The sequence below is a fragment of the Maricaulis sp. genome, assembly GCF_017642925.1.
Classification (GTDB): domain Bacteria; phylum Pseudomonadota; class Alphaproteobacteria; order Caulobacterales; family Maricaulaceae; genus Maricaulis.
On sequence record NZ_JAEPOL010000020.1, the window covers coordinates 1 to 56,654 of the forward strand.

The following is a 56,654-nucleotide window of genomic DNA, read 5'->3' on the forward strand; positions in this document are numbered from 1 at the left end:
ACTTCAAATCGGACACACGATGTCCGCCGTGCATCCCGCACCCCTCTCATCGCTCCAGGGCGCAAGCCCGTGGAGGATTTCGTGCTTCCTCATCTCCAAACATGCACGATTTTTCCCGGAAGCGCGCAGCGCGGTCCGGGACCGACTGGACGCGGCTCACGCTTCACACCGGTCGGTAGATCCCGGATCTGCAGCCTGCCTGCGCAGGCTTGCATCCGGGAAAAATGGGAGAGGTTGAAATGAACACTTCCGCTTTCCCCGGATTTATTCCGGGGTCTGGCGGCGTTTCAGGAGGAGGCTCCTCCTGGCCCCGGCACGGGGGCCGGGGAAAATGGAGAGAGCGGAGAGAGTGGAGAGCGGTGGAGCGAAGTCACCATCCCAACTGCGCCCGATCCCCCGTGCAGCTTGACATTTCACCCTGCAAACCGGCACATCGCGGCACCTGTCTAACACCGATTTCCGGACGCTTTACCCATGCACGCATACCGTACCCATACCTGCGCCCAGCTGCGCAAGGACCATGTCGGCCAGACGGCCCGGATTTCCGGCTGGATCCATCGCAAGCGCGACCATGGCGGTCTGCTCTTCATCGACCTGCGCGATCATTACGGGCTGACCCAGGTCGTGCTGGAGCCGGAGAGCGCACACTTCGCCACGCTGGAGCGTCTGCGGGTGGAAAGCGTGATCACGGTGACCGGCGAAGTGATCGCCCGTTCTGCCGAGACGGTGAATGCCAATCTGCCGACCGGCGAGATCGAGGTGCGCCTGGCCGATCTGTCGATCCAGTCGGCGGCCGAGGAATTGCCGCTGCCGGTGTTCGGCGAGCCGGACTGGTCGGAAGAAGTGCGTCTGAAGCACCGCTATATCGATCTGCGCCGCGAGAGCCTGCACAAGCGTATCGTGCTGCGCTCGAAGATCATCGACTCGATCCGCCGCCGCATGGTCGAGGAGGGTTTCACCGAATACCAGACGCCGATCCTGACGGCTTCCTCGCCGGAAGGCGCGCGCGACTTCCTGGTGCCCTCGCGTCTGCACCCGGGCAAATTCTATGCGCTGCCGCAGGCGCCGCAGCAGTTCAAGCAGCTGATCATGGTCTCCGGCTTCGACCGCTATTTCCAGATCGCACCCTGTTTCCGTGACGAGGACGCTCGCGCCGACCGTGCGCCGGGCGAATTCTACCAGCTCGACATGGAAATGAGCTTCGCCACCCAGCAGGACGTGTTCGACGTGATCGAGCCGGTGATGAAGGGCCTGTTCGACGAGTTCGCCGATGGCCGTCATGTTCCGGACGAACCCTTCGTGCAGATCCCGTATTTCGATGCGATCCGCTGGTATGGCTCGGACAAGCCGGACTTGCGCAACCCGATCAAAATGTCGGACGTGTCGGAAACCTTCCGCGGTTCCGGCTTCAAGGTGTTTGCCGGCATGCTGGAGAAGAACCCCAAGGTCGAGGTCTGGGCGATCCCGGCCAAGACCGGCGGCAGCCGCGCCTTCTGTGACCGGATGAATGCCTGGGCCCAGAAAGAAGGCCAGCCGGGGCTGGGCTATATCTTCTGGCGCGAGGAAGAGGGTGCCGTGGTGGGTGCCGGCCCGATCGCCAAGAATATCGGCGAGGAGCGCACCGAGGCGCTGCGCGCGGAGCTGGGTCTGGAAGCCGGCGATGCCGTCTTCTTCGCGGCCGGCGATCCGAAGGACTTCTACTCGTTTGCCGGCAAGGCGCGCGATGTGGTCGGCACCGAGCTGGACCTGTGCGAGACAAATACGTTCCGCTTCTGCTGGATCGTCGACTTCCCGATGTATGAGTGGGATGAGGAGAACAAGAAGATCGACTTCTCCCACAACCCGTTCTCGATGCCGCAGATCGATCCGGACGAATTCCTGAAATTCGACGGCTCCGACCAAGAGGCGCTGCTGAGCCTGAAGGCCTTCCAGTACGACATCGTCTGCAACGGTGTGGAACTGTCGTCCGGCGCAGTACGGAACCACCGTCCCGACGTGATGCTGAAAGCCTTCGGCTTTGCCGGCTACGACGCCGAGACCGTGGAAGAAGAGTTCGGCGGCATGCTGAACGCCTTCCGCTATGGCGCCCCGCCGCACGCCGGTATCGCACCGGGTGTGGACCGCATCGTCATGCTGCTGGCCGGCGTGGAGAACCTGCGCGAAGTCGTGATGTTCCCGAAGGACCAGCAGGCCCGCGACCTGATGATGAACGCTCCGGCCGAGGTGGAGATGAAGCAGCTTCGCGAGCTTCACCTGCGCACCGTGGTGCCGGACAGCAAGAAGGATTGAGGCCAGCCCTCACGACCGAAAAAAGGCCCCGGAGACACCTCCGGGGCCTTTTGCTTTTTTGGACCTGAGCCCCGGGAATCAGGGCGCGGCAGTCTCGTCATTGTCTTCGGCCTCGGAGATGCCCGGCTGCAGGAAGTGCGGCGCGTCGAACCGGTAGGCCGGCGCGGCCATGCGGCCGGTCGATGCCTCGATCTCGATGGAATAGCCGACGCCGCTGCACGTCCCGGGCTCGGCGGGCAGGGTGCGGTTGAACACCATCAGGGCCGCATCGGAAAATCCGCTCGTATCGAACACGCCATCCTGTCCCAGGGGAATGGCGACAACCTCATCTCCGCGGCGGCCCAGGCCGATCAGTTCCAGCCCGTCCTCGCCTTCGAGCGTGATCTGGAAACGGCCGTCCAGATCGAACACCAGATAGTCCGCACCCAGTTCTTCCAGTCCGCCCTTGGACATCCAGCGTCCGGTCTCGTCCAGCGTATAGCGCACGGCCACGGAGCCGGAGAAGAGCGGCGCCAGATCATAGGCCCGGGCATAATTCTGCGCCCGCCAGCGCTGGATCGTGGCGGGAATGTCGGTGCCATATTCGGCCAGTGTCGCGGACGCGGTTTCAAACCCGTCCAGCGTCACGCTGTTCTCCCACAGGCGCCGCACCACCGCCTCGCCATGGCTGTCGGCCATGGATTGCAGCAGCGTCCACTGGGCATAGTCATGGCCGCCGGTCTGGGTGGTCCAGCACAGGTGCGGCGTGTCGAAATCGGTGCCGACATAGTCGGTCGCATCCTGGTCGCTGCCCATCGTGACGGTCTCGATCCAGGAGGCTGTCGCTTCATAGAGCCAGTCCAGGCCTTCCTCGGCGTCATAGCCGAACTGGACGACATGGTTGAACTCATGGGTGGCGGTGGCGCGCAGCAGGCTTTCCGCCGGCGCCTCCTTGCCCAGGCCCAGGAAATCATTGTCGATCACGAAGGCGGTCCGGGCCGCCAGGGTTTCGCGGACATCCGGCGTGTTGGGATTGTCGAACACGGTCTCGACAGGCTTGGTGAAACCCATCGCCCCGTCGACATGGGCGACATAGGCACGGTAGCGGCCATTCTCGTCGCGCAGCGGTTCGGCCCAGCCCATCCGTTCGATCTGGGCTTCGTAGGAATCCTGCAGGGCGATACCCACCAGCTCGGCATAGTGCCCCGAGGAGGCGTCTCTACCGTCCAGCGTGTAGTGGACGATGAAGTCCTCGGTCTCCAGCGTCAGCTCCGGACCGCTCAGCGTGACGACGTTCTCGTTCAGCGCCTGGAGTGTGTCGACGACGCTGGCGTCCACAGCGCTCAGGACGATGCGGAATTCGCCGCTCGTGTCCGAACCGTGATAGCGCGAGATCTCCAGCGTATAGGTCCCGCTGTGCGCTGCGGTGTAGGCAATGGCCGAGTTCAGCGTGCCGTCGCCGCGATCGTCATTCATTGCGACGGGAAACCCGTCCGGCCCGTTCAGCGTCAGCACCGTGTCCAGATCGTCGGTGATTGCATCGGCGACGATCATCACCGTCTGGCCGGCGGTCAGCTCGACCGGATAGCTCTGCTCGCGATTGTCGGCGCCGAGCACGCCCGAGTGTTCGGCGATGATCTCGCCCTCGACGCTGGCGAAGTCGAACGGCACCTGGGCATTGGGGTCCAGCGCGAGGGAGAGGACAAGATCGCCCTGGCCCTGGCCGTCATAGCTGCCAACCAGAACGGTGAAGCGGCCCGCTTCGTCAGGCTGGTAGACGATCTGGGAGTTCAGCGAGCCATCGCCGCGATCGTCATTCTGGGCGAGGACATTTCCGTCGGCATCCAGCAGGGTGAGCGTGGTGTCCAGCGTCTCGGTGAGGGCAAAGGTCGAGGCGACGAAGATGGTATCGGCGTCCAGATCGATCTCGGTGCGGACCTCGCTCGCGCCGCTGCCCAGCGTCACGACCTCCTCGCGCAGTGTTTCTGCGGCGTAGGACAGGCCGACATTCGCGCCTTCGGCAATGGTGAGTTCGAAGGCGCCGGTCGCTTCGCCATAGCCCGTCACGCGCGCTGTATAGCGGCCGCTCTCGGGCGGCATGAAGGTGATGCAGGACTGCAGCGAGCCGTCGCAATCATCATTCTGCGCGACCGGCTTGCCGTCGGGGCCGATCAGCGCGAGCACGGTGTCGAAATTTTCGATCGAAGCCGTGCTCAGCGTGACGACCTGTCCGGCCTCCAGCGTCAGCGGAAATTCGGCCTGCGGCGCGGCCTCTGTTACGGCGCCGGCAAACGGGCCCTCAGGTACCTGGGCCATGGCGGCACCGCTGGCCGACAGGCCAGCCAGAATGATGGTCGATATACGCATGAACGCCCCCTGGAAACGAGTCCGGCCGCCCAGCCGGGCGCCTTGCCCACCGGAGTAGCGGCGTGCGGCGCGCGGCACAAGAAGGGGGCTGTCACGAATGATGGTGGGGGCTGGACGGCAGGGCCGTCGATGCCTCAGCGTTCGGGCGGCGGCGGAGGTGTTTCCGGCGGCGGGGGGGCAATCCGGAACTCGAACCGCGTGGTCACGCTGCTCCTGTCCGTCTCGCGCTGCAGCTCGCGAAGTGCGCGTTCCTGTTCGCGGGCCTCGCGCCGCAGCTCGTCCTGCAGCGCACGATGTTCGCGCAGCGCTTCCTCGCGCTCACGCTCGATCTCGGCGCGCTCGACATGGCGCTCACGCTGGATTTCGCGCAGCTCCCGTTCGGCGCGGGCAATCTCGCGCAGCGCTTCATTGGTGGCTTCGCGGATCGCTTCCCGGTCAAGATCCTCGGCGTGGATTTCCAGCGCCTGGCCGATCTGGGTGAGCACCTCGATGCGCGCGTTTTCCAGCGCCCGCAACTCCATGACGGTCTCGGCGTCGGATTCGCCCCGCAGGCGCAGCACATAGCTGTATTCCTGGGCCGGCCCGAAGCGCATTTCGTCGCTGCCGCTGCAGACCGGCAGCTGCAGGCCGTCATTCAGCTCGGTCGCATCATTGCCGCAGGCGCCGGTCAGGCTGTCCTTGGTCAGGCCGATGGCCTCGCGGATGCGGGCCGAGGAGAAATTCGTACCGGCGAGATTGGCGCCGGTGAAATCGACTTCGCCCAGTTCGGCATTCTCGAAGCTGGAGCCGGTCAGGTCGGCATTGCGGAAACTCACTTCGGTACCGGTGACTTCGGCAAAGTTGGCGCGGCGCAGTTCGGCCGCCCGGAAATTCGTCTCGTTCAGCTCGGCGCGCAGGAAATTCACCTGCCGCAGCCGGGCGCTGTTGAAGAGCGTGCCGTCGAGCCGGGAGCCGATGAAGGTGACGAACACCATTTCGGTGGCGGAAAAGTCGGTGTCTTCGAGATCGGCGGCCGAGAAGTTCACCCGCTCGATCCGCGAGCCGGATAAGCGGGTGCCGGACAGGTTGGCGCGCGAGAAGGTGACACCGGTGAGCTGGGAGGCCGGCATGTCGGCATCGGAGAAATCGGTGTCGTTGAACCGGCTCTCCACGATGGTGACGCCTGGCAGCTCGCTGTCGGCAAAGGATGCGCCCTGGAAGTTCGCGCCGACAAAGACGGCACCGGCCAGGTTCTTGTCGGAGAAATCCCAGTTCTCGAACTCGCCGCCGATCGTCAGGCCACGCCGCGGATGATCGTCGTCTCCGCCCGCGAAAGCCGGAGCCGTCGCAAGGCAGGTTGCCGCAAGCAAAGCCGAAATGACGCGTGTCTGTATCCGCATATCCACTCAGATACGGCAGTCGCCGGGGGAGTTCGACTTAAATCACAGTAACCCCGGTGCATATCGTATGAAGCCCGCCTGTCCTTGGCCAGCCTTGGCGCCGGCTTTCCTTGTGCAGGACGTGTCTAATTGCAGCGCGGGATGTGCAGGCCGGCCGGCAGTTCCGTGGACTCGTCGCCGCACGCCCGGTTCAGCTGGGACTGGGTCAGGCCACGCGTCGTGCCCAGTTCGGCTCCGGACAGGTTGGCGCCCTCGAGATTGGCACCGGTCAGATCGGCGCTGTGCAGATAGGCGCCGACCAGATTGGCACGGCTGAGATCGGCACCGCGGAAGCTGGCACTGGTGAAACGGCCGCCGAACAGGTTCGCCACCGACAGGTTCGCATTGTCGAAGCGGGCGCCGTTCATGGTCACGAGGGCCAGGCTGGCCTGGCGCAGGCGACTGCCCGACACGTCGATGCCGGGGAGGTCGAGATAGGACAGGTCGGCCTGGAACAGGTTGCAGCCGGGGCAGGACTGGCCGGACTGGACCCGGGCAATCTGTGAGGCATCCTGGGCATGGGCGGCGGTCCCGAGGGTCAGGACGGCCAGGGCGGCAAGCCAAATCCGTTTCATTCTGGAGCGCTCCGAACGACTGGCCTCTCGCGAAGCAAGAGCCGTACCGGTGGACGGGATCAGTCGATGGCCGGACCCGTCCAGCCGCAAGCATCGCAATTGCGCGGTTCACCGTCACCGCCGGCGACGGTGAAATGGCCGCACTCGGGGCAGGGATCGCCGGAATAGGCCGTGATGTCACGGCTGCCGGCCCGCGTGATCGTGTGATCCTCGAGCTCGTAATGCCCGGCTTCGCCGGACCCGTCGCCGCGGCCGCTCGCCGCTTTGCGCGGGGCATTGGCGAACATCAGGATATTGTCCGGCACCTGGCCGCGCGAGAAACCGCGCGAGATGAATTTCGCGGCGTCTTCCTGGGCGAGCTTTTCCTGCTGGACACCCTTGCCCAGACCGCCGGGGTCGGCCCGGTCCGGTGAGACTTCCGCCAGATCCTCGCGGCCCAGATAGGACACGCCCAGTTCGCGGAAGAGATAGTCCAGGATGGAGGTCGCCTGCTGGATCGAGTCATTGCCCTCGACCGGGCCGGCCGGCTCGAACCGCGTATAGACGAAGGCGTCGACATATTCTTCCAGCGGCACGCCGTATTGCAGGCCGATGGAGATCGCGATGGCGAAATTATTCATCAGCGAGCGGAAGGCCGCGCCTTCCTTGTGCATGTCGATGAAGATCTCGCCCAGCTCGCCATCGTCGAACTCGCCGGTGTGAAGATAGACCTTGTGACCGCCCACCGTGGCCTTCTGGATATAACCTTTCCGGCGATCCGGCAGCTTGCGGCGCGCTGCGGGCTTCTCGACCACGCGCTCGACGGTCCGCTCGACAATGCGTTCATGGATCTGCGGCGCGGCGTCGGCGGCATAGTCGCCCTTGTCGAAATCGATCGCCGGCAGCAGATCGAACAGGCCCGATGCCGTGCGGCGGATATCCAGCCGGCGCAGGCCCAGCTCGGCGCCGGCATCGATCAGCGCCGACACATCGTCGATCGTCGCATCGCCGTCCAGCTCGAGGGCGATGGCGCAGGCTCCGCCGATCTGCTGTTCGACGGAATGTGCCATGCGCATGATGCCGTGCGGTGCGACCGGTGCGAAGACCGACCGGATCTCGGCGGGCAGGGTGGGGGAATCGTGCAGTTCGCCCGTGCCCTGGGCATGGCGGTCGGCGGCAGCGATGTCGGCTTCGGAAAAGCCCAGAGCGCGGCACAGGGAGGCGCCTTCGGCCTCGACCACATCGCTGGACAGACCCAGCTCGCGGCAGACCCGGTCGCCCAGCGTCCAGCGATTGAGGGCATGGCGGATCGAGGCGCCTTCCGCGATCGAATCCTCCAGCCTTTCAAGCACGTCTTCGGGCAGGCCGCGTTCGGCCAGCGCTTCCAGCGACAGGGCCGGAGCGCCCGCCAGCGTACCACGGCCGGCGGCGTGATCCTCGGCCTGCTCGATGCGGGCGGCTGACTGGTCCAGCGCCTCGAGGCCCTGGCGGACGCAACGCCGCAGGGTGCGGCCACCGCCGAACACATCGCCGGTGGTCGTTGTGGCGCCCAGAACGGGGGCCGCACCGTCGCTGTCTGCATCCATCAGGCCCGCGACAGCGCTGTCGACAGGACCGCAGGCCAGCACCACGCCCGGACGGGCGAGGGCGGCCTTGGGCAGGAAGGGTGTTGCTGCGTCTTCCAGACGCGCGGCCACCGTCTCGAATCCGGCCGGCAATGTATCGAGCGGAATGTCCGGACCCAGGCCCGGTGCGCTGGCGCCGGTACCGGCTGCCGCATCGCGCAGGGCGAGGGTCGCCAGCCGGGCGATCGCCGCGGCAGCGGTGCGTCCCTCATCGCTGTCATAGGCCAGCCCGCAGGCGGTCAGCGCTGCGCCAAGCCCCGTCAGGCTGATCGTGCCGGCCCAGGCGGCGCCCTTCGGCGCGCTCAGGGCCAGGGCTGCCGCCCAGTAGCGTATGGCATCGAACAGGAGATCGGCGTCGAAACTGCCCTCCACACCGATATAGGCAGGCAGGTTGACGAACAGGGTCGGTCCGGCCGCGTCCGGGCTTTCATGGAAGGCCAGGGACGGGGTGCCGAAACTCCAGACGGTCCGGGCGATCCCGGTGCGGAAATCACGGGCGCGGACGCTGCCGCCATCCTGTTCGAAACTCCAGGCCTCGTCCTTGGCAATCGCCTCGCACAGGGCCGGCGGCACATACAGCCGGGCCTTGCGCTGCGGCAGCGGGTCGGGGATCAGCGCGCCGAGGGCATCGTCGCCGGTTCCCTGGCGGGCCAGCGACAGGGCGCGTTCGACGGCTTCCTCGGGAACTCCGTCCTTCAAGGCGCGGCGCATCGCCCGGGCAAGGGCGGCATTGCTGCGCGGATCGAAACAGTCGTCGGGCTCGCCGGAACAGCGCCGGCAGGCTTCGCCGATGGCTTCCAGCCGCTCGCGGGTGACCCGGGCACCGACCTCGAGGATCGAGCCGCGCAGGGCGGTTTCCGCCACACGGCGCAACTGGCCGGGGGCGGTGCGGGCGGCCGCGCGGATCTGCAGCGGCAGTTCAGGAGCATCGGGGCTCTCCGGCGTATCGCCATAAGCCCAGTCGACCCCGCCCTCGGCGATCAGGTTCGCGTCGGGCATGACATGCCGGCTGGTCAGGCTGGCCGCGAGCTCACGGGCAAAGGTCTCCGCCATTTCCGGCGTCTCGAACGCACCCTGGCGGGCCGCCGACCAGGCCAGCGATCCGGCGAGGCGCGTCGTTAAGCTTTCCAGCCCGCTCTCGGTGATGCGGGTCTCGTCATCGGCAATGTGCGGCGTCAGGCTGCCGATCACCTTCACACCCGGCCGCGGCCTGGTGCGCAGCGGGCGGGGCGTATCCAGAAGGTCGGCGAGGCTCTGGGCGGCGTTCGCGCTCCAGTCGGCAGGAACAATGATCGTCCGGCTGCTGGATGCCAGCTCGGCATCGTCGCCGGATGCGGTCACTGTACGCTCTTCCGGCGCAAGGCGTTCGCCTTGCCGGGCCAGCTGCTGCGCGAAACGATCGAAGACTTCCATGCGTCCACCCTCAGACACCGGCCGGGCCCCGGTCATGCGCCGCGAATCGCCCGGACAAGCTGCCAGTCTACCGTGTGGCGGGGCCGGTCAGAAGCCTGCGGGCGGGCAGGCTGCGACACCGTGCAGCCGCGTTCGGTACTGGACCCGCCCGCGCCATGCGGGCATATAGGCCGCAACCTGTGTCGACCGACTCGGAGCCGCTGACAATGTTCGGAACGATCGCCAAGATTTTCGTGTGGTGGAAAGACGCCACGCCGGGAACTTTCCTGACGCTGGCCATGCGCGGCGCCAGGAAGGTCGGCGAGGATGAATACGGCAATCGCTATTTCGAGGAGCGCGGCGTGACCGGCCCCGACGGCAACAAGCGCCGCTGGGTGGTCTACAAGGGCTATGCCGACGCGTCGCGCGTGCCGTCCGACTGGCATGGCTGGCTGCATCACACCTTCGAGACGCCGCCCAGCGAAGAACCGCTGCGCCGTCAGCCCTGGGAAAAGGACCACCATCCCAATCTCACGGGCACGGTCTATGCCTATCGCCCGTCGGGCAGCCTGCTGACGCCGCAGGGCCGTCAGTCTGCCACCGCCGATTACGAAGCCTGGTCGCCCGACGAAGCCTGAGTTTTCCGCGGAGAGACGGCGCGGTCCTGCCTCAGCTCCGTCTCGACACGGTCATAATTGTCAGGGCAGAGTACGCGTCATGAAAACCGTCTTCACCGCCTGTCTCCTTTCCCTGGGTCTTGCCGCCGGCGCGCTGGCGCAGGACAACGATCCTATCGGCGACATGCTGCGGGGCGATGACCCCGATGCACGCGACGGCGAGGAATTGTCGAGCGAACCGGGCAGCATCGTCGTGCTGCGCGGTCTGGACAAGGTCACTGCCCGGACCCGCGATTTCGAGATCGCGATCGGCGAGACCGTGAATTTCGGCGCCCTGGCCATCACGCCGCGCTATTGCCGCCGCCGTCCGCCCGAAGAGACCCCGGAAACCTATGCCTTCCTGGAAATCCGAGACCGCCGCACCGACGGTTTCGGGGTTGATACGGATGGCGAGGAGATTTTCTCGGGCTGGATGTTTGCCTCGCGTCCGGCGCAGAACCCGCTGGAACACGCCGTCTACGACGTCTGGGTGATCGACTGCAGGGCCTGAGCCCCGCTCATCCCCTCGGGCACGGGTGGAAATCCCGTCTTTATCTTCAGGGCATCGGCCAGGCGCAGATGATACATCGCGCGCGGTATGGTGATCGCGCCGAAGCGTTCCAGATGTTCTGTGGTGAATTGGGTATCCAGCAGGATGAAGCCGCCGGCCTTCAGCTGGGCGATGAGATGGACCAGCGCCACCTTGGACGCGTCAGTGCGCCGCGAGAACATGCTCTCGCCGAAAAAGGCCCCGCCCAGCGAAACCCCGTACAGACCGCCGACCAGTTCACCGTCCTGCCAGCTCTCGACGCTGTGGGCGAAACCCAGCTGGAAAAGTTCGCGATAGAGGCTGAGAATACCGTCATTGATCCAGGTTTCCTCACGGCCCGGCGCCGGTTCGGCGCACCCGGCCACCACGGCCTCGAAGGCAGTGTCAAAACGGATGTCGAACGCGTCCTGGCGGACCGCCTTGCGCAGGGTGCGCGGAATGTGGAACCCCTCCAGCGGCAGCACGCCCCGCTCGTCCGGGTCGAGCAGGTAGATCCGCGGATCGTCGCGTCCCTCGGCCATGGGAAACACGCCGCGGGCATAGCATTCGATCAGGTCTTCTGCGCCGAAACCGCGCATCGGGCTACCGCTCCCAACGCGTGACCGCAAACACAGGAACGGTCACGCAATCGCTCAAGATGCGGGACCGCGGGGTCCCGGCGGCTAGCCGTTACGCTTGGCCAGCCATTCCTCAAGCCAGCGGATGTGGTAGTCCCCGTTCACGAAATCCGGTTCCTCGAGCAGGTCGAGGAAGATCGGGATCGTCGTCTCCACTCCGCCGACCACCATTTCTTCCAGCGCACGGCGCAGGCGCAACAGGGTCTCCGTGCGCGTACGGCCGTGAACGATCAGCTTGCCGATCAGGCTGTCATAATAAGGCGGAATGGAATAGCCCGCATACAGGGCGGAATCGAGGCGGACGCCGAGGCCGCCCGGCGCGTGGAAATCGGTCACCGTGCCCGGCGAGGGCGCGAAGGTCCGGGGGTTCTCCGCATTGATGCGGCATTCGATCGCCCAGCCTTCGAAGGTGATATCGTCCTGGGTGATGCCCAGCGGGGCACCGTCGGCGACGCGGATCTGCTCGCGCACCAGGTCGATGCCGGTGATCATCTCGGTGACCGGGTGTTCGACTTGCAGGCGGGTATTCATTTCGATGAAGTAGAACTCGCCGTTTTCCCACAGGAATTCGATCGTGCCGACGCCGCGATAGCCGATGGCCTCGATGGCCTTGCGAACCGTCTCGCCGATCTTGGCGCGCTCTTCGGGGCTCAGAGCAGGCGAGGGGGCCTCCTCGAGGATTTTCTGGTGGCGGCGCTGCAGCGAACAGTCACGCTCGCCCAGATGGACGACATTGCCGTGCATGTCGGCAAGCACCTGGATTTCGATATGGCGCGGCTGGCCGAGATATTTTTCCAGATAGACCGTGCCGTCGCCAAAGGCGGCCGAAGCTTCCGCCGAGGCAGTCTCCATGGCTTCCTTCAGCTTGTCGGCGCTCTCGGCGACCTTCATGCCGCGGCCACCGCCGCCGGATGCGGCCTTGATCAGCACCGGATAGCCGATCTCCGCGGCAATCGGCTGGGCTTCTTCATAGGTCGCCACGCCGCCTTCCGAACCGGGGACCACCGGAATACCGGCTTCCATCACGGCCTTCTTGGCGGTGATCTTGTCGCCCATCATGCGGATGTGTTCGGCCGTCGGGCCAATGAAGGCCAGGCCATGCGCCTCGACGATCTCGGCGAAGCGGGCGTTCTCCGACAGGAAGCCGTAGCCCGGGTGGATCGCCTGGGCGCCCGTCACTTCGGCTGCCGTGATGATGGCGGGAATGTTGAGATAGGACTTGCCGGCCGGCGGCGGGCCGATGCACACGCTCTCGTCCGCCAGGCGGACATGCATGGCATTGGCGTCGGCCTCGGAGTGGACGGCCACCGTGCGGATGCCCATTTCGCGGCAGGCGCGATGGACACGAAGGGCAATCTCGCCGCGATTGGCGATCAGGATCTTTTCGAACATGTCGGCTCTCGCGTCGGCTTGGGCGTCAGGAGAGGACGAAGAGAGCTTCGCCGTATTCCACCGGCTGCCCGTCCTCGACCAGGATATCCGTGATCGTACCGGCCTTCTCGGCGGTGATCGGGTTGAAGGTCTTCATCGCTTCGACCAGCAGGATGGTGTCACCCTGTTTCACCTGGTCGCCGACGCGCACGAACAGGGCGGCGTCCGGATTGGGCTTCAGATAGACCGTGCCGACCATCGGCGATTTCACCGTGCCGGGCTTTTCAGCAGCTTCGGCTGCAGCTGGAGCCGCGCCGGGGGCAGCAGCCACCGGTGTCGGAGCTGGCGCAGCGGCCGGGACGGAGACGGTCTGCACGGCCGGCGCAGCGGTCAGCTGACGGGCAATCCGCAGACGCAGATCGTCATGCTCGACTTCGATCTCGGACAGTTCCGTCTCGCGCAGGATATCCGCGAGTTCGCGGACCAGCTGGGGGTCGATCGGGGAGCGGGAACGGGAATCAGAACTCATGATGATCAGGCCTTTGGTTCCGTCTATTGCGTTTCGAGGCATCCGGCGGCGGCAGTGATACCGAGCAGGTAGCTGTTCAGCCCCAGACCGGTAATCGAGCCCCGCGCGGCGGATGCGATGTAGGAGTGGTGTCGGAAAGCTTCGCGTGCCGCTGTCTGACTCAAATGAACTTCGATGACCGGAGGTTCTATAGCGCGAACGGCGTCATGCAAAGCGACCGATGTATGCGTATAGGCACCCGGGTTGAAGACAACTGCAGACGCGTTGACGTTTGCGTCATGCAGCCAGTCGATCAGTTCGCCTTCATGGTTGGACTGGCGAAACACGATGGAAATCCCCAGATCACGGGCGTGGGCGGTGCAGGCCTGTTCGATGTCGGCGAGCGACATGGAACCGTAGACCTCGGGCTCGCGGGTGCCGAGAAGATTGAGATTCGGTCCGTTGAGGATGTGAATGGGTTTGCTCATGGCCTTGCCTTGAAGCCTCAAGGAGAATTACGAGGTGAGTGACGTCAGGACTCACGAAAGGTCAAGCGAAGCCGTGCTGCAGCTAACAGTCAATGGCGAAAGCCGGTCGATTGCCGATGGCGCCCGTGTGGCGGACCTGGTGAGCGACCTGAATCTGGACGGACGGAAGATCGCCGTGGAGCGGAATCTGGAGATTGTTCCGCGATCGCAATACGCCGGAACGGCGCTGCAGGACGGCGACCGGATCGAGATTGTCGCATTTGTTGGAGGTGGATGAGATGGATGATGCCGTAACCCCGAACGTCGCGGAGGACACGCCGCTGGTGGTCGCCGGCCGCACCTTCACCTCCCGCCTCATCATCGGTACGGGCAAATATGCGACCTACGCCCAGAATGCCGAGGCGCTGAAGGCGTCCGGCGCCGAGATGATCACGGTCGCCGTGCGCCGGGTGAACCTGTCCAATCCGGACGAGCCGCGCCTGGTCGATTTCATCTCGCCCGAGGATTACACCTATCTGCCCAATACGGCCGGCTGCTTTACCGGCGAGGACGCGATCCGCACGCTGCGCCTGGCGCGCGAGGCGGGCGGCTGGAATCTGGTGAAGCTGGAAGTCCTGTCCGATCCCAAACACCTCTACCCCGACATGGCCGAGACGCTGCGCGCGGCGGAGATGCTGATCAAGGACGGGTTCGAGGTGATGGTCTACTGCTCCGACGATCCGGTCTACGCCAGGAAGCTGGAAGAGATCGGCTGCTGTGCGATCATGCCGCTGGGCGCGCCGATCGGTTCGGGCCTGGGTATCCAGAACCCCGTCAATATCCGCCTCATCGTCGAACAGACCAAAGTGCCGGTGATCGTCGATGCCGGTGTCGGTACGGCGTCCGATGCCGCCGTGGCGATGGAGCTGGGCTGTGACGGTGTGCTGATGAACACGGCGATTGCCGAGGCGAAGGATCCGGTCCGGATGGCCCGTGCGATGCGTCATGCCGTGATTGCCGGCCGCGAGGCCTATCTGGCCGGCCGCATGCCGAAGAAGCGCTATGCCGATCCGTCCAGTCCGCTTTCCGGTCTGATCTGATTCATTTCGCTCTTGCGATGTTCCGTTTTTGTTCTATTCTGATTTCCCAACAGGGAGAACCGGGATGGAACAGCGTATCTCGCTTATCACCCTCGGCGTTGCCGATACCGCGCGCTCGCGGGCTTTCTACGAAGCGCTGGGCTGGAAGGCGGCCTTCGAGAATGAGGAAGTCGTCTTCTTCCAGCTGAACGGCATCGTGCTGGGCCTGTTCCGGCGCGACAGTTTCGATCTCGACATGAAACGCGACAATGACGGCACGGGCCGGATCGCGCTCGCCTACAATGTCCGCGACCGGTCCGAGGTCGACCCGGCGCTCGACCGGGCGGTGGCCGCCGGAGGCAGCGTGCTGAAGCGGGCCGAGGAGACCCCCTGGGGCGGATATTCCGGCTATTTCGCCGATCCGGATGGGCACGCCTGGGAAGTCGCGCACAATCCGGCCTGGACAATCACCGCGGCCGGCCATGTCGAGATGCGCGTCTGACCGCTTGTCCGGCTCGCGATGGCGGGCATCAGTTCAGGAGGACGGAACCGGCAAGCCCTGCGGTTCTCACCTGCGTTCATTGCAGGGGATCATCCGGTCGCCACGCCGGGGCTCGTCGATCCGGCGGCGCTCTCCCGTCGCATCGTCGATAAAAAGCCGGTGGTTATAGGTGCGCAGGGCGGTCGTCGGTCCCGGGCCGCCGCGGATCGCAAGACGCATCTCCTGGCGTCCGGTCTCGCCGCTGCCGTCCGGTGCCGGGCCGTGCAGGATCCACAGCATGTCGGTCCAGATCCCGCTGCCGGACGTCAGCCCGTTGGAGTAAAGACCACGGCGCTCGTCCAGGCGCAGATATCCGGCAATCTCGCCCTGGCTGTAGATCGTGATCCGGTCGCCGGCGATGTCCCAGACATCCGTGCGGTCCTTGCAGCCCGTCCCGTTGCCCCAGCCCCAATCGCCATCCTGCTGCACGTATTCGCGCAGCTCTCCCGGCATCTTGCCGCAGGCGGCCGGCAGGATGGCAAGACAGGCCATGGGGATAAGAGCGTACCGCATCGCGTCTCCGGGTCCGGTTCCGCCATTGTCTAGCTGAACCGGACCGGACGCGGGCATCCCCTGTTCCGGGGACGCGAAGGCAGCGTGCAGGGGCTACCCGGCGAGCGCCCGCTGCAGGGCTTCGTCGAGCGCGAGTTCGTTGGCGCCGGATACGATCGTGCCGTCGACGATGAAGAAGGGCGTGCCCGTCACGCCCAGCACTTGGCCGAGCGAGCGCACCTGGCTGATGTGTTCCATGATGGCCGGGCTTTCCATCGCCTCGCGCATGCGCTCGACATCCACACCCGACACGCGGGCGAGCTGGTTGATCCGCTCGCTGGGCAGCGGCCCGGAGGAGGACACCATCGCATTGTGGAAGGCCTCGTAGATGTCCGTCCCCTGTTGCAGGGCCGCGATCGCCGCGCGCGACGCCTCCAGCGAATCCTCGCCCAGGATCGGGTATTCCTTGATGATGAACTGGATGCGGTCGCCATGCTCTTCGCGCACGTCCTCGACCCAGTCATTGGCGACCCGGCAGTAGGAGCATTTGTAGTCCATGAATTCGACGATCACGATCTCCGCGTCTTCCGGGCCGAGGCGCGGGTCGCGCGGGTCGTTGTAGATGGCCTCGGACTGGGCTTCGACGGCGTCATAGGCGGCCTGCATCTCGCGGGCGCGGGCCCGGCGCTGCAGCTCGATCAGGGCCTCTTCGATGATTTCCGGGTTCTCGAGAATGTAGTCACGCACGATGTCGCGCACTTCCTCGCGCTGCGTGTCGGACAGTTGGGCGCTGGCATCGCCTTGCTGGCAACCCATCAGGAGAATGGCGGCGGCGAAAATTCCCGCGAAACGTGTCATGATCGGACCCCTTGAAACCGGTAGCGCCGCACATCTAGCCGGTCTTGCCCCGCACTGCGAGGTTTTCCGGTGTAAAATCATCGTGTGAGGCTTCGAAGCGCACCGACCGCTTGCGGGTCTGCACCGTCGCGCCTATGCGAGGGCATGATCTCGGTTCTCACACTCCCGCTCACCAGTCTTTCCCTGTCGACCGACGCGTTTGCCGCTGCGCTCGCCCGGGGCGCTTCCGATCCGGCCGCGCGAACCCTGCGCGCCATGAGGGTGGGGGCGGTGTTCGGTCTCGCCGAGGGGCTGATGTGCCTGGCCGGCTGGCTGCTGGCACGCGTGGCCGCGCACTGGATAACCGCCGTCGACCACTGGATCGCCCTGATCTTGCTGGCAGCGATCGGCGGAATGATGATCCGAAATGGACTGGGGGGTGCGGACGAGGACGTAGCGGATGAACCGGCCGCCGCTACGTCCGGCCTTCTGGCGACGGTCGTCACGGCGCTGGGGACGAGTATCGATGCCGCCGCCGTCGGGATCGCCCTTGCTCTGGCAGGCGGTCCGGCCTGGTCAGCCCTGGCGATCGGGCTGACCTCCTTCACCATGGCCAGCCTGGGCTACCGGATCGGTCCCAAAGTCGCCGAGCGGCTGGGCGGGTTTGCCGAGATCGCCGGCGGGGCGGTGCTGATCGGGATCGGTGTCTCGATCTTCGTCAGCCACATGACAGGCGGCTAATCGCTGTCGATATCCTCGACGACGAGAATGCGCGCTTCGCCCAGGGGATGGGCGACATGCTCCTCGCCATCGCCGATGGCCAGCGCGTCGCCGGCTTCCAGCAACATGGATTTCTCGACGCCGGCCTCGCGGTATTTCATCTCGACCCGGCCATCGAGCACCACGAAGACCTCGTCACCGGTATTGCGGTGCCAGCGATAAGGCTGGTCGGTCCAGTGCAGGCTGACCCCGGTGGATCCGAACAGGGCGAGGCGCTCGGCGCCCCAGGCCCGTTCGGCGGTGAAGTCCCGTGCGCGGATGCGTTTCATCAGGCGATCTCGAAAACCGCGTCGACCTCGACGGCGGCGCCCAGCGGCAGGACCGGGCAGGAAACGGCGGAGCGGGCGTGCCGGCCCTTGTCGCCGAACACATCGACCATCAGGTCGGAACAGCCATTCACCACTTTGGGAATATCGGTGAAGGACGGGGCTGCGGCCACGAAACCGCCAAGACGCACGACCCGTTTCACGCGCTCCAGATCGCCCTCGCAGGCGGCTTTCATCTGGGCGATGAGATTGATGCCGCACAGCCGCGCCGCGGCCTGTCCGGCCTCCAGATCCATGTCATCGCCCAGCGTGCCGGCGACCAGACCGTCCGGGCCGATGGAGACCTGGCCGGACAGGAAGACCTGATTGCCGGTGCGCACGAAGGGCACATAATTGGCAACCGGGGCGACCGGCTGGGGCAGGGAAATGCCGAGCTCGGCAAGACGGGCTTCGATGGCGGACATGGGGCGCTCCTTGGCTCGATATGCCGACAACTTAGTGATGTATCGGCCCCATGCAATCTGCCTGCTTGACTTGACGCGAACGTCATCCGGCACAGTGCGCACATGACGACGATGATCCGTGAAGACGAAATCCGATTCGATGCGCGCGACGGCTACTCGCTGTCGGGGCGGATCATCACGCCCGAACAGCCGCGGGCGGCGGTTCTGGTCTCCTCGGGGACGGGCTTTCCCAAGGGCTTCTACCGCCGGATCGCGCTGGCCGGTGCCGAGCGGGGCTATGCCTGTCTGCTCTATGATTACCGTGGCATCGCGGGATCGGCGCCGGCGCGGATGCGCGGATACAAGGCCGATATCGTCGACTGGGGCCGGCTCGATTTTCCCGCTGCGCTCGACCGGGCACAGGCCCTGGCGCCCGGCAAGCCGCTCTTCACGCTGGGCCATTCGGTGGGCGGGCATCTTGTCGGCCTGGCCGACAACGCCGCGAAAGCACGCGCCCATGCCTTCATCTGCGTCGGGTCGGGGCATTGGGGCCGGCATCTGGCCTATTACCGGCCGCAGGTTCTGTTCTTCTGGTTCGCCTATGGCTCGGCCTGCCTCGCCCTGAAAGGATATATCCCGCCGGGTGGTATGTGGGGCGGTACGGCCTTGCCACGGGATGTGTTCCTGCAATGGCGGCGCTGGGCATCCAGACCCGGTTATCTGGGCGATGAATTCGAAGCGATCGGGGAACACTGTTTCGGCGCAATCGAGGCCCCGATCCGCTCCTACCAGTTCACCGACGATCCGATTGCGACAGCGGGTGCTGCACAGGACATTCTGGACCTCTATTCCGCGGCTTCCACCGAACTCGTCACCCTTGCCCCGACGGATATCGGCGCCGCGCGTGTCGGGCATTCCGGGGCGTTCCGGCGGGGGGCAGAGGCGCTGTGGCCGATGCCGTACGACTGGTTCGATACGATGGCAGATTGACGGGTTCTAGCGCTCGCGTTTCGGCTTGGCCCGGAAGGCGATTCCCTTGACGACAGCATCGCCGCCGAATTTCGCCCGGGCCTTGTCGATCGCGCGCTCGGCCGTTGCGCGGCGGATGGCATTGGGATCGAGAAGATCGCCGCTGTCGGCGACGGCGGGCTGGAGGCCGGAAAAGCCGATCCCGATCAGCCGGTAGCGCGTACCGTCAATCTCCGGCGCCAGCAATTCCTTTCCGACCCGGAATAGCGTGTCGGCCAGCTGGCTGGGTTCGGACAGGGTGCGCCGCCGCGTTCGGGTCTTGAAGCCGGACGTCTTCAGCTTCAACGTTACCACCGAGCCGGAAATCGCCTGCGCCTTCATCTGGTCCGACACACGGACGCACAGGCGCCAGAGCTGCTTTTCCAGCGTCTCCCGGTCGTCATGATCGGCATTGAAAGTGGTCTCGCTCGACACGCTCTTGCGGTCGCGTTCCGGTTTGACCCGGCGCGTGTCCTCGCCGCGGGCGAGCCGTGCCAGGTGAAAACCCATCTCGCCATAGCGCCGCGCCATCTCCTTGTCGCCATGCCGGCTGATATCGGCGAGCGTGCGGATCCCGTCGCGTTCCAGCTTGGCGGCAAAGGCCGGGCCGACGCCATAGATGGCCCGCACCGGCTGCTTCTCCAGGAAGGCCTGCGCATCGCCTTCCCCGATCACGGCAAAGCCGTGCGGCTTGTCCAGATCGGACGCGGTCTTGGCGAGGAATTTGTTGAAGGACAGGCCGACGGAGACGGTGATGCCCACCGTCTCGCGGATACGGCGCTGCAGGCGCAGGAGCGTGAGGGCGGGCGGCGCGCCGTGCAGCCGTGTCGTCCCCGTCAGATCGAGGAAGGCTTCGTCGATCGACAGCGGTTCGACCAGCGGGGTGACGTCCTGCATCATCTCGCGGATGCGCCGCCCCTCGGCGGCATATTTGCCGTGTTCGGGCTTGATCACGACGGCATCCGGGCAGGCCTGCAGCGCCTTGAACATCGGCATGGCCGAGTGCACGCCATAGAGCCGCGCCACATAGCAACAGGTCGAGACGACACCGCGCTGGCCGCCGCCGACAATAACGGGCAATTCTTCCAGGGCCGGGTTGTCGCGTTTCTCGATGGCCGCAAAGAAGGCGTCGCAATCGATATGGGCGATCGACAGTGTGTCGATCTCGCGATGCCGCAGCAGCTTGTGCGAACCGCAGGCGGGACAGGCATCGCCTGCGCTTTCCGGCAATGGCGTCAGGCAGGCGCGGCAATAGCCCGGATCGCCGCTCATCGCGGCTCGGCCGGCCACAGCCAGGCCGCACCCCGCACGCCGGAACTGTCGCCATGGAGATGGCGGACGACGCGGGTCTCCAGCACGTCGGAGAAGATGTGAGCGGACAGGCGCTCCTGCACCGTCTCTGCCAGGCCGTCGGCATTGGAGACGCCCCCGCCCAAAACGATCACATGCGGGTCGATCAGGTTGACGACGTTGGCGAGCGCGCGGGCCAGCCGGTCGGCATGGCGGGCCATGCTGTCCCGGCAGCCGGGGTCCGGCGAGCGGGCAATCTCGAGTGCTGTCAGTGTCGTGCCCGTGCGGCGGGCATGGTCCTGCGCGATGCCGGGGCCGGACAGCCAGGTCTCCAGACAGCCGGTCTGACCGCACCAGCATTGCGGGCCGGGATATTCGTCCGGCCGAGGCCAGGGCAGGGGATTGTGGCCCCATTCGCCTGCGATCCGCTGGGCACCGTCGAGCAGCTTGCCGTCGATCACGATGCCGCCGCCCGTACCGGTCCCCAGGATGACACCGAACACGATGCTGGCGCCGGCCGCAGCGCCGTCGCGGGCTTCGGACAGGGCGAAACAGTCGGCGTCATTGGCGAGACGGACCGGGCGGTCGAGACGGGCTTCCAGGTCGCTGCCGAGGGCGCGGCCGTTCAGCCATTGCGAGTTGGCGTTGCGGATATGGCCGGTCTTCGGGCTGATGGAGCCGGGGTGACCAACCCCCACCTTAGCGGGCCCATAATCACTCTCCAGGTGCGCAATAAGAGCAACAATCGTGTCCAGTAGTACGCCATAATTGCCCGGTGTCGGACGCCGCTCGCGCGCCAGGATCTCGCCGGCGGCATTCATGGCGGCGGCCTCGATCTTCGTGCCGCCCAGGTCGATCCCGATTCGTATCATGCCGCGCACCACCCGTGGACAAGACTGGTCTTCAAATCCGCCATTTTGTTCTTATCTTGTTCCGAAAGGGACGAAAAGTACCCGTTGACTCATGGTTGGTTAAGGAAGATCGGGTTTGATGCAGGCGGGGTTAAACACGCACGGTACAAACAGTGCATCAAACGGGAAGCGCGTCGCCGACATGCTGCAGGTCATGCCCAAGAAGGTCCTGATCGTCGAGGATAACGAGCTCAACATGAAGCTCTTCAACGATCTGTTGGAGGCCCATGGCTATGAGACCTTGCAGACCAAGGACGGCTTCAAGGCGCTTGAGCTGGCGCGCGAGCATACACCCGACCTGATTCTCATGGACATCCAGCTGCCGGAAGTGTCCGGCCTCGAAGTCACCAAGTGGCTGAAGGATGACGAGACCCTGTCGGCGATCCCGGTTGTGGCCGTGACGGCGTTTGCCATGAAGGGCGATGAGGAGCGGATCCGGGAGGGCGGCTGCGAGGCCTATCTGTCCAAGCCGATCACCGTAACCACCTTCATCGAGACGGTCCGGCAGTTTCTGGACTAGGGACAGGCGTTAGCGTTAGGGGCGAACAGGTATGAGTGCGCGTATCCTCGTCGTTGACGACCAGGCCGCCAATGTCCGCCTGCTCGAAGCCCGCCTTCAGGCCGAATATTTCGACGTCTGCACTGCCACCAATGGCTACGAGGCCATCGAGGCGGCCCGTCTCGAACAACCCGATCTGATCCTGCTCGATGTGATGATGCCCGGCATGGACGGGTACGAGACCTGCGAGCGGCTCAAGGCCGACCTGTCCACCCGGCATATCCCGGTCGTCATGGTCACGGCGCTGGACCAGCGCGAGGACCGTATCCGCGGGCTCGAGGCCGGGGCCGATGATTTCCTGACCAAGCCGATCGACGATGTCGCGCTGTTTGCCCGGGTGCGCAGCCTGCTGCGGCTGAAGGCCGTGCTCGACGAGCTGCGCTATCGCGAGAGCAGTTCGGCCATCGCCGAGCTGCAGGCCGATTTCGCCGACGACCCGGCCGAGATTTCTACCGCCATCATCGTCAGCGCCGATCCGCGGGCCGGAGCCCGCTATGCCTCGGCCCTGCCGGAACAGGTGCGCGCCCAGGTCCTCAAGGCCCCGGTCGAGGCGCTGGCCGAGATGCGCAAGGGGACCGACCTTCTGATCGTCGATCTCACTCATCCCGAATTCGACGGCTTGCGCCTGTGCGCGCGGGTGCGTTCGGACACCGTGACCCGTCCGCTGCCGATCCTGACGGTCGTCAGTCCGGACGATACGGCCCAGGCCGTACGGGCGCTCGATCTCGGTGTGAACGACATCATCTACCGCCCGGTCGATGCGGGCGAGCTGAATGCGCGCGTGCGCACCCAGCTGCGCCGCAAGCGCTATGCCGACCGGCTGCGCAGCCAGCTCGACCAGAGCCTGGAGATGGCGGTGACGGACCCGCTGACGGGGCTGCACAATCGCCGCTACATCAATTCGCGCCTGCGCCAGGCCCTGGCGAGTGCCGACAATGGCGGTGCGCCGGTTTCGGTGGTGATTGCCGATATCGATCACTTCAAGTCGATCAATGATCTCTATGGCCACGAGGCCGGTGACATCGTGCTGCGCGAGTTTGCCGAGCGGATCCAGAAGGCCATGCGCGCGCTCGATCTGGCGTCCCGCTATGGCGGCGAGGAGTTTCTGGTGCTGATGCCGGCGGCCGGCCTGGCCGAGGCGCGGATTGCTGCCGAGCGCCTGCGCGGCGTGGTCGCGGATGCGCCCTTCCTGCTCGAGGACGGCACGGATATCGCAGTCACGGTGAGTGTCGGCCTGGCCCAGGCGCTGCCGGGCGAGGGTGTCGAGGCCGTGCTGCGCCGTGCCGACCAGGCGCTCTACACGGCCAAGAATGAAGGCCGCAACCAGGTCCAGGTCGCCAGCGCGGCCTGACGGCTTACAGCTCACGGCTTACAGACTTCAGATGCAAATAGAACGGCCCCGCCGGATTTCTCCGGCGGGGCCGTTCTGTGTCTGTCGTCGCAAGATGTATTCGGAAAAGCGGCGGGCGCCTGTCCTACTTGATCTTGGCTTCCTTGAATTCGACGTGCTTGCGCGCGACCGGGTCGTACTTCTTCAGCACGAGCTTCTCGGTCATCGTGCGGGCGTTCTTCTTGGTCACGTAGAAGTAACCCGTGCCGGCCGTCGAGTTCAGGCGGATCTTGATGGTTGTCGGCTTCGCCATGGCTCTAAATCCTGTCTGCAGTCCCGGATGTCACGTGCGCCACGGCGCATGCCGTCGCGGGAGCGCGCGAACATACGCATGGGCGAGTGTGTGTCAACTGTTCTCGGCGGTCGGTCCAGAGAAATCTGAGGAACTCTATTTCACGCAGACCCACGATGTTATGGTTGTGGGCCGCTGGCGAAGGGGGAGGCCCGAGCATGACCAGATTTGGCTATCCTGAATCTGCTTGGATGAATGCCAAGAAAGAGGCACGAGATATATTAATTCGACGGGCATCGGGGAGGATAAATCAAACAATTTCCTATTCAAAACTTGCAGAAATGGTTCGAGCTATCAGCTTTGAAGCACATGAGCATGCATTTCACGCGCTACTTGGTGAAATATCAGAAGAAGAGCATGCAGAAGGCAAGGGTATGCTGTCGGTTTTGGTTGTCTACAAAAACGGCCCTCAGATGCCAGGAACGGGCTTTTTTGAGTTGGCAAAAGAACTCGGTCACGGCTTCGTAAATGAGGAGGAATTTTGGGTGCGAGAATTCGAAAAAGTACTTTCCGTTCACCAGAAATAGATCAAGCTTTCTCTGACCTTCCTTCTTTCAAAACTCGTATTCCTACAGCAAGCACATAGGCTGCCGAGACGGCGGAGAGTGTCCATAACAGCCCCCAGGGACCGATCGTGTCCATGGCGCTGCCGGCAATCGGCGGGCCGGCGAAACTGCCCAGCCCGTAGGCGAAGATGAAGCCGGCATTGGCCGCCGCCACGGCACCGCCGGCAAAGCGTTCGCCCAGGAGGGAGAGGCCGACCGAGTAGAGCCCGCTGGCGACGCCGGCCTGGATGAAGAGGAGGGGCAGGAGGGCCGGTGTGAAGCCGCCGGCAAGCCCGATCCCCACCGGTACGAAGGTTGTCGTCACGGCGATCCAGAACAGGGTGGCGCGCCGGTCGGTCCGGTCGGCGATCCAGCCCAGCGGAATCTGGAAGCTCAGCGCGCCCATGGCGACGGCGAACACCATCATGCCGATCGTCGCATGGGTCAGCTCGATCCGCTCGCCATAGACCGGCAGCAGCGAGAAAAGCAGCGTCTCCAGCGCCCCGAAGGCCAGACCCGCCAGGATAGCGGCGGGAGCCGAGCGGGCCGCGCCCAGCATCGCCTTGAGCGACGCGCCGTCGCGGTCGGGCGCCACGGCCTGGGGGCCGCGCAGCAGGGCGACGGGCAGGGTGCCCAGAAGGAAGATGGCGGAGGCAACGTAGAAGGGCAGGTCGCCGGTCGGATCGAGCACCGAGAACAGAAGGCCGCCAACGCCGAAACCGCCCGCCAGTGCCGTGCCGTAGACGCCCAGCATGAAGGCGCGCCGGGCCGGCGTGACCACCTGGTTGATCCAGCTTTCGGAAATCACGAAGACGACGGTGATATTGCAGCCGCTCAGGAAACGCAGCGCGAACCAGATCGCCACCACCGGGAAGGCCGGAAAGAGTGCGAACAGGGCTGCGGCGACAACGAGATTGCCGATCAGCATGTAGCGCGGCGGCGCCAGCGTCATCAGGCGCGGCACCAGCGGCGCCATCACCAGGGTCGACAGGGCCGCAGCCGCGCCGTTGAGACCGACCAGCACGCCGGACCCCGTCATGTATTCCAGGCGCAGCGAGATCAGCGGCATGGACAGGCCGAACACGATCCCGCACACGCCGGCACAGCAGATGGCGGCAATCAGGGCGCGCGTATTGCCCCGGCGCAGATCGGTGAGTTCGGCAGCGGCAGTCATGCCGCAGCTATAGCCAAAGCGCCGCGATGCGTCTCGTTTCGGGGGCAGGGTGGATTTTTGTTTTGCGCGGCGTTGCCGCGCGCCCCTCACCTTAATCCTCTCCCCGGTGGGGGAGAGAGTATAGAAGTATCCAGAATATATTCGCCGAGGCAACTTTGATAGCGACAAAGAAATAATGTAGCGTCGTCGTTCATCAAAGCTGGTACCGACGTCGGATAGCGAGAAAAAACAGGAAAAAGAGAACATAGGACGCACTGCCGAAAAGAACGCTAAGATAGCGTACTACGACTTGTGTTTGAGGTGCATATCTCACCCACGCCGGTTCACTGATATCGAATGTTATTCCTATCGGGGTTGAATTGAGGAAGCTCTCGAAGAGCCATTGCGTCACTAGGAGTGCATCTGACACTCTGCCTGTAAACTCCCACCCATCAAAAAAGATTAAACTAAACCCACCCATCAACATGAATATCGCTGCGAGTATAGCAAATATCACTGGGGGTCTGTTGGTGTTAACTCCATAGTCTGAAAATATTTTGTAGATATGATTTGTTAGCCAAGAAGCGAAGCCGACTTCGCCGATGGGCCGAAGACCATGAATCTGCGCCTCAATTTGCTTCAGTTTATAGGCGCTATTGAAGTTCCCATAACTCTCCATAGCCCGCGTCAAGGGGCGAAGTCCGGTCTCAATTTCATCTAAGGCGTGGCCGTCTTTGCGGCCCTCTCCGCCCCGCGCTGGCGCCAGCTTAATATCACCCACATTGGGTTCTGATGCGAACTGCGTACCTGTGAAATCAATCGCGTGACTTAGTTCAACGCGCTGCAAGCTGGCGGTTCCAATTCTCCAGCCTCGAATTCGAAACGGCGTTATCACCTTCAGATCTAACAACTGTAGAGAGGCGATGCTGGCCCCGCGTGGGGGTGCGTTCATTGTCAGGGCGCCGCCTTCGGCGCCCACGGTCACTTCAGTCATCTCTACTTTCGAAATATCGCTTGAGCCAGGGAGTGCCCCGCGTCCGATAGTAGATGAAGCAATGTCGATCTCGGAGATTCTTGCGACCCCAAGCCCCAAATTGCCAATGCTCGAAAATGCGTTGATCGAAAGCGAGTGCGCGACTTCACCGCCCCCGCTAAGAGCATTTATGTCGCATCCTTTTATAGAAATTGCATTCAGCTGGCAGGAGTTGAAAGTGGCTATGTTTAATTCTGATCCATAGATAATAATTTCGCCACCTTTCCTTTCAGAATTTACTAATGATATACGATTAAGTTTCGAGTTTTTGATTTCTAAATTAGAGTTATTGTATAAGTCGAATTTACATACGGATTCTGGATAAATGTTGTTGCAATTAAATATTTTGAATGTGACTTCGGACGACAGAACAATATCCAAGTCACCCACATAGCACCCTGTCAATTTTACATTCCATTTCAGCGGAGACCTTGAATCAATTTTTTCGGATTGAATAACATCCATATCTTCAATCGATATGTTTGCTGAATTCGAATAGTAGCTTGTTATCGATAAGTCAAAAATTCTCGTTATTCGCCGATCTTTATCTTGATTGGAAATAATATCAAAAAAGAATTCAAAAAACTGGCGTGATAGAATCTGGTGGGAACGCTTGTAAATTTTATCTGGGATGCATGACGAACTAAATTCGTCACTTTGGAATGCTCCCACCGGGTATCGATTGAATGTAAATTCAGGTTTTCCCTCGATATCATCCAAGAGGCCAATCTGCCTTAACAGCCTCTCCCGCTCCACCTGACTGTATTGTGAGAATCGTCTATCGTAGGCCTTAGTAACTGCGGCCAAAAAAACTGCTTTACGGGCATCATCATCAGCGTCGGTCGAGAAATCTGAAAAAGAATATGGCTGGTCGTTCATAGCGGTCGAGGCCGGAAGCTTTTGAGACAACGGTCGCGACACAGACGAAAGCGTGGCGCATTTTTCGGGATTGAGGTTTCCTGAACAGCAATCCCCGTCAGCGTAGTTTGGTTTGTCAATTCGAGCGACGGATTCGAGTCGGATCGTCCGTTGCGCTACCGTCAGTGTGTATTGGTCAGTCGATTTTGTATAGCAACGCGTTCCTCTATAGCTCGTCGGCCCGAGCCACCCAACCAGTAGGATTGTGGTGTTTCAAGACGGTTTCCTGCTGGATTTATCTATACCCCCTCCCGAGACGGGGAGAGGAGGTGCTGAACCCCTTCTCCCCCACTGGGGAGAAGGTGCCGCGAAGCGGCGGATGAGGGGCGGCCGCGGGAGCGGCCTTCTACAGCGGTTCGACCCACATCTTGCCGCGGCGGTCGCGGATGTGGCGGGGTGGTTCGGGGCGGGGCGGTTGTACGCGGACCAGCTCGTCCAGCACGAAATGCGTCACGCTGGGCAGGTCGAGATCGCGGGCCTCGGCGAGCGGCACCCATTGCACGTCTTCCAGTTCCGAGCTGGGCCTGGGCGGACGGTCGCCATGCAGCGCGGCGGCATCGGCCGTGAAGAACCAGGTGTCGAAACGGCGGGTGCGTCCCGGCGGGGTGATGGCGCGGGTGATCAGCGACAGGGGCGCCAGGTCGGGCACCACGCCGTGCTGGCGGAAGGGGGCCCAGTTGGCATGGCGCGAGCGGCAGGCCCCTTCACGGGCGATCAGCAGGCCGGTCTCCTCGGCGGTTTCCCGCACGGCGGCGGCCGCGGCTGCGCGCGCCCGGCGTTCGGGCAGGAAGCGCTGCATGATGTCCATCACGCCGCGGTCGAGGTCGCGGGCAAAGGGCGCCGTGCCGTCGGCGCGGTCGACCCGGCCGCCGGGGAAGACGTATTTGTTGGGCATGAAGACATGGCGCGAGGAACGGCGCCCCATCAGCACCTCGGTGCGCGCGCCGCGGCCGCGCGTCAGGATGAGCGAGGCGGCCAGGCGTGGCCGCATCGGCGGAACATCGCTGCGCCGGCGTTCGTCGCTCATTTGCGCTTGCCCTTGCGGCCCTGTTTCCAGGGACGGCCCGAACGGCGCCCGCCGGGCGGACCGCCATGCTGGCGGCGCCGGCCCTTGGGCACGGGGCCTTTTTCGGCCGGGGTGAGGATGTCGAGCAGCAGGCCGCCGGTGACCGGCTGGGCCTCCTCGATCCGCACCGTCACCGGCATGCCCAGGCGATAGCGGCTGCCGGTCTGCAGGCCGACCAGGGCGTGGGCGGCCTCGTCATGCTCGAAACGCTCATCGCCGAGCCGGCTGATCGGCACCAGACCGTCGGCACCGGTCTCGTTGAGGCGCACAAAGGCGCCGAAACGGGTCACGCCGGTAATCCGGCCGTCGAACTCGCCACCGACCTTGTCGGCCAGGTAGAGCGCGATGAAACGGTCGACCGCATCGCGTTCGGCCGCCATGGCGCGGCGTTCCGAATGGGTGATCTCCTCGGCGATCACGGTCAGGCGCGAGCGTTCCTCGTCGGTCTGGCCGTCCGGCCCCAGATTGAGGGCGCGGATCAGGGCGCGGTGCACGGTGAGGTCGGCATAGCGCCGGATCGGCGAGGTGAAGTGGGCATAGCGGTCGAGATTGAGACCGAAATGGCCCTGGTTCTCGGTGTCGTACACCGCCTGCGACTGGCTGCGCAGCACGACCTCGTTGATCGTCTCGTAGTGTTCGGAGGATTTCGCCTGGGCGAGCAGCGTGTTGAAGCGCCCCGTGACGACACGCTCGCCGCGGGTCCATTTCAGGCCCACTGTCGGCAGGAAACCGGCGAGATTGTCGATCTTCTCCTTCGAGGGTTCCTGGTGGACGCGGTAGATCAGCGGCGTGCGCTTGTCTTCCAGGCTTTCGGCCGCACAGACATTGGCCTGGATCATGAACTCCTCGATCAGCTTGTGGGCATCGAAGCGTTCGCGGGTCTCCACGCCGGCAACCTTGCCGTCCTCACCGATCCGGACCCGGCGTTCCGGCGCGTCGATCTCCAGCGGCTCGCGGCGCTGGCGCGCCTCACGGACCGAGAAATAGGCGCCCCAGAGCGGTTTCAGGACCTCCTCCAGCAGCGGGCCGGCCTTGTCGCCGCCCTTGCCGTCGATCGCATCCTGGGCCTCCTGATAGGCCAGTTTGGCGGCGGACTTCATCCAGCCGCGCAGGAAGCGGTGGGCGCGCTTATTGCCGTGCTTGTCGAAAACCATGCGCACGGCCAGGCAGGGCCGTTCTTCATTCTCGCGCAGCGAGCACAGATCGTTGGACAGGCGTTCCGGCAGCATCGGCACGACGCGGTCGGGCAGATAGACCGAATTGCCGCGCTTGAAGGCACCGCGGTCGAGCGCACCGCCCGGCGTGACATAGGCGGCCACGTCGGCAATCGCGACGATGACCTGCCAGCCGCCGGCATTCTTCGGATCCGCGTCCGGTGCCGCCCAGACCGCATCGTCATGGTCCTTGGCGTCTTCCGGGTCGATCGTGATCAGGGGCAGGTTGCGGATGTCCTCGCGGCCGGCCATTGTGGCAGCCTTGACCGTGTCGGCCTCGCGCTGTTCGGCCTCGGAGAAGCCCTGGGGCACGCCGTGGGAATAGAGCGCGATCAGGCTGCCGGCGCCGGGCGCGCTGGCATCGCCGACGACTTCCACGATCTGCGCCGTCTTGAGGCCGTGGCGGCGCTCCTTGACCAGCTGGCACAGGACGAGATCGCCATCATTGGCCTTCTCCGCCTCGCCGCGGGCCGGCACGAGTTCATGGCGCGAGCGGCGGTCGACAGGCAGGAGGCGCATCGGGCCGGATTTCGGTTTGCGCAGCACGCACAGAAGCTTGTGGGCGCTCTGGCCCAGACGTTTGATCAGGCGGGCTTCATAGCCGCCCTCATTGTCGGGCGTGAGACGCACCAGCGCCTTGTCGCCGATGCCCAGGGCCGGCTCACCCTTGCCGCCGGCCCCTTCGCCGGGCGCCAGACGGATCGGCGGGGCGTCGCGATCGGGACGCACCGGTTCGGCCAGCAGCTCGCCATCATTGTCGCGATCGGTGATCTCGACCACGGTGACCGAGGGCAGGGCGCCGGCCAGGGCATAGGTCTTGGAGGCGGTGCGCTTGATGGCGCCATCCGCTTCCAGCGCCGCCAGCGCGTCTTTCAGATCGCGCTTGGCGTCGGTGCCCTTGAGCTTGAGCGCACGCGCGATCTCGCGCTTGCCGAACGCGCCTTCGCCCAGCTTGATAGCTTCGATCACCGCCTCGCGCAGGGAGCCGGCTTCGTTATGCGTGTCGCCGGCCATCCGCTCTACTCCGCCTTGGTCTTCTTGGTGGCGGTCTTTTTGGCGGCCGGCTTCTTGGCTGCGGCTGTCGTCTTTTTCGCGGGCGCCTTCTTTTTCGCCGGCGCCTTTTTGGCTGCGGCCTTTTTGGCGGGTGCTTTCTTCTTGCCGCCCTTGGCGGCTTTTTCCTCGACCAGCTTGATGGCCGCTTCCAGCGTCACATCGTCCGGCTCGGTGCCCTTGGGCAGGGTAGCGTTGATCTTCTCGTACTTCACATACGGGCCATAGCGGCCGGACATGATCTTGATCGGCTTGCCGTCATGCTCGCCCAGATCCTTCAGCGCCGTGGCCGACGCGCCGCGGCGGCCGCCATTGGCGCGCTTGTCGGCGATCACCGAGACGGCGCGGTTGAGACCGATCTCGAAGACTTCGTCGACGGTGGGCAGGTTGGCGTAGGTCTTGTCGTGATGGACATAGGGACCGTAGCGGCCGATCGCCGCCGTGATCGGCTGGCCGTCATCGGGGTGTTCGCCGACCGTGCGTGGCAGGTCGATCAGCTTGATCGCCTGGTCCGGGGTCAGCTCCTTGGGATCCCAGCCCTTGGGGATGGAGGCGCGCTTGGGTTTGTCCTCGCCCTCGATCTCCATCTCCAGATAGATGCCGAAACGCCCGTCCTTCATGACGACCGGCTTGCCGGTCTCCGGGTGGATGCAGATCTCGCCATCGCCCTCGATCGCGGGCTCGGCATCCTGTTCGCCCATCTGGCGGGTGAACTTGCAGTCCGGATAGTTCGAACAGCCCAGGAAGGCGCCGAACTTGCCCAGGCGCAGCGACAGCGTGCCTTCGCCGCAGGAGGGGCAGAGGCGCGGATCGCTGCCGTCTTCCTTTTCCGGGAAGATGTGCGGGGCCAGGGCCTCGTTCAGCGCATCCAGCACGGCGCCGATGCGCAGATCGCCGATATCGTCGACGGCGGCGCGGAACTCGGTCCAGAAATCGCGCAGCAGCTGTTTCCAGTCGAGCTCGCCGGCCGACACCTTGTCCAGCTGGGTCTCCAGCGCGGCGGTGAAATCATATTCCACATAGCGCTTGAAGAAATTCTCCAGGAAGGCGGTGACCACGCGGCCCTTGTCGAGCGGGTGGAAACGGTTCTTGTCCATGCGGACATAGTCGCGGTCGCGCAGCACCTGCAGCGTCGAGGCATAGGTCGAGGGGCGGCCGATACCCAGCTCTTCCATCCGCTTGACCAGCGAGGCTTCGGTGAAGCGCGGCGGCGGCTGGGTGAAGTGCTGGTCGGCATAGGTCTTGGCGATATCGGCCGCCGAACCCTGCTGGACTTTCGGCAGGCGGTTCTCGCCTTCGTCTTCCTCGTCGTCGCGGCCTTCCTGGTAAAGCGCCAGGAAGCCGTCGAACATCAGCACCGAACCGACCGCGCGCAGGCCGGTCTTTTCGTCGGCGCTGGTGATGTCGATCGTGGTGCGCTCGAAACGGGCGCTTTCCATCTGGCTGGCCACGGCGCGGCGCCAGATCAGCTGGTAGAGGCGTGCCATGTCCTGGTCGAGACTGAGGCTCTCGGGCAGGCGGGCAAAGGAGGTCGGGCGGATCGCCTCGTGCGCCTCCTGGGCGTTCTTGGCCTTGGTGGCATACATGCGCGGCGAGGCCGGCACATAGAGCGAGCCATGCTCCTTGCCGATGACATCGCGGGCCTGGCTGATCGCTTCGGGCACCATGGAGACGCCGTCGGTCCGCATATAGGTAATGAGACCGGTCGTCTCACCGCCGATATTGACGCCCTCATAGAGCTTCTGGGCGGTCTGCATGGTGCGGGTCGCCGAGAAGCCCAGCTTGCGCGCGGCTTCCTGCTGCAGGGTCGAGGTGGTGAAGGGCGGCGGCGGGTTGCGCTTGGCCGGCTTGGCCTCGACGCCGGTGATCGACAGGCTGGCCGCCTTGATCGCCTCGACGGCGGCATTGGCGCTGGCGCGGTCCTTGATGGACAGTTTCTGCAGCTTCTTGCCGTCCAGCGTGACGAGTTTGGCGCGGAAGGGATCGGACCCGGCCGTCACATCGGCATCGATGGTCCAGTATTCCTCGGCGCGGAATTTCTCGATATCCAGCTCGCGGTCGCAGATCAGGCGCAGGGCGACCGACTGCACACGGCCGGCCGAGCGCGAGCCCGGCAGTTTGCGCCACAGCACCGGCGACAGGGTGAAGCCGACCAGATAGTCCAGCGCGCGGCGGGCCAGATAGGCGTTCACCAGTTCCATGTCGACGGCGCGCGGATGGCGCATCGCTTCCTGGACGGCCTGTTTGGTGATGGCGTTGAAGGCCACACGCTCGATCGTGACATCCTTGAGCACGCGGCGCTTCTGCAGCGCTTCCAGCAGGTGCCAGGAAATGGCTTCGCCTTCGCGATCCGGGTCGGTTGCGAGGATCAGGCGGTCGGCTTCCTTCACGGCGTCGGCGATCGCCTTGACGCGTTTGGCGGACTGAGTGTCGACCTCCCAGGCCATCGCGAAATCCTCGTCCGGCTTCACCGAACCGTCCTTGGGCGGCAGGTCGCGCACATGGCCGAAACTCGCCAGAACCGTGTAGTCCGACCCGAGGTATTTGTTGATGGTTTTGGCTTTGGCCGGGGATTCTACGACGACGACATTCATCGGCATTTGCGTCCAGACATGAGGCTATGGGCCGCCGGGCGGCAGCCAAGGCGCGCGAAAGTGTTCGAGCCGACAGGTTGTGTCAACCGACGCAAAGATTCCAGCCCGCCGCACAGGACGGGCGTTGACGGGGAAGGGTCAGCGGCCCGGAGCGACCGTGAAACAAGCCTGGCTGCGGGCGGACAGATCGCTGCAGGCGCGGCGCGCCTCGGTCTCGGTCAGGGCCTCGAAACGGGCCCGCCACAGGCGGTCGCCGGCGACGTCGACGGCGCGGGCTGCAGGCTGGGCGGCATTGAGCGCCAGCGAGAAACCGGTGACGCGCTGCAATTGCTGGTGCGCGGCATCGGCGGAATTGTAGGCGCCGACCTGGACCGACCAGGCCCCGCGCAGAAGGTCCGGCTCGGCCGCAGCCGCACGGGCCGGTGCGGCCTGTTGCGTCACGGCCTGGTGTGCGACGGGCGCCTGGAGCTCATCCTCATCGGCCAGCACGACCTGCACGGGCGGAGCAGCCTGGCTCGAACCCATTTCCGTCGGTGCGGCAAGATGAAGCGCCGCGACATCGATCGCGATCAATTCCTGCTGGCGTATCGGCGAGACGCGCGGCGAGGAGAGGGCGGCGAACAGGCGCGTATCCTCGCGTTGTTCCAGGGTGGCAAAGGCGGCTTCGAGGAGTTCTTCGGCGTGGGCATCGCGCGAGGCGGAACTCGGCCCGCCCATCACGACGGCAACGAGGCGGTGTTCGCCGCGTTCTGCCGAGACGACAACATTGAAGCCGGAGGCGCGGATATAGCCGGTCTTGAGACCGTCCACGCCTTCGACGCGGCCGACCAGCGTATTGTGATTGCGGTAGGTGCGGCCATTCCAGCGGAAGCTCTCGGTGTTGAAATACTCGAAATAGTCCGGGAAATCGCGGTGCAGGGCGATTGCCAGGCGGGCCATGTCGCGGGCCGTCGTGGTCTGGCGCCGGTCGGGCAGGCCGGAGGCGTTGCGGAAAGTCGTGTTTTCCAGCCCCAGCTCGCGCGCGGTCTGCGTCATCATCTCGGCAAAGCGGGTTTCGCCGCCGCCCAGGCGCTCGCCGACGGCAACGGCCACGTCATTGGCACTTTTCACCACGAGGGCGCCGATCGCGTCTTCCACACTGATCGTGTCGCCGGCCGAGAAACCGAGCCGGGAGGGCACGGCATTGGCGGCATTGGCAGAGACGCGGATCTGGTCGTTCAGGCCGATCTCACCCTGCTCGATGGCGTCGAACAGCATGTAGAGCGTCATCATCTTGGTCAGCGAGGCGGGATAGCGCGCGGCTTCCGAGCGTCGTGAATGCAGGACAACGCCCGAGTTTTCGTCGACCACGAAGGCGGCATAGCGCGACGTGTCGGCATGGGCGTTGTCCGGCGTGGCCAGCAGCAGGGCGGCCAGGGCCAGGAGGCTCAGGAAAAGGCGGCGTGCGGTAACCATGGCCCGCACTGTCCCGCAAGGCCGTTTCCAGCTGGTTAAGCCCGGCTCATCAGGAATTACGACATTTTTGTGCGCCGCACAAAAATCGCTTGACGCTACCGGGTGCACGGCGTATGTTTGCTGCGACTGCGAAGAGCGGTCGCAACACAAGTTTGAACCATGACCGACGACAAAATCCAGACGACCGGCACCAAAGCAACCGCTGCTCAAGCGGACGCCCCGGCTGCGCCCAAGGCAGCGCCGGAGACGGTGAAGCCGGTCAAGGCGTCTTCCAAGGCGGCTCCGGCGAAAGCCGCAGCGCCGAAGAAGGCGGTCGGCAAGCCGGCGGCGCCGAAGTCCAAGTCCGCCAAGGTCAAGACGGCTGCCAAGCCCGCCCCCCGGACGGCAGCCCGCACGAAAGCGAGCAATCCCATGAACCAGACGATCGAAAGCATGACCACCGCGAGCAATGAAGCGCTCAAGGAAGGTTTCGAGAAGACCCTGAAGTCCGTCACCGAAGCGAGCAATTTCCACAAGGAAACCGTCGACGCGATGATCGCGTCCGCCACGGTCGCCGGCAAGGGCTTCGAAACGGCCAACACCAATGCGGTGACCTACGCGAAGTCCTTCATGGAAGACAGCGTCACCGCGACGAAGGCGTTCGCCTCGGCCAAGTCGGTCCAGGAGATCTTCGAGATCCAGTCCGAATTCACCAAGACGGCGATGGACAACTACCTCGCCGAACTGAACAAGACGACCGACCTGTTCTCGGACGTTTTCAAGGATACGCTGAAGCCGCTCAACGCACGCGTCTCGGCCGCCGTGGAACTCGCGCAAGCCCAGCGCTGACGCTCCGGCGAATCAAGTTTTCCTCCCCGACTGGGCCCGGTGATCTTCACCGGGCCCATTTTTTTCGGGTCATCCCGCCTGTGGATAGATCGGCTGAAAAGCCGTTATTCTTGGGGCGGAACGCCAGCCATGGCTTGCGTCTACGGGTTCTCGCCCTGTAGCCTCGACCCCGGTTTTCCGGGTGCCGGAGGCCTGTCCTCCCCGACCGGGCCTGATATCGAACCGGTGGTTCCCCTGTAAATTGAGGGGCCCCCTTCTTATGTCCTCGCGGACGAAACGGGAAGAAAGAAATTGGCCGCCGTGCTATCTTTTCGCCCGGGAAGCGGTTCCGGCCGCGTCGGACGTCTTGTGCTGACGGCCCTCCGATGTGCAATCGGAGGCGCGATGTATAACCGAGTACGATTAAAATATGACCGAACGAAATCATGAAGATGCGGGCGAAGAAGAGGGCACTGGCCTTGCCACGAAGACGCGCCCGGCGACCAAGAAACCTTCGCTTTACCGTGTCCTCTTACTAAATGACGACTACACGCCGATGGAATTCGTGGTCGAGGTTCTCGTCCGGATATTCCGAAAATCGCCCGAGGATGCAGCGAGAATCATGCTGCATGTACATCAGAACGGGGTCGGTATGTGCGGCGTGTACACGTACGAGGTTGCCGAAACCAAGGTAGCCCAGGTCATGGACGCCGCACGGCGGGCCCAACACCCGCTCCAGTGCACAATGGAAAAGGAATAGAGTGGTGCCCTCATTCTCTTCAGATCTCGAAGACAGCCTGCACCGCGCTCTGGGCTACGCCAATGAGCGTGGGCATGAATTTGCCACCCTGGAGCACCTTCTCCTCGCGCTCGTGGACGATCAGGACGCCAGCGCCGTGATGAAGGCGTGCGATGTCGATCTGGATGAGCTTCGCGCCACCCTGACCGAATACGTCGACAATGAATTGTCCGAACTGGTCGTCGACGATGACGAGGACGCCAAGCCGACGGCCGGCTTCCAGCGCGTGATCCAGCGCGCCGTCATCCACGTCCAGAATGCCGGACGCGAGGAAGTCACGGGCGCCAATGTGCTGGTCGCCCTGTTTGCCGAACGCGAGAGCCACGCGGCCTATTTCCTCGCCGAGCGCGACATGACGCGCTACGACGCGGTGAACTTCATCTCCCACGGCATCGGCCGCAAGCCGGGCGCCTCGGAAGAACGCGCCGTGCGCGGGGCCGAGGAGGCCGAGGAGCCCCAGAAGGACGGCGACGCGCTGACCGCCTATTGCGTCAATCTCAACGACAAGGCGCGCAAGGGCGGGGTGGATCCGCTGATCGGCCGCGAGGCCGAGGTGGAGCGCTGCATCCAGGTTCTGGTCCGCCGCCGCAAGAACAATCCGCTGCTCGTCGGCGATCCCGGCGTCGGCAAGACCGCCATCGCCGAAGGCATTGCCCGCAAGATCGTCGAGAACGAGGTTCCCGACGTGCTGGCCGGTGCGACGATCTACTCGCTCGACATGGGCTCGCTCCTGGCGGGGACCCGTTATCGCGGCGATTTCGAGGAGCGCGTGAAACAGGTCGTCAAGGAACTCGAGGACAAGGACAATGCCGTCCTGTTCATCGACGAGATCCACACCGTGATCGGTGCGGGTGCGACCTCCGGCGGCGCCATGGACGCCTCCAACCTCCTGAAGCCCGCGCTTCAGTCGGGTGGCCTGCGCTGCATGGGCTCGACGACCTACAAGGAATACCGTCAGCACTTCGAGAAGGACCGGGCCCTGGCGCGGCGCTTCCAGAAGATTGACGTCTCCGAGCCGTCCGTGCCCGATGCGATCAAGATCCTGCAGGGCCTGAAGTCCTATTTCGAGGACTTCCACGATGTGCGCTTCACCAATGAGGCGCTGAAATCGGCCGTGGAACTGTCGGCGCGCTACATGGGCGACCGCAAGCTGCCGGACAAGGCGATCGACGTGATCGACGAGGCCGGTGCCCAGATGCGTCTGCAGCCGGTGTCCAAGCGCAAGAAGACGATCGGCGTGAAGGAAGTCGAAGCCGTGGTCGCGACCATGGCCCGCATCCCGCCGAAGACGGTGTCCAAGGATGACGAGCAATCGTTGAAGAATCTGGAGACCGATCTGCGCCATGTCGTGTTCGGCCAGGATAATGCGATCGAGAAGCTGGCGACGGCGATCAAGCTGTCCCGCGCCGGCCTGCGCGAGCCCAACAAGCCGATCGGCTGCTACCTCTTCTCCGGCCCCACGGGCGTCGGCAAGACCGAGGTGACCAAGCAGCTGGCCGACATCATGGGCGTCGAGCTGCACCGGTTCGACATGTCCGAATACATGGAGCGTCACGCCGTTTCGCGGCTGATCGGCGCCCCTCCGGGCTATGTCGGCTTCGACCAGGGCGGTCTTCTGACCGACGCCGTCGACCAGCATCCGCACTCCGTGCTGCTGCTCGACGAGATCGAGAAGGCCCACCCGGACCTGTTCAACATCCTCCTGCAGGTGATGGACAATGGCACGCTGACCGACTCGAACGGCAAGAAGGTGGACTTCCGCAATGTCATCCTGGTGATGACCACGAATGCGGGCGCTGCCGATGCGCAAAAAGAGTCGATCGGTTTCAATGCCGGCAAGAAGACGGACGAGGCCGATGCCGCGGTGGAACGCCTGTTCACCCCGGAATTCCGCAACCGTCTGGACGCCGTCATTCCGTTCGCGCCGCTGTCCAGCGACACGATCGGCCGCGTCGTCGAGAAGTTCGTCCTGCAGCTGGAAGCCCAGCTGATCGATCGCGGCGTGACCTTCGAGCTGACGCCGGAAGCGACGGCCTGGCTGTCCGAGCGCGGCTATGATAGCCGCTTCGGTGCCCGTCCGCTGGCCCGGGTCATCCAGGAGCACATCAAGAAGCCGCTGGCCGACCAGATCCTGTTCGGCGAGCTGAAGAAGGGCGGTCTGGTGAAGGTCGATATCGACCCGGCCGATGCCGACCGGCTCGACTTCCACATCACGCCCGGCGACCGGCTGCTGCCGCGCAACGCCAAGAAGAGCAAGAAGGAAGAGGTCTGATCCCTCTCCATCAATGAAACGGAAACGGCGCCCCGCGGGGCGCCGTTTTTCGTTTCGGGGTCTATTCTGCTGCCAGCCGGGAAAGGGCGCTGCGTCCGGCGGCCCGGAAGGCGCGCGGTGTCTGGCCGGTCATCTCCTTGAAGGCCCGGTTGAAGGGGCCGATCGAGGCGAACCCGCTGTCGAGAGCGATTTCCAGAATCGACAGGTCCGCACTGTCAGGCGCGTGCAATTGCGCCATGGCGTGCTCGATCCGGTAGCGATTGACCAGCCGGTTGAAGTTCGGCTGGCCCAGACCGGCCGTGATGGCCCGGCTGATCCGGTAGTCCGGTTCGCGCAGCCGGCGGGCAAGGGCGGCGACTTTCAGCTCCGGGTCGAGATAGAGCTGCTCCGAGGTCAGCACATCCCGGATCCGGCGGCCCAGGGCGCGATCGTCGGCGCTGGCCGGGCCGGCCGTGCGGGCCGGGGCCTCGGCCGCCAGCGGATGCGTGGCGCGGTAGCGGATGGCTACGCTCATCACGATCAGGATCGCCAGGGCGCAGGCGGCCTGGCTGCCGGCCATCAGTTCGGCGGGCAGGGGCGCACTGCCATGGTCCAGCAGCATCACACAGGTCGACACGCACAGACCGAAAGTCGACAGGTAAAGCAGACGCATGCGGCGTTCGTTTCTGGCCAGTCCACCGGACCAGCCGCGCAGCCCTTCCCAGAAGGCCAGCATCAGCACGGTCGAGCTCAACAGGGTCTGGAACCCATCCAGCCCGTCGGCCACGGCCGGGAAATAGATGTGTCTGACCGCGTCCGGCATGATGGGGCTGAGTACAGCCTGGTCGATCACGGTCGGCGCAAAAATACCGGCCACCAGCAGGAGCTCGACGGGACCGATGACCGTGCGGGTCCTGAACAGAGCCCGGGCGACCAGCCAGAAAACGCTGCAGGTACCGCATCCGGCAATGATGAGCAGGGGTGTTAGAGGGCCGAGGGCATCGCCGAAAACCTCGCGGACCATGACCGCCGTCAGACCGGTGCAGAAAACCGCCCAGGTCAGGTGCAGGGTCGTGCGCTTCGGCATGGCGGCGATGGCGATGATCCAGGTCAGGGCGAGACCGGCCACTGCCAGCTTTATGGCATCCGCGATTTCCAGCATGTCCCGACTCCCGCCTGTCCGTGTCGCTGCAAGCATGCGGCGTGCCAGGGGCGCCGGTCAAACCTGCTCTGGGAAAGTGCCAGTATAGCCGATTTCCAAATCGGCAAGACAAGTGGCACCCGGCCGCACTCAATCCCGCATATCCGGGCGTCTCATGACGCTGCATCCAAAAGGGATTTGTCATGTCCGAAGCCGTTGCGCCTGCTGTGCGCCTGCCATCCATTCCGCTCGCCCAGCGTCTTTTAAAGGGGGCGGGCGCGCTCTGGTTCCTGGCCGTCATCGCCGGCCAGTGGCTGTTCGTCTATTATATCCTCGCCGCCTATATGCCACCGACCCTGTCGGGGGCGTGGGAGCGCTGGGACGAGACCGGCCTCATCCACGGCTTCATCGAGGGCGATCTGCCGGGCAATCTGGGCTTTATCAGCCATGTCCTGCTGGCGGCGGTGATCACGCTGGGCGGGACGCTGCAGCTGATTCCGCAATTGCGCCAGCGTGTGCCTGTGCTTCATCGCTGGATGGGGCGGACCTTCCTCGCCGTCAGCGTCTTCATGGCGGTGGGCGGCATCGTCCTGATCTGGGGCCGGGGCACCCGCCTCAACGACGTGACGGGCCTCGCCACGACAATCGACGGCATCCTGATCCTGGTCGCAGCGGCCTTTGCGCTGCACTTCATCCGCCGTCGCCAGATCGACCGGCACCGGCGCTGGGCCATGCGGCTGTTCATCTTCGTCAGCGGCGTCTGGTATCTGCGTGTCGGCTATATGGCCTGGGGGATCACCACGGGCGGGGCCGGGATCGGCGAGCGCATGAACGGGCCGACGGACTACCTACTGGCCTATGCCTGCTTCCTTTTGCCCTGGGCGGTCCTGGAACTCTATCTGCGCGCCTGCGACAGCCGCGCCGTGCCGGTGAAGCTGGGCATGGCCGGGGTGATGCTGGCTGCGGCGGGCATTACCGCACTGGGCGTGTTCGGCGCCTGGATGGTGATGTGGAGCCCGCACGTGTGAGGGGAGGGACGCGAGCGCTGCGGATACCGCAGCGAACCGGCACGCAGGATGTAAACTCGCGATATCGGGCCGATTCCGGCCGTTGTCTGTGGTGTCCGTCATGCGTGTCCTGTCCGTCCTGCTTCTCTCACTCGCCGTGCCTTGCAGCGCCCTGGCCCAGACCGCTGACGGTTTGCAGGCCGATGCGGCGGCCATGCTGGACCTGGTCGAGCACAATTACGCCTATCCGGAACGTGTGCCGGAGGGGTGGGCGGATCATCACGCCGGCCTTCGCGATGCGATCGGCCAGATCGAGAGCCGGCGTGACCTGCTCGGCTTTGCCGAAACGGCGCTGCACCGCCTGTGCGATCATCACGCGATCACCGGCGCCTCCTCGGCGGATTCTGCGGCACTCGTGCCCAGCTTCACCGATCTGTGGGTGGAAGAAGCCGACGGCAATTTCCGCATCACCCAGGTCCGGCGCGGCAGTCCGGCTGCGGCAGCCGGACTGTTGCCCGGGGATGACCTTGTCGCAATCGGTAGCGTTTCGACCGGGGATGCCGTGGAGGCTTTCTGGGATGGCGAACCGCCTCGGGGCGAGACCTGTGCGGGCTTTGCCGCGCGGGTGCTGGCTGCGGGACCGCGGCAGGGTGCGCGGCGCCTGACAGTGCAGCGGGATGGCCAGGCCATCACGGTCGAGATCGACGGTCTCTACACCCGTGGCATCGAGCGGCCCGACGGGGCCCTGGCGGTTCAGGACATCGCGCCGCGGGTTCGCCATATCGTCTTCAATGACAGCCTGGGCGACGCCGCGACGATTGCGGCGTTCGATGCCGCGGTATCGGAGGCGCCGGCGGGAACGCGCTTCATCATCGATCTGCGCGAGACGCCATCGGGCGGCAATACCAGTGTGGGGCGTGCGGTCCTGGGACATTTCACCGACACCGTCGCGCCCTACCAGCGGCATGCCCTGCCGGTCGAGGCCCGCGAAACCGGTGTGCAGAGGTCCTGGATCGAGGAGGTTGCACCGCGCCAGCCTGTTTTCGCCGGTGAGCGGCGGGCGGTCGTGCTTGTCGGCCGGTGGACCGGGAGCATGGGCGAGGGGATGGCGGTCGGGTTCGATGCGCTGGGCGTGGACGTGATGGGTTCGCCCATGGCGGGGCTGCTGGGTGCAATCGGCGATTACCGGCTTGAGGAGACCGGCTGGATTTTCAAACTGCCCTTCGAACGCCTGTCGCATGTGGACGGGACGCCGCGCGAAGCCTTCACGCCGCCCCTGCACACCCAGCCCGGTTTTGCCGGCGATGCAAATAACGACCCGGCCCTGGCCGCGGCTGTGGACTGGCTGAGCCAAGGCTGACCCGCTGGCTTGACGGATGCGGGCAGGTCGGGAGGGATGCCTGCATGTCCGATCCGCGCTCCATCCTGCAATCTGTCTTCGGCTTCGATGCTTTCCGGCCCGGCCAGGCCGGTATTGTCGACCATATCCTCGAAGGCACGCCCACCCTGTGCGTCATGCCGACCGGGGCGGGCAAGTCGCTGTGCTACCAGGTGCCGGCCCTGCTGCTGGACGGGCCGACCATCGTGGTGTCGCCGCTCACGGCGCTGATGGACGATCAGGTCGCCGCACTGAAGGCAAACGGTGTGGCGGCGGCGGCGATCCATTCCGGCCGCACGCGGGAGGACAATGTCGAGGACTGGCGGCGTTTCCAGGACGGCGAGATCAAGCTGCTCTACCTGTCGCCCGAGCGTCTGATGACCGGGCGCATGCTGGCGGCGCTGGAACCCGTCGCGCCGGCGCTCTTCGTGGCCGACGAGGCGCACTGTATCTCCAAATGGGGCGCCAGTTTCCGGCCGGAATACGAACAGCTCGCCGCGCTGCGGACCCGTTTCCCCGACGCCCGGCTGGCGGCCTTCACGGCGACGGCGGATGCGGCCACGCGGGATGATATCGCCGCCAAGCTGTTCGGCGGGGGCGGGGAGATCGTGGTGCACGGTTTCGACCGGCCCAACCTCTTCCTGGGCGTCGAGCCGAAGGCGAAAGCCAAGGCGCAATTGCTGGACTATCTGAAGGACCGGCGTGACGTGTCCGGCATCGTCTACTGCTTGTCGCGCAAGGATACCGAGGCGATCGCCGAGACACTCGTCGCCGAAGGCTATCGCGCCTTGCCCTACCATGCCGGACTGGACGCCGCCGTGCGGCGCGAAAACCAGGAAATCTTCATGGCGGAGAGCGCCGTGGTGATGGTGGCGACCATCGCGTTCGGCATGGGGATCGACAAGCCGGATATCCGCTATGTCGTCCATCTCGCCATGCCGGGCTCGATGGAGGCCTATTATCAGGAGATCGGCCGTGCGGGCCGTGATGGACGGCCGGCCGAGGCGATGATGTTCTTCGGCCTGTCGGATGCGCGTATGCGGCGGCAATTCATCGATCAGGATGGCGAGGACGACGCCCACAAGCGGCGCGAACACAAGCGTCTGGATGCGCTCTTGGCCTATTGCGAGGCGACGCGTTGCCGGCGGCTGGCGTTGCTGGCCTATTTCGGCGAGACCGGCGGCAAGCCGTGCGGCAATTGCGATGTCTGTGTCGATCCGCCCAAGCTCGTCGACGGCACGCGCGAGGCACAGATCCTGATGTCGGCCATCGTGCGGACCGGGCAGCGTTTCGGTGCGGCCCATATCATCGATGTGGTGCGCGGAGCCGATACCGAAAAGATCCGCGAGCGCGGGCATGACCGGCTGCCGACCTGGGGTGTCGGCGCCAACCGGCCCAAACCCTTCTGGCAGGGTCTGGTGCGGCAATGCCTGGCAGGCGGGTTTCTCGAACTCGATATCGAGGGTTTCGGCGCGCTGAAGCTGACGCCGTCCGGCGACGCGGTGCTGAAGGGGCGCGAGCGTCTGGAGATTCGCGAGATCACCCTTTCGCGGCAGGAAAAACGGCGTCAGAAAATCGCTGCGCTACCCGACGATGCCGATATCGATACCGGCCTGCTGGCCGAGCTGAAAGGCCTGCGCAAGACGCTCGCCGCCGAGCGCAATGTGCCGGCCTATGTTGTGTTCGCCGACGCCACGCTGATCGAGATGTGCCGTCTGAAACCGGCAAGCATCGACGATCTCGGCCTGGTCAAGGGCGTGGGGCCGAAGAAGCTGGGTGAGTACGGCGCGGCCTTTCTCGAGGTGATCGCCCGGCGCAGCTGAGGGTTTAATTGCAGTCAGCCGCTCTCTCTGAGGGGTATGTGCGGGTGACAGCTCCGCCGTTTCATGGCCTCAATCAGGCTCACGCCGAGGAATGGACATGCGCCGGTCTGGACTGCCCTATCTTGCCCTTCTGAGCCTGGTCGCCGTTCAGGTGATCTATGCGGGCTATTGGGCGCTGCACGATATCTCGGCCCGGCTGGGCTTGTGGGCGGATACCGATGCGGCGAGGACGTTCGTTTCTTCGCTGACCGTCACGCAGGAAGTCCTGTTCTTTTCCCACGTCGTCATGAATGTCGTCGTGCTCTTTCTGGTGTGGAAATTGCGCTGGTGGGCGCTGCCGGCCTTCATCCTGTCCTTCGTGCTCGACCGGGCGGAATGGGTGATCATGGCCGGCAATGTCGTATTCTCGAACATGGTCGCGGTCGATGCCTGGACGGTGTTTTCCTTCACGCTGCAAGGCATGATCATCGCCTTGCTCGTGGTCCTCGTGTCCGAGGGCCGGTTGCGCTGAACGCGCTCTCAGGAAATTGCGCGTGACGACGGACACGCTGCCTGAAAAAAGATGCGCATATTCTATGCGGTGTCCCGCTTGTTCTCCCCGGCCTTCAGGACACGACCATGCCACCTGTCACAAAGCGTACCCTTTCCGTCGATCTGCCTGACGCACTCGTGCGCCGGGCTGCACGCCATGTCGGCCCGCACGGGTTCAGCGCCATTCTGGAGCAGGCCCTGCTGCTGTGGCTGGAAGAGCACGAGGCGATGCAGACACAAGCACAGGCGCCTGACGTATCGAACGCAGCCTATGGTCAGACCGGCCCCGCTTCGCGCGAGATCGTCTAGGGCTTTTCGATCGCCGCAGCGATCTTGTCGGCCTGTGCCTTCAGCTCGTCCATATCCGCCTGGCCGCCGCCATGCGCGCCCAGAGCCACCCCGTCCATGCGCGGAATGATGTGGAAGTGGACGTGAAAGATGGTCTGCCCGGCCGGCGCGCCGTTGAACTGGGTGATCACGATTCCGTCCGGCTTGAGAGCAGACTTCACCGCATTGGCGATCCGCTTGACCCGGACGATGGTGGCCTGCAGGGCTCCGTCGGTCATCTCCAGCGCATTGCGCACCGGCTCGCGCGGCACGACGAGTGTGTGGCCGGGTGCCTGCGGAAACAGATCCATGAAGGCAAGCACGTGCTCGTCCTCATAGACCTTCACGCACGGCATCTCGCCCTTCAGGATTTTCGCGAAGATATTTTCGGGATCGTAGGGGCCGGTGAGGCTCATCTCGGTTTCCTTGCATAGCGGCGACACAGCGCAGTCTATGGAAAGCCGATATGGTTTGGGGTTCAAGCGTCCGGTGCACGGCTTCCGATTGCCGGGTCGGCATTCGGCATTCCTGCTTTTGACAGGCCATTCGGGTTATAACCCAGCTCTTCCGCCGTAAAGGGGGCAGGAGGTTTGCGATCCGGTGTCCAGTGGTGACCGCAGGCACGACAGTGCCGACGTTGCCGTTTTAGCCGGTAGTTGAAGCTGAAGGAGAAAACCAGAAAGAACAGGGCTTGCATGAACCAGTCGGTCGCACGCCTGGCCTCGAAGCCGCACTCCGGACAGGCTTCCACGGGTTCGGGTGACGTATGCCGCCAATCGCGGGCAATTTCGCGGGCCAACTCCATGTCTTCGACATATACCCAGATGCGATAGCCGCCATAGGTTAGACGACGATCGGGATACAGGCTGTGAATATTGAGGTCTGGCTCCGCGACCCGGACGCCGCCAGCCCGCAAGGCCGATGCCAGGACAGCACCCTCAACCGGGTCAAACAGGGCGGCGATCTGGATCCAACTGGTCATCAATCGTGACGTTTAAAGGGGCTCTCCGCATCCTGCAATGCGATATCCGTCTCCACGGCGGCGCGTTCGCGAACGAGAAAATCGGCAACGGCGTCGCGGAATCCTTCATTCTCGATATAGTGTGCCGAATAGACCGGGCGGGGCCGGTAGCCGCGCGCCAGCTTATGTTCGCCCTGGGCCCCGGCTTCAACACGGTCGAGGCCGCGCGCGATCGCGATATCGATGGCCTGGTGGTAGCACAGTTCGAAATGCAGGAAGGGATGGTCGTCCAGACGTCCCCAGTAGCGGCCGTAAAGCGCGTTCGAGCCGATAAGGTTGAGCGCGCTGGCGATATAGCGCCCGTCCTTTTTTGCCATCACCAGGATCACCCGGTCGGCCATGCGCCGGTGCAGCAGGTCGAAAAAGGCGCGGTTGAGGTAGGGATAGCCCCATTTGCGCGAGCCGGTCTCCTGGTAGCAGGCAAAGAAGACATCCCAGTGTGCCGGCTGCAGCGCACCGCCGGAGAGGTGTTCGATCTCGATACCGGCCTGGGCCTCGCGCCGCTCCTTGCGCAGGGCCTTGCGCTTGCGCGAGGAGAGGTCGGCGAGAAAGGCGTCATAGTCGGCATAGCCGCGATTGGACCAGATATACTGGCGATCGAGGCGCTGCAGCAGGCCGTAGCCTGCCAGCTCGCTCCATTCGGCTTCCGCCGGAAAATTCACATGCCAGCCGGACAGGCCCCATTGCTGCACGGTCTGGATGGCGGCGGCAGCCAGCGCGCGGCGGATACCGGCCTCGCCGGACAGAATCCGCCGCCCGGTCACCGGAGAAAAGGGCACCGCGGTCAGAAGTTTCGGGAAATACTGTCCGCCGGCGCGTTCATAGGCGTCGGCCCAGCCATGGTCGAAGACGTATTCACCCATGGAATGGGTCTTCAGATAGAGCGGCAAGGCGCCGCGCAGCTGGCCCGAAGCGTCTTCGACAATGAGGTGGCGCGGCAGCCAGCCGGCCTCTTCGCCGACACAGCCGCTGGCTTCGAGGGCTTCAAGGAAGTCCCAGCTGATGAACGGGTCGTATTCCGCGCCCGGCGGATTCGCCACGGCGTCCCAGGCAGCCGGTTCGATCCCGGACAGCCCGGTGACCGAACGCAGGGTCAGCTCCGGCGAGGACCGGTCGTCATCGGCGGGAGGCGGTGTCACAGCCTGGCAGTCCGTCAGTTCATCCGCTGACGTTCACGGCGGCGCATTTCGCGCAGATCGTCCTCGGTCGGTTGCGAAACGGCCTGGATTTCCGTGGCGCGGAACCAGGAGGTGCTTCCCTGGTCGAGGCCTTCGCGGGCACGCATGGCGAACTGGTAGGCCCGCATCCGGTCGCCGACGGCAAAAGCCTGTTCCGCGACGGCCAGCTGGGCGAGGGCGGTATCGCCATTGCGGTCGTGCAGGATGGAGAGCTGGTACCAGGCGAAGGCGTTGTCCGGCTCGATATCGAGCGCAACGCGCAGGTGCTGGGCCGCCTCTTCGCGATAATCCGGGTTCTCGGTCGCGATCATGGCAATCGCCAGATTGACCCGCAGCAGCGGCGCTGTCGGCTCAAGCTCCACCGAACGCCGGTGCGGCCCGATCGCGTCTTCGGGATGACCGCTCTCGAACAGCATCTGGCCGTGAAGCTCATGGAAATAGGGATTGTCCGGTTCTTCCGCGAGCAGGCTCTCGATCTCCTCGACCGCGCGCTCCAAACGGGCATCGTGATAATAGGCCACGGCCCGGGCATAGCGCGCCGGCAGCGACGTATCGCTCTCCGGATAGCGGAAGAAGACATACTCGGGGTCTACGAGAAAGCCGTAGATCTTGGCCTGGATGCGGCGCAGTTCCGCGATGTCTTCCGGGGAGTCCGGTTGACCGTGATAAGGCGAAGCGGCCACGCCGCGGCGCAGCGACTGGATCCGGTCCGATGACAGCGGATGCGAGCGGAAATAGGGGAAGCGCCGGGCCTGGGACATTACTTCCTGATAGCGGAAGCGCTCGAAAAAGCCGACAAGGCCTTCCGGATTCTCGCCGGCGGCTTCGAGGAACTGGAGCGCGGCCTGGTCGGCGCTGGCTTCCTGGGCGCGGGAATAGGTGAGGTAGGACAGGGCGCCGAACTGCTGGCTCGAGGCCATCAGGGCACCGGCCGCGCCGCCTTCGCCGGCCAGCGCGGCCAGTACGCCAAGACCGAGGCTGACGAACATGGGCGTGCGCGCGGCGGCCATGGCGTCGCCAGAGCGCGCCAGGTGGGCGCCGGTGATGTGCCCGGTTTCGTGTGCGATGACGCCCTTGAGCTGGTTGGGTGTATCGGCTTCCACGATCATGCCGGTGTGCATGAAGATGTTCTGACCGCCCGTCACGAAGGCGTTGATTTCCGGATCGGCGACCAGATAGAAATCGACATCATTGATGTTGAGGCCGGCGGCCTCGATGATCGGATCGGCATATCCGCGCATGACATGCTCGATCTCGGTGTCGCGGATCAGTGACTGTGCCCAGCCTGCCGATTGGGCGGTCACGGCAAGACTGACAGCTGCGGCGATGGTTTTCAGGACGGACATCCTGCCTCCACTACTCGGCCCCCGCCTTTTCATGTCTGCATGATAGCAGCGCGATCCCCATGCGCCACCCGGTGATTTAGGCGCGCCGGCCCGCTGTGCAAGCCCGCGTGCAAGCCGATGTGCCTCGAAGGCAGTCGGCCCGGCCTCGCTGAGCGCGCGAGAGGCCGGGCCGGTCTGCGATCAGTTTCCGAACAGGCCGGTCCGGTTCCACCAGCCGCGGCGCTTGGGCTTGTCGTCAGCCTTGGCGTCCGCATCGGCTGCAGCCGGCTCAGGCTGGGCTTCCGGTTCCGGGCTCGGTTCCGGAGCGGGCTCTTCCGTGGCGGCATCCTCGGCCTCGGTTGCCGGCGGGGTTTCCGGTTCGGCCTTCTTGCGGCGCGGTGCCCGGCGTTTCGGCTTGGGCTTTTCCTCCGCGGCCGGCTCTGCAGCCGGTTCGGAGGGCACTTCAGCCTGGGCTTCTTCGGCCGGTGCGGCCTCGGCATCGGCCGCCTTCTTGCGCGGACGGCGCGTCCGGCGCTTGGGCTTCTCGTCCTCGGCTGCCGGCGTTTCGGTCGCTTCCGGCGCCTCGGCCTGGACGGTCTCCTCGGCAGGAGCCGCCTCGGCCGCCGCATCGGCCTCGTCCGTCTTCTTGCGACGGGTCCGGCGCTTCGGCTTGGGTTTTTCTTCCGCAGCCGATTCCTCGACGGTCCCGGCGTCGGCAACCGGCTCGGCCACGGCTCCGGCCTCCTCGGCCAGCGCGTCTTCGATCACTTCGCGGGCTTCGCCCTCGATGACCTCGCCCTCAGCGGCCTGCTCGTCGCTTTGCCCTTCGGCACTGCGGCGGCGGCCACGGCCACCCCGGCGGCCGCGGCGGCGGCGCTTGCGGGGCTGATCGTCACCGTCTTCGGTGCCGTCTTCGTCAGAGCCGGTGTCGGCCGCTTCGGTGGCATCGCCATCCTCGACCTTGATCACATCCATCGCGCTGGACGTGTCCTCGCCGGAACCCGGCTTGCGGCGGCGACGGCGGCGGCGCCGTCGGCCGGACGCTTCGCGGCTCTCCTCGGTCTCGTCCTCGACTTCCACGGGATCGGGAATATCGATCTCCTCGATCGACTCGACGGAGAGCGGTGCGACGGGCAGTTCGTCGCCCGGTTCGCGGCTTTCCAGCGCCTCGATGGTGAATTCCGGCGCCATGATTGTGTCGTCGGCGGCCACGGCGATGCGAATGGCGAAGCGTTGCTCGATCGCCAGCAGGTGATCGCGCTTGTCGTTGAGAATGTAGATCGCAACGGCAGTCGGCAGCGAGATGCGCACGCGCTTGGCCTTGCCGCGCGTGGCCTCGCGCTCCAGGCCGCGCAGGGCGACGAGGGCGCTCGATTCTGTGGAGCGCAGATGTCCGGAACCGCGGCAGGTCGGGCAGGGTACGGTCGAGCCTTCGAGCAGGCTGGTTCGCCGACGCTGGCGCGAGATTTCCATCAGGCCGAACTGCGAGATGCGGCCGACCTGCAGGCGGGCCCGGTCGCGCTTGAGCACGTCCTTCATCTTCTTTTCGACGGCCCGGTTATTCTTGTTCTCATCCATGTCGATAAAATCGATCACGATGAGACCGGCCAGGTCGCGCAGACGCATCTGGCGGGCCGCCTCGGCAGCGGCTTCCATATTGGTCTTCAGCGCCGTCGCCTCGATATTCCGCTCGCGCGTGGAGCGGCCCGAATTGACGTCGATGGAGACCAGGGCCTCGGTCGGGTTGATGACGATATAGCCACCGGACTTCAGGGGCGCGATCGGCGAGTAGATCGCTTCCAGCTGCGCCTCGACCTGGTGCTGCAGAAAGAGCGGCACGGTCTCCTTGTAGTGCTGCACCTTCTTGGCGTGAGACGGCATCAGCATCCGCATGAAGGCCTTGGCCTCCTTGTAGGCTTCCTCGCCCTCGACCAGCACGCTGTCGATCTCCTTGTCATAGAGATCGCGGATGGCACGCTTGACCAGATTGCCTTCCTCATAGATCAGCGCTGGCGCGACGGACTTCAGCGTCAGCTCGCGGATATTCTCCCACAGCCGGACGAGATAGTCGGCATCGCGCTTGATCTCGGTCTTGGTACGGCTGGCGCCGGCGGTGCGGATGATCAGGCCGACACCCTTGGGCAGGTCGAGCTCGTTCACCACGGATTTCAGGCGCTTGCGGTCGGCTGCATTGGAAATCTTGCGGGAAATGCCGCCGCCGCGCGGCGTGTTCGGCATCAGCACGCAATAGCGGCCGGCCAGCGACAGATAGGTCGTCAGGGCAGCGCCCTTGTTGCCGCGCTCTTCCTTGGCGACCTGCACCAGCAGGATCTGCCGGCGCTTGATGACTTCCTGGATCTTGTACTTGCGGAACATCTGCCGGCGGCGGCGGGCCGCCTGGGCATCGTCGACATCGTCCTCGGAATCGTCGCCGATGGTTTCCGGCGCTTCCGGCGCGTCCTCGCCATCCTCGGCGTCGTCGGAAGCCGCGGCGTCCTCGACATGCGGTTCCTCGTCCTCCTCGCGCGCAGCGGAGGCTTCTTCCTCGGCGAGGGCGACACGATCCTCATAGGGGATCTGGTAGTAGTCGGGATGGATTTCGTTGAAGGCCAGGAAGCCGTGGCGATTGCCGCCATACTCGACGAAGGCCGCCTGCAGCGACGGCTCTACGCGCGTGACCTTGGCGAGGTAGATGTTGCCGCGAATGGGCCGGCGGGCTTCCGCCTCGAAATCGAAATCCTCAACTTTGGAACCGTCTACGACAACGACGCGGGTCTCTTCGCGATGACCTGCGTCGATCAGCATTTTCTTGGACATTAAAAGTCTCTCCTGCGCACGCCTGCAGGACGGGCCGCTCCTCTGGAACGGCGGAAATCGTCGGCGGCGGCGGGGGTGTGATGGACGGGGGGCTGCCTGTCGTCGTCGATCTCAAAAACACTGGCGATCGACGTTGCATCAGGCGCTCCTCGCGCATCGGCAGTTACCATGTGCGCCTCCCGGCCTGCTGTCAGGGCGTCGGGCGCGGCGGTCGGGGCTCCGGTCTTCAAGAGATCCGGAACGGCGATAGTGATTCCGGCGGCCCTGGGGCTTGGCCGGTCCTGCCCGGCGGCCCGATCCGCGAATAAAAAACGCGAGGTCGCCAAGGCGTTGGCAACATGCAACATTCCAAACGCGAAGAAAAGTGTTTGTCGCCGTCCCGTGCTTGCAGGAAATTTCTTCGGGGGGCATCAACGAAACGTCAAGCTCCGCGCCCTAGTCTGGCAAAAAAGCCGTTTGGGAATCACGGTAGTTAAGATGGTGTGGAAATGCGGATTCGTTTGTTTGTATCGGCCATTGCGGGCCTTCTGAGTTTCGCGGGCGCAGGCCTTGCGGACCAGGAAATCCGTGATGTGCGCTTTGGCGTCGATGGCGAACGCACCCGCGTCGTGATCGAAACGGCCGAGCCTGCCGATTTTCGCGCCTTCACCCTGGACGGGTTTTCCGACCGTCTTGTCGTCGACATGCCCGACATGCGCTGGTCCGTGTCCGGACTGACGACAGGCGAGGGCATGGGGCACGGCCTCGTCGATACCTTCCGCTTTTTCAACAATTCCACGTCCAGCTCGCGCGTCGTGTTCGAACTGGAGCACCCCGCCGTCATCATCGACCAGTTCGCGCTCGATCCGAGCGATCCCGGCGGCAATCACCGCCTGGTGATCGATGTCGAGCGCGTCACCGCGGAAACCTTCGAGACCTCCTCCGGCTTTTCCCATACCCGCGCCGAAAGCCTCGATTCCCTGATCGCGGAACGCGTCGAGGCGGTCTATGTGCCGCCGGAGCGCGAGCGCCGCGTGATCGTCGTCGATGCGGGGCACGGCGGCAGTGATCCCGGTTCAATCGGCCGGTCCGGTACGCATGAGAGCGATGTCGCCCTGGAAGCTGCGCGCGAACTTCGCCGCCAGCTGGAGGCGACGGGGCGCTATGAGGTCTTCATGACCCGCGAACGGGATGTCTACCCGTCCTGGGGCGAGCGTGTCGCCGTGATGGCCGATGTCCGTGCGGACCTGTTCATTTCGCTTCACGCGGATTCGTCGGGCAATTCGGGGGTTCGCGGTGCGGCGGTCTATACGCTCAACGACACGGCCGAGAACCGGGCCCGCCAGCGCGCCCGCCAAGATGCCGACCACACGATGCAGGTCGATGTGAACAATATCCTCGTCGAGCTGGAGCTGCGCGAGAAGCGAAACCAGTCCTCGGCCTTTGCCGAAGTCCTGCTGCAGCACCTCGGCTCGGCCGGTCCGCTGCTGGCCAACCCGCACCGCCAGGCGAATCTCTTTGTCCTGCTGGATCCGCGCGTGCCGGCCGTCCTGCTGGAAATGGGCTTCCTGACCAATGCGACGGACGAGAGCAATCTCACCTCGGCCAGCGCCCGGCGGACGCAGATGTCAGCAGTGGTCCGCGGCATCGACAGCTATTTTGCCCAGCGTGGTGACGATGTGCAGTTCGCCGGCAGTGACACGGTTGCCGCCCGGACGCGGTAACCCCCTATGATCGAACGCCGCGGACGGTCATAATACGGCCGTGGTTTTGGGTATCGTGCCGATGGTCACGATGGGGGGCTGCATGTCGAGCGGCCAGAGGGCGTAATGAAGATTTTCACTCTGCGTAACATGATGCGTACCGCTTTGTGGGGCGGCATCGCCGCTGTCGTGTTGGGCGTGATCGCGTTCGTGGCTGCGGCTGTCTATGTGGTGCGCGTCACCGACGACCTGCCGAATCACGAACAGCTGGCCGAATACCAGCCGCCCATCATGAGCCGGGTGCATGCGGGCGATGGCCTGCTGATCGCCGAATACGCGCGTGAGCATCGCGTTTTCGTGCCGATCGACAATATCCCGCAGAATGTCGTCCACGCCTTCATTTCCGCGGAAGACAAGAATTTCTACGAGCATGGCGGTCTGGACCTGCGCGGCATCATCCGCGCGGCGATTTCGAATGTCGGCAATGTGCTCAACGGGCGCCGTCTCGAGGGCGCCTCGACCATCACCCAGCAGGTCGCCAAGAACTTCCTCCTGTCCTCGGAGCAGCGCATCGAGCGCAAGGTGCGCGAGATGATCCTGTCGCGCCGGATCGAGCGCGCCTTCACCAAGGACCAGATCATCGAACTCTATCTCAACGAGATCTATCTGGGCAACCGCGCCTACGGCGTGGCGGCGGCGGCGCTGAACTATTTCGGCAAGTCGCTGGACGAGCTCGAGCTGCACGAGATCGCCTATCTCGCGGCGCTGCCCAAGGGGCCGTCGAATTATCACCCCGAACGCAATCGCGAGGCCGCGATCGCCCGCCGCAACTGGGTGATCGAGCGGATGGCGGAGAATGGTTATGTCTCCGAAGAGGCCGCCCGCGAGGCCCAGGCCCAGCCGCTGGAGACCGTCGACCGCCTGTCCGGCGCGACCTACACAGCGGCCGAATATTTCGTCGAGAATGTCCGCCGCGAAGTCTTTTCCATGTATGGCGAGGACGAGCTTTATGATGGCGGCCTGTCGATCCGCACGACGCTGGATACCTCGATGCAGCTGGCCGCGCGGCGTGCCCTGCGCGACGGGCTGGAAGCCTATGACCGCCGCCACGGCTATCGCGGCCCGCTGGCCACGATCGAAACCGGCGAGGGCTGGGTCGAGCGCCTGTCCGAGGTCGAGATTCCCGGCGATCTCGATGATGGCTGGATGCCCGCCATAGTGCTGGAAACCACTGCCGACACGGCCCGGATCGGTTTCCTGAACGGTGAGGAAGGCGAGATCCCGATGTCGGCCCTGGAATGGGCCCGGGAAACCCTGGCGGACGGTCTGCTCGGTGCGGCGGTCCGTCGCCCGTCCGACGTGCTGGGCGAGGGCGATGTGATCCTGGTCGCCTCGATTGCCGACCAGGAAGGCTATTCGGAAGGCCAGTACGGGCTGCGCCAGGTGCCGCAGATCAATGGCGGTATTCTGGCCATGGACCCGCATACCGGCCGCGTTCTGGCAATGGTGGGCGGGTATTCCTTCCAGCACAGCCAGTTCAACCGGGCCACCCAGGCGCGCCGTCAGCCCGGCTCCTCCTTCAAACCCTTCGTCTATGCCGCTGCGCTGGACAATGGTTACACGCCGGCCAGCCTGATCCTGGACGCTCCCTTCATCGCGACCGGCGGTCCGGACGAGCGCTTTTACATGCCCTCCAACTATTCGGAACGCTATTACGGCATGTCGACCCTGCGCCTCGGCCTAGAGCTGTCGCGGAACGTGATGACCGTGCGTCTGGCGCAGGAAATGGGCATGGAGCCGATCGCCGAATACGGCGAACGCTTCGGCATCTATGACGATCTCGAGCCCGTCCTCGCGATGGCACTGGGTGCCGGGGAGACCACGCTCTACCGCCTGGTCTCGGCCTATGCGACGCTGGTCAATGGTGGCCGCCGCGTCGAACCGACCATCATCGACCGGGTGCAGGACCGCACGGGCTCAACGATCTTTGCCCACGAAGTCCTGCCCTGCGACACCTGCGACGTCTCCGAATGGTCGCCGGAGCTGCACGAGCCGCAATTCCCGGAAACCCGCGAGGAAGTCGTCGATCCGGTGACGGCCTATCAGGTCGTTCACATGCTGGAAGGCGCCGTCGAACGCGGAACGGGTACGGCCCTGCGGCCGCTGGGCCGTCCGCTGGGCGGCAAGACCGGCACGACCAATGATTTCCGCGATGCCTGGTTTGTCGGCTTCGGGCCTGACCTTGTGGTCGGTGTCTATGTCGGTTTCGACACGCCCTACCAGCTGGGCAATGGCGAAGCGGGGGGCGTTGTTGCCGCGCCGATCGCGCGCGACTTTCTGGAAGTCGCACTCGAGAATTATCCGGTTGCGCCGTTCCGTGTGCCCGAGGGTGTGCGTCTTGTGCCGATCGACCGTTCCAACGGCACGCCCGGTGCTCTGGGCCAGTCGGGTGTGATCCTGGAAGCCTTCCGTCCCGGAACGGAGCCGTCGCGCACCTCCGAGGACGAGGAAAGCGGGCTCTCCTTTGCCCGTGACAGCGTTAGCGACGACCCGCTGGCTCTCCTGCTGTCCCGGCAGGAGCAGCAGGAAGAGGACGAAGGTCCGGAGGATGACGAGCTGGGCGGTCTGTACTGACCGTCTTGTCTCGCGCCTCGCGCACCTCTATCCCGGCAGTCACACCTGTTTGAATCAGCCAGGCCTTTGCCATCATGCGACCTGAAATCCAGAGCCTTTCCGATGAAATCCAGCAGGCAGTGGGCCTGCTGAGGAGGCGTCTTTGACTGGGATACTGCCCAGAAACGCCTCGACGAGCTGAACGCGAAATCCGAAGCGCCGGACTTCTGGAACGATCCCCAGAAGGCCCAGGTCCTGATGCGCGAGCGCAACCGGCTTGAGTCGGCGATCGAGACCGTTGTCGAGGCCGAGCGCGAGCTGTCCGACGCCATCGAGATCATCGAACTGGCCGAAATGGAAGACGATGCGGACATGGTCGAGGAGGCCGTGTCCGGCCTGAAGCAGCTGGCCGAGCGTATGCGCCGCGCCCAGCTGGAGACGCTGCTCTCCGGCGAGGCTGACGGCAATGACGCCTTCCTGGAGATCCACTCCGGTGCCGGCGGTACGGAAAGCCAGGACTGGACCGCCATGCTGGCGCGGATGTATTCGCGCTGGGCGAATGCGCATGGCTACAAGGTCGAAACGATGGAAGAGCAGGCCGGCGAAGAGGCGGGCCTGAAGTCCACCACGCTGCTGGTGAAGGGCGAGAATGCCTATGGCTGGCTGAAGACGGAAAGCGGTGTGCACCGGCTGGTGCGGATCTCGCCTTTCGACAGCTCTGCCCGCCGCCACACCAGCTTCTCCTCGGTCGGCGTCTACCCGCAGATCGACGATGCGATCGATGTCGAGATCGACGAGTCCAAGGTGCGCACCGATACCTATCGCGCCTCGGGAGCGGGCGGCCAGCACGTCAACAAGACCGACAGTGCCGTACGTCTGACCTACGACATGCCCGGCGAGGACAAGCCGATCGTCGTGCAGTGCCAGAATGACCGTTCCCAGCACAAGAACCGCTCCCAGGCCTGGGACATGCTGCGCGCGCGGGTCTACGAGATCGAGCTGCAAAAGCGTGAGGCCGCGGCCCAGGCCGAAGCCGACAGCAAGACCGAGATCGGCTGGGGGCACCAGATCCGCTCCTACGTCCTGCAGCCCTACCAGATGGTCAAGGATCTGCGCACCAATGTCGAAACCTCGAACACGTCCGGCGTGCTGGACGGCGATCTCGACGAATTCATGGCGGCAGCCCTGGCCGCGCGTGTCGGGGGCGACGACGAGGCCGAGGGCTAGGCGGGCGAGCGGGGTTTG

The 56,654-nt window shown here is 64.6% G+C and carries 49 protein-coding genes; 22 read left to right on the plus strand and 27 right to left on the minus strand.

What is annotated here, in order from left to right:
• Positions 1 to 474 precede the first annotated feature (474 nt).
• A complete protein-coding gene (aspS, locus tag JJ918_RS14505; protein ID WP_291888784.1) occupies positions 475 to 2,289 on the plus strand; it encodes an aspartate--tRNA ligase in 1,815 nt (604 codons plus the stop codon).
• Positions 2,290 to 2,367: 78 nt separating this feature from the next.
• Here the strand turns inward: aspS and JJ918_RS14510 are convergent, their stop codons facing one another.
• From JJ918_RS14510 to JJ918_RS14525, 4 genes are all read right to left on the minus strand, one after another.
• Positions 2,368 to 4,635 carry a pre-peptidase C-terminal domain-containing protein gene (locus tag JJ918_RS14510; protein WP_291888787.1) on the minus strand — a complete coding sequence of 756 codons (2,268 nt, stop codon included), beginning with the start codon at positions 4,633 to 4,635 and terminating at the stop codon, positions 2,368 to 2,370.
• 134 nt (positions 4,636 to 4,769) lie between these two features.
• On the minus strand, positions 4,770 to 6,014 hold the full coding sequence (locus JJ918_RS14515) for a pentapeptide repeat-containing protein (RefSeq protein WP_291888790.1): 1,245 nt from the start codon (positions 6,012 to 6,014) through the stop codon (positions 4,770 to 4,772).
• A gap of 125 nt (positions 6,015 to 6,139) precedes the next feature.
• Positions 6,140 to 6,628: a pentapeptide repeat-containing protein gene (locus JJ918_RS14520; protein ID WP_291888793.1), complete on the minus strand. Its 489-nt coding sequence runs from the start codon at positions 6,626 to 6,628 to the stop codon at positions 6,140 to 6,142.
• Positions 6,629 to 6,687: 59 nt separating this feature from the next.
• Positions 6,688 to 9,645, minus strand: a complete 2,958-nt coding sequence (locus JJ918_RS14525; RefSeq protein ID WP_291888796.1) for a hypothetical protein — start codon at positions 9,643 to 9,645, stop codon at positions 6,688 to 6,690.
• A gap of 206 nt (positions 9,646 to 9,851) precedes the next feature.
• Here JJ918_RS14525 and JJ918_RS14530 point away from each other — a divergent pair, with 206 nt between their 5' ends.
• Together JJ918_RS14530 and JJ918_RS14535 are read left to right on the plus strand one after the other, a co-directional pair.
• A complete protein-coding gene (locus JJ918_RS14530; RefSeq protein WP_291888798.1) occupies positions 9,852 to 10,262 on the plus strand; it encodes an NADH:ubiquinone oxidoreductase subunit NDUFA12 in 411 nt (136 codons plus the stop codon).
• A gap of 79 nt (positions 10,263 to 10,341) precedes the next feature.
• A complete protein-coding gene (locus JJ918_RS14535) occupies positions 10,342 to 10,791 on the plus strand; it encodes a DUF2155 domain-containing protein (protein WP_291888801.1) in 450 nt (149 codons plus the stop codon).
• Here the strand turns inward: JJ918_RS14535 and aat are convergent.
• From aat to aroQ, 4 genes are all read right to left on the minus strand, one after another.
• A complete protein-coding gene (gene aat / locus JJ918_RS14540; protein ID WP_291888803.1) occupies positions 10,758 to 11,408 on the minus strand; it encodes a leucyl/phenylalanyl-tRNA--protein transferase in 651 nt (216 codons plus the stop codon). The two genes, JJ918_RS14535 and aat, sit on opposite strands and share 34 nt — an antisense overlap.
• An 84-nt stretch (positions 11,409 to 11,492) precedes the next feature.
• Entirely contained in the window at positions 11,493 to 12,839 is a 1,347-nt protein-coding gene (accC, locus tag JJ918_RS14545) for an acetyl-CoA carboxylase biotin carboxylase subunit (RefSeq protein ID WP_291888806.1), read from the minus strand.
• Between the two features lie 25 nt (positions 12,840 to 12,864).
• Positions 12,865 to 13,347: an acetyl-CoA carboxylase biotin carboxyl carrier protein gene (accB, locus tag JJ918_RS14550; RefSeq protein WP_291888809.1), complete on the minus strand. Its 483-nt coding sequence runs from the start codon at positions 13,345 to 13,347 to the stop codon at positions 12,865 to 12,867.
• 23 nt (positions 13,348 to 13,370) lie between these two features.
• On the minus strand, positions 13,371 to 13,814 hold the full coding sequence (gene aroQ, locus JJ918_RS14555; protein WP_291888811.1) for a type II 3-dehydroquinate dehydratase: 444 nt from the start codon (positions 13,812 to 13,814) through the stop codon (positions 13,371 to 13,373).
• A gap of 76 nt (positions 13,815 to 13,890) precedes the next feature.
• Between aroQ and thiS the strand changes: the two genes are divergently transcribed.
• The 3 genes from thiS (at position 13,891) to JJ918_RS14570 (ending at position 15,374) form a co-directional block, all read left to right on the plus strand.
• Positions 13,891 to 14,091 (plus strand): sulfur carrier protein ThiS, encoded by a 201-nt coding sequence (thiS, locus tag JJ918_RS14560; protein WP_367277722.1) that lies wholly within the window; start codon positions 13,891 to 13,893, stop codon positions 14,089 to 14,091.
• A 1-nt stretch (position 14,092) separates the two neighbouring features.
• Positions 14,093 to 14,893, plus strand: coding sequence for a thiazole synthase (locus JJ918_RS14565; protein WP_291888815.1), 801 nt, complete (start codon positions 14,093 to 14,095; stop codon positions 14,891 to 14,893).
• Positions 14,894 to 14,957: 64 nt separating this feature from the next.
• Positions 14,958 to 15,374 carry a VOC family protein gene (locus JJ918_RS14570; RefSeq protein ID WP_291888818.1) on the plus strand — a complete coding sequence of 139 codons (417 nt, stop codon included), beginning with the start codon at positions 14,958 to 14,960 and terminating at the stop codon, positions 15,372 to 15,374.
• 66 nt (positions 15,375 to 15,440) lie between these two features.
• Here JJ918_RS14570 and JJ918_RS14575 read toward each other — a convergent pair whose 3' ends face one another.
• Together JJ918_RS14575 and JJ918_RS14580 are read right to left on the minus strand one after the other, a co-directional pair.
• On the minus strand, positions 15,441 to 15,926 hold the full coding sequence (locus JJ918_RS14575) for a hypothetical protein (RefSeq protein WP_291888820.1): 486 nt from the start codon (positions 15,924 to 15,926) through the stop codon (positions 15,441 to 15,443).
• 93 nt (positions 15,927 to 16,019) lie between these two features.
• Complete coding sequence (locus tag JJ918_RS14580) at positions 16,020 to 16,763, minus strand: DsbA family protein (protein ID WP_291888823.1); 744 nt, start codon at positions 16,761 to 16,763, stop codon at positions 16,020 to 16,022.
• Positions 16,764 to 16,907: 144 nt separating this feature from the next.
• Between JJ918_RS14580 and JJ918_RS14585 the strand changes: the two genes are divergently transcribed.
• Positions 16,908 to 17,483, plus strand: a complete 576-nt coding sequence (locus JJ918_RS14585) for a manganese efflux pump MntP family protein (RefSeq protein ID WP_291888826.1) — start codon at positions 16,908 to 16,910, stop codon at positions 17,481 to 17,483.
• Here JJ918_RS14585 and JJ918_RS14590 read toward each other — a convergent pair.
• Positions 17,480 to 17,791 carry a cupin domain-containing protein gene (locus tag JJ918_RS14590; RefSeq protein ID WP_271188232.1) on the minus strand — a complete coding sequence of 104 codons (312 nt, stop codon included), beginning with the start codon at positions 17,789 to 17,791 and terminating at the stop codon, positions 17,480 to 17,482. The two genes, JJ918_RS14585 and JJ918_RS14590, sit on opposite strands and share 4 nt — an antisense overlap.
• Complete coding sequence (locus tag JJ918_RS14595; RefSeq protein WP_291888830.1) at positions 17,791 to 18,252, minus strand: RidA family protein; 462 nt, start codon at positions 18,250 to 18,252, stop codon at positions 17,791 to 17,793. The genes JJ918_RS14590 and JJ918_RS14595 overlap by 1 nt, the downstream gene beginning before the upstream one ends.
• A gap of 102 nt (positions 18,253 to 18,354) precedes the next feature.
• Here JJ918_RS14595 and JJ918_RS14600 point away from each other — a divergent pair, with 102 nt between their 5' ends.
• Entirely contained in the window at positions 18,355 to 19,221 is an 867-nt protein-coding gene (locus JJ918_RS14600; RefSeq protein ID WP_291888833.1) for an alpha/beta hydrolase, read from the plus strand.
• A gap of 6 nt (positions 19,222 to 19,227) precedes the next feature.
• On the opposite strand, the gene JJ918_RS14605 is transcribed toward JJ918_RS14600, so the two are convergent.
• Both JJ918_RS14605 and JJ918_RS14610 read right to left on the minus strand, forming a co-directional pair.
• Positions 19,228 to 20,511 (minus strand): DNA polymerase IV, encoded by a 1,284-nt coding sequence (locus tag JJ918_RS14605; RefSeq protein WP_291888836.1) that lies wholly within the window; start codon positions 20,509 to 20,511, stop codon positions 19,228 to 19,230.
• Positions 20,508 to 21,401, minus strand: coding sequence for an ROK family protein (locus JJ918_RS14610; protein WP_291888841.1), 894 nt, complete (start codon positions 21,399 to 21,401; stop codon positions 20,508 to 20,510). The genes JJ918_RS14605 and JJ918_RS14610 overlap by 4 nt, the downstream gene beginning before the upstream one ends.
• A gap of 181 nt (positions 21,402 to 21,582) precedes the next feature.
• On the opposite strand from JJ918_RS14610, the gene JJ918_RS14615 reads away from it, so the two are divergent.
• On the plus strand, positions 21,583 to 21,960 hold the full coding sequence (locus tag JJ918_RS14615) for a response regulator (RefSeq protein WP_367277718.1): 378 nt from the start codon (positions 21,583 to 21,585) through the stop codon (positions 21,958 to 21,960).
• A gap of 31 nt (positions 21,961 to 21,991) precedes the next feature.
• Positions 21,992 to 23,350: a PleD family two-component system response regulator gene (locus JJ918_RS14620; protein ID WP_291888843.1), complete on the plus strand. Its 1,359-nt coding sequence runs from the start codon at positions 21,992 to 21,994 to the stop codon at positions 23,348 to 23,350.
• 124 nt (positions 23,351 to 23,474) lie between these two features.
• Here JJ918_RS14620 and rpmG read toward each other — a convergent pair whose 3' ends face one another.
• On the minus strand, positions 23,475 to 23,642 hold the full coding sequence (gene rpmG / locus JJ918_RS14625; RefSeq protein WP_271188226.1) for a 50S ribosomal protein L33: 168 nt from the start codon (positions 23,640 to 23,642) through the stop codon (positions 23,475 to 23,477).
• Between the two features lie 197 nt (positions 23,643 to 23,839).
• Between rpmG and JJ918_RS14630 the strand changes: the two genes are divergently transcribed.
• On the plus strand, positions 23,840 to 24,208 hold the full coding sequence (locus tag JJ918_RS14630) for a hypothetical protein (protein ID WP_291888847.1): 369 nt from the start codon (positions 23,840 to 23,842) through the stop codon (positions 24,206 to 24,208).
• Position 24,209: 1 nt separating this feature from the next.
• On the opposite strand, the gene JJ918_RS14635 is transcribed toward JJ918_RS14630, so the two are convergent.
• From JJ918_RS14635 to JJ918_RS14660, 6 genes are all read right to left on the minus strand, one after another.
• On the minus strand, positions 24,210 to 25,400 hold the full coding sequence (locus JJ918_RS14635) for an MFS transporter (protein ID WP_291888850.1): 1,191 nt from the start codon (positions 25,398 to 25,400) through the stop codon (positions 24,210 to 24,212).
• Between the two features lie 193 nt (positions 25,401 to 25,593).
• Positions 25,594 to 27,291, minus strand: coding sequence for a hypothetical protein (locus tag JJ918_RS14640; RefSeq protein ID WP_291888852.1), 1,698 nt, complete (start codon positions 27,289 to 27,291; stop codon positions 25,594 to 25,596).
• A gap of 385 nt (positions 27,292 to 27,676) precedes the next feature.
• The gene (locus JJ918_RS14645) at positions 27,677 to 28,357 is read right to left on the minus strand and encodes an NUDIX domain-containing protein (protein ID WP_291888855.1); all 681 of its coding nucleotides are present in this window, start codon (positions 28,355 to 28,357) and stop codon (positions 27,677 to 27,679) included.
• Entirely contained in the window at positions 28,354 to 30,624 is a 2,271-nt protein-coding gene (rnr, locus tag JJ918_RS14650) for a ribonuclease R (protein ID WP_291888858.1), read from the minus strand. Before rnr ends, JJ918_RS14645 begins: the two co-directional genes overlap by 4 nt.
• Positions 30,625 to 30,629: 5 nt before the next feature.
• On the minus strand, positions 30,630 to 33,254 hold the full coding sequence (gene topA / locus JJ918_RS14655) for a type I DNA topoisomerase (RefSeq protein WP_291888862.1): 2,625 nt from the start codon (positions 33,252 to 33,254) through the stop codon (positions 30,630 to 30,632).
• A 138-nt stretch (positions 33,255 to 33,392) separates the two neighbouring features.
• Positions 33,393 to 34,709: a D-alanyl-D-alanine carboxypeptidase gene (locus JJ918_RS14660; RefSeq protein WP_291888865.1), complete on the minus strand. Its 1,317-nt coding sequence runs from the start codon at positions 34,707 to 34,709 to the stop codon at positions 33,393 to 33,395.
• A gap of 159 nt (positions 34,710 to 34,868) precedes the next feature.
• On the opposite strand from JJ918_RS14660, the gene JJ918_RS14665 reads away from it, so the two are divergent.
• The 3 genes from JJ918_RS14665 to clpA all read left to right on the plus strand — a co-directional run bounded on the left by JJ918_RS14665 (position 34,869) and on the right by clpA (position 38,587).
• Positions 34,869 to 35,537 (plus strand): phasin family protein, encoded by a 669-nt coding sequence (locus JJ918_RS14665; protein WP_291888868.1) that lies wholly within the window; start codon positions 34,869 to 34,871, stop codon positions 35,535 to 35,537.
• 409 nt (positions 35,538 to 35,946) lie between these two features.
• On the plus strand, positions 35,947 to 36,276 hold the full coding sequence (gene clpS / locus JJ918_RS14670) for an ATP-dependent Clp protease adapter ClpS (RefSeq protein WP_271188218.1): 330 nt from the start codon (positions 35,947 to 35,949) through the stop codon (positions 36,274 to 36,276).
• Positions 36,277 to 36,280: 4 nt separating this feature from the next.
• Positions 36,281 to 38,587, plus strand: a complete 2,307-nt coding sequence (clpA, locus tag JJ918_RS14675) for an ATP-dependent Clp protease ATP-binding subunit ClpA (protein WP_291888873.1) — start codon at positions 36,281 to 36,283, stop codon at positions 38,585 to 38,587.
• Positions 38,588 to 38,648: 61 nt separating this feature from the next.
• On the opposite strand, the gene JJ918_RS14680 is transcribed toward clpA, so the two are convergent.
• Entirely contained in the window at positions 38,649 to 39,728 is a 1,080-nt protein-coding gene (locus tag JJ918_RS14680; RefSeq protein ID WP_291888876.1) for an AraC family transcriptional regulator, read from the minus strand.
• A 182-nt stretch (positions 39,729 to 39,910) separates the two neighbouring features.
• Between JJ918_RS14680 and JJ918_RS14685 the strand changes: the two genes are divergently transcribed.
• The 5 genes from JJ918_RS14685 (at position 39,911) to JJ918_RS14705 (ending at position 44,755) form a co-directional block, all read left to right on the plus strand.
• Positions 39,911 to 40,735 (plus strand): DUF2306 domain-containing protein, encoded by an 825-nt coding sequence (locus tag JJ918_RS14685; RefSeq protein ID WP_291888879.1) that lies wholly within the window; start codon positions 39,911 to 39,913, stop codon positions 40,733 to 40,735.
• A 100-nt stretch (positions 40,736 to 40,835) separates the two neighbouring features.
• Positions 40,836 to 42,074: a S41 family peptidase gene (locus JJ918_RS14690; RefSeq protein WP_291888882.1), complete on the plus strand. Its 1,239-nt coding sequence runs from the start codon at positions 40,836 to 40,838 to the stop codon at positions 42,072 to 42,074.
• Between the two features lie 44 nt (positions 42,075 to 42,118).
• On the plus strand, positions 42,119 to 43,915 hold the full coding sequence (recQ, locus tag JJ918_RS14695) for a DNA helicase RecQ (RefSeq protein ID WP_291888884.1): 1,797 nt from the start codon (positions 42,119 to 42,121) through the stop codon (positions 43,913 to 43,915).
• Between the two features lie 97 nt (positions 43,916 to 44,012).
• A complete protein-coding gene (locus tag JJ918_RS14700; RefSeq protein ID WP_291888886.1) occupies positions 44,013 to 44,426 on the plus strand; it encodes a hypothetical protein in 414 nt (137 codons plus the stop codon).
• Positions 44,427 to 44,533: 107 nt separating this feature from the next.
• The gene (locus tag JJ918_RS14705; protein ID WP_291888890.1) at positions 44,534 to 44,755 is read left to right on the plus strand and encodes a hypothetical protein; all 222 of its coding nucleotides are present in this window, start codon (positions 44,534 to 44,536) and stop codon (positions 44,753 to 44,755) included.
• Here JJ918_RS14705 and JJ918_RS14710 read toward each other — a convergent pair.
• From JJ918_RS14710 to JJ918_RS14730, 5 genes are all read right to left on the minus strand, one after another.
• Positions 44,752 to 45,189: an HIT family protein gene (locus JJ918_RS14710; RefSeq protein ID WP_291888923.1), complete on the minus strand. Its 438-nt coding sequence runs from the start codon at positions 45,187 to 45,189 to the stop codon at positions 44,752 to 44,754. The genes JJ918_RS14705 and JJ918_RS14710 overlap by 4 nt on opposite strands.
• 62 nt (positions 45,190 to 45,251) lie before the next feature.
• The gene (locus tag JJ918_RS14715; protein ID WP_291888926.1) at positions 45,252 to 45,755 is read right to left on the minus strand and encodes a hypothetical protein; all 504 of its coding nucleotides are present in this window, start codon (positions 45,753 to 45,755) and stop codon (positions 45,252 to 45,254) included.
• A complete protein-coding gene (locus JJ918_RS14720) occupies positions 45,755 to 46,933 on the minus strand; it encodes a GNAT family N-acetyltransferase (protein WP_291888929.1) in 1,179 nt (392 codons plus the stop codon). Before JJ918_RS14720 ends, JJ918_RS14715 begins: the two co-directional genes overlap by 1 nt.
• 14 nt (positions 46,934 to 46,947) lie before the next feature.
• The gene (locus tag JJ918_RS14725) at positions 46,948 to 48,318 is read right to left on the minus strand and encodes a M48 family metalloprotease (RefSeq protein ID WP_291888932.1); all 1,371 of its coding nucleotides are present in this window, start codon (positions 48,316 to 48,318) and stop codon (positions 46,948 to 46,950) included.
• Between the two features lie 180 nt (positions 48,319 to 48,498).
• On the minus strand, positions 48,499 to 51,114 hold the full coding sequence (locus tag JJ918_RS14730) for a ribonuclease E/G (protein ID WP_291888934.1): 2,616 nt from the start codon (positions 51,112 to 51,114) through the stop codon (positions 48,499 to 48,501).
• Positions 51,115 to 51,602: 488 nt separating this feature from the next.
• On the opposite strand from JJ918_RS14730, the gene JJ918_RS14735 reads away from it, so the two are divergent.
• The 3 genes from JJ918_RS14735 to prfB all read left to right on the plus strand — a co-directional run bounded on the left by JJ918_RS14735 (position 51,603) and on the right by prfB (position 56,636).
• Positions 51,603 to 52,817, plus strand: a complete 1,215-nt coding sequence (locus tag JJ918_RS14735; protein ID WP_291888937.1) for an N-acetylmuramoyl-L-alanine amidase — start codon at positions 51,603 to 51,605, stop codon at positions 52,815 to 52,817.
• Between the two features lie 105 nt (positions 52,818 to 52,922).
• Positions 52,923 to 55,430 carry a penicillin-binding protein 1A gene (locus JJ918_RS14740; protein WP_291888940.1) on the plus strand — a complete coding sequence of 836 codons (2,508 nt, stop codon included), beginning with the start codon at positions 52,923 to 52,925 and terminating at the stop codon, positions 55,428 to 55,430.
• A 74-nt stretch (positions 55,431 to 55,504) separates the two neighbouring features.
• A protein-coding gene (gene prfB, locus JJ918_RS14745) for a peptide chain release factor 2 (protein ID WP_291888943.1) occupies positions 55,505 to 56,636 on the plus strand; the annotation gives its coding sequence in 2 pieces (ribosomal slippage) (positions 55,505 to 55,573 and positions 55,575 to 56,636; 1,131 coding nt in all).
• Positions 56,637 to 56,654 lie beyond the last annotated feature (18 nt).

Excerpts from the sequence above, each read along its gene's own strand:
- rpmG (WP_271188226.1), bottom strand. The coding sequence starts at position 23,642 with ATGGCGAAGCCGACAACCATCAAGATCCGCCTGAACTCGACGGCCGGC.
- JJ918_RS14640 (WP_291888852.1), bottom strand. The coding sequence starts at position 27,291 with ATGAACGACCAGCCATATTCTTTTTCAGATTTCTCGACCGACGCTGAT.
- aroQ (WP_291888811.1), bottom strand. The coding sequence starts at position 13,814 with ATGAGCAAACCCATTCACATCCTCAACGGACCGAATCTCAATCTTCTC.
- accB (WP_291888809.1), bottom strand. The coding sequence starts at position 13,347 with ATGAGTTCTGATTCCCGTTCCCGCTCCCCGATCGACCCCCAGCTGGTC.
- JJ918_RS14705 (WP_291888890.1), top strand. The coding sequence starts at position 44,534 with ATGCCACCTGTCACAAAGCGTACCCTTTCCGTCGATCTGCCTGACGCA.
- JJ918_RS14580 (WP_291888823.1), bottom strand. The coding sequence starts at position 16,763 with ATGACACGTTTCGCGGGAATTTTCGCCGCCGCCATTCTCCTGATGGGT.
- JJ918_RS14700 (WP_291888886.1), top strand. The coding sequence starts at position 44,013 with ATGCGCCGGTCTGGACTGCCCTATCTTGCCCTTCTGAGCCTGGTCGCC.
- JJ918_RS14600 (WP_291888833.1), top strand. The coding sequence starts at position 18,355 with ATGACGACGATGATCCGTGAAGACGAAATCCGATTCGATGCGCGCGAC.
- JJ918_RS14680 (WP_291888876.1), bottom strand. The coding sequence starts at position 39,728 with ATGCTGGAAATCGCGGATGCCATAAAGCTGGCAGTGGCCGGTCTCGCC.
- JJ918_RS14740 (WP_291888940.1), top strand. The coding sequence starts at position 52,923 with ATGAAGATTTTCACTCTGCGTAACATGATGCGTACCGCTTTGTGGGGC.
- JJ918_RS14595 (WP_291888830.1), bottom strand. The coding sequence starts at position 18,252 with ATGTCCGCCATCGAAGCCCGTCTTGCCGAGCTCGGCATTTCCCTGCCC.
- JJ918_RS14725 (WP_291888932.1), bottom strand. The coding sequence starts at position 48,318 with ATGTCCGTCCTGAAAACCATCGCCGCAGCTGTCAGTCTTGCCGTGACC.
- accC (WP_291888806.1), bottom strand. The coding sequence starts at position 12,839 with ATGTTCGAAAAGATCCTGATCGCCAATCGCGGCGAGATTGCCCTTCGT.
- JJ918_RS14565 (WP_291888815.1), top strand. The coding sequence starts at position 14,093 with ATGGATGATGCCGTAACCCCGAACGTCGCGGAGGACACGCCGCTGGTG.
- JJ918_RS14610 (WP_291888841.1), bottom strand. The coding sequence starts at position 21,401 with ATGATACGAATCGGGATCGACCTGGGCGGCACGAAGATCGAGGCCGCC.
- JJ918_RS14515 (WP_291888790.1), bottom strand. The coding sequence starts at position 6,014 with ATGCGGATACAGACACGCGTCATTTCGGCTTTGCTTGCGGCAACCTGC.
- aspS (WP_291888784.1), top strand. The coding sequence starts at position 475 with ATGCACGCATACCGTACCCATACCTGCGCCCAGCTGCGCAAGGACCAT.
- JJ918_RS14685 (WP_291888879.1), top strand. The coding sequence starts at position 39,911 with ATGTCCGAAGCCGTTGCGCCTGCTGTGCGCCTGCCATCCATTCCGCTC.
- JJ918_RS14635 (WP_291888850.1), bottom strand. The coding sequence starts at position 25,400 with ATGACTGCCGCTGCCGAACTCACCGATCTGCGCCGGGGCAATACGCGC.
- aat (WP_291888803.1), bottom strand. The coding sequence starts at position 11,408 with ATGCGCGGTTTCGGCGCAGAAGACCTGATCGAATGCTATGCCCGCGGC.
- JJ918_RS14665 (WP_291888868.1), top strand. The coding sequence starts at position 34,869 with ATGACCGACGACAAAATCCAGACGACCGGCACCAAAGCAACCGCTGCT.
- JJ918_RS14630 (WP_291888847.1), top strand. The coding sequence starts at position 23,840 with ATGACCAGATTTGGCTATCCTGAATCTGCTTGGATGAATGCCAAGAAA.
- JJ918_RS14735 (WP_291888937.1), top strand. The coding sequence starts at position 51,603 with ATGCGGATTCGTTTGTTTGTATCGGCCATTGCGGGCCTTCTGAGTTTC.
- JJ918_RS14645 (WP_291888855.1), bottom strand. The coding sequence starts at position 28,357 with ATGAGCGACGAACGCCGGCGCAGCGATGTTCCGCCGATGCGGCCACGC.
- JJ918_RS14570 (WP_291888818.1), top strand. The coding sequence starts at position 14,958 with ATGGAACAGCGTATCTCGCTTATCACCCTCGGCGTTGCCGATACCGCG.
- JJ918_RS14715 (WP_291888926.1), bottom strand. The coding sequence starts at position 45,755 with ATGACCAGTTGGATCCAGATCGCCGCCCTGTTTGACCCGGTTGAGGGT.
- JJ918_RS14615 (WP_367277718.1), top strand. The coding sequence starts at position 21,583 with ATGCTGCAGGTCATGCCCAAGAAGGTCCTGATCGTCGAGGATAACGAG.
- JJ918_RS14590 (WP_271188232.1), bottom strand. The coding sequence starts at position 17,791 with ATGAAACGCATCCGCGCACGGGACTTCACCGCCGAACGGGCCTGGGGC.
- JJ918_RS14585 (WP_291888826.1), top strand. The coding sequence starts at position 16,908 with ATGATCTCGGTTCTCACACTCCCGCTCACCAGTCTTTCCCTGTCGACC.
- JJ918_RS14535 (WP_291888801.1), top strand. The coding sequence starts at position 10,342 with ATGAAAACCGTCTTCACCGCCTGTCTCCTTTCCCTGGGTCTTGCCGCC.
- JJ918_RS14730 (WP_291888934.1), bottom strand. The coding sequence starts at position 51,114 with ATGTCCAAGAAAATGCTGATCGACGCAGGTCATCGCGAAGAGACCCGC.
- topA (WP_291888862.1), bottom strand. The coding sequence starts at position 33,254 with ATGAATGTCGTCGTCGTAGAATCCCCGGCCAAAGCCAAAACCATCAAC.
- JJ918_RS14525 (WP_291888796.1), bottom strand. The coding sequence starts at position 9,645 with ATGGAAGTCTTCGATCGTTTCGCGCAGCAGCTGGCCCGGCAAGGCGAA.
- JJ918_RS14530 (WP_291888798.1), top strand. The coding sequence starts at position 9,852 with ATGTTCGGAACGATCGCCAAGATTTTCGTGTGGTGGAAAGACGCCACG.
- JJ918_RS14620 (WP_291888843.1), top strand. The coding sequence starts at position 21,992 with ATGAGTGCGCGTATCCTCGTCGTTGACGACCAGGCCGCCAATGTCCGC.
- JJ918_RS14690 (WP_291888882.1), top strand. The coding sequence starts at position 40,836 with ATGCGTGTCCTGTCCGTCCTGCTTCTCTCACTCGCCGTGCCTTGCAGC.
- JJ918_RS14660 (WP_291888865.1), bottom strand. The coding sequence starts at position 34,709 with ATGGTTACCGCACGCCGCCTTTTCCTGAGCCTCCTGGCCCTGGCCGCC.
- rnr (WP_291888858.1), bottom strand. The coding sequence starts at position 30,624 with ATGGCCGGCGACACGCATAACGAAGCCGGCTCCCTGCGCGAGGCGGTG.
- clpS (WP_271188218.1), top strand. The coding sequence starts at position 35,947 with ATGACCGAACGAAATCATGAAGATGCGGGCGAAGAAGAGGGCACTGGC.
- JJ918_RS14575 (WP_291888820.1), bottom strand. The coding sequence starts at position 15,926 with ATGCGGTACGCTCTTATCCCCATGGCCTGTCTTGCCATCCTGCCGGCC.
- JJ918_RS14710 (WP_291888923.1), bottom strand. The coding sequence starts at position 45,189 with ATGAGCCTCACCGGCCCCTACGATCCCGAAAATATCTTCGCGAAAATC.
- JJ918_RS14605 (WP_291888836.1), bottom strand. The coding sequence starts at position 20,511 with ATGAGCGGCGATCCGGGCTATTGCCGCGCCTGCCTGACGCCATTGCCG.
- JJ918_RS14510 (WP_291888787.1), bottom strand. The coding sequence starts at position 4,635 with ATGCGTATATCGACCATCATTCTGGCTGGCCTGTCGGCCAGCGGTGCC.
- recQ (WP_291888884.1), top strand. The coding sequence starts at position 42,119 with ATGTCCGATCCGCGCTCCATCCTGCAATCTGTCTTCGGCTTCGATGCT.
- JJ918_RS14520 (WP_291888793.1), bottom strand. The coding sequence starts at position 6,628 with ATGAAACGGATTTGGCTTGCCGCCCTGGCCGTCCTGACCCTCGGGACC.